The following is a 57,671-nucleotide window of genomic DNA, read 5'->3' as shown; positions in this document are numbered from 1 at the left end:
AACGACAGGAAATGCCCAAAGGCTGACAAATAGATAAACAACTCACTCGACGCCCCTTGTGAATGCCCTGACTGATAAAACACTTCCAGCAACAGCAAGAAACCAAAGGTCGTGACTGCCGCAATCACTGGCTGCCGCGCCAATGACGACAGAAACAAACCTGCCGCTGCAAACGCCGCCAACAACAAAGTCAGCCCCAAGGCCGCCGCTGCCAGTTGCCCCCAATCAAGCTGGGTCGACAAACTCAATGACATCGGCATCAACGCCAGCAAAGCGACGAACAACAACACAAACCCCAACACGCTAAAATATTTCCCCAGCACAATCTGGGTATTGGAAAGCGGCGAAGAAGTCAGCAAGGTCAAAGTCTGGTTCATGCGCTCTTCGGCAAACAGGCGCATGGTAATCAGCGGCATCACCACCAACATAATGGAAGCGGCGGTGGAAAACAGGAAAGGAATCAACGCCTCGCTAATTCCCGCAATGTCCTCTTGCCCAACCGCAGTGGCTTGTATTTGCACGGTGTATTCATTCAAACCCAACAGGAACATCCACGCGAGGATGAATTGCACCACCGCCAGAATGCTCCACGCCAGCGGCGACAAGAACATGCGGCGGAACTCGGTACTGGCAATCGCCCAAATTGCATTCATGCTGTCACCTCCTTGACTGGCGCTTCATCAGCGTCAGCTTCGCGGAAAATCAGGTCGAAAAACACTTTTTCCAGCGATTCCACGCCTTCCAGCGTATCGTTGAATACGGTTTTGCCCCGGTTGAGGATTTGCACCCGATCACACACGGCCTGCACTTCCGGCAAGATATGGGTGGAGAGGATAATGCCATGCTCCTTGCCCAATTCGCGGATCAGGCGGCGGATTTCACGAATCTGGATCGGGTCAAGGCCAACGGTGGGTTCGTCGAGAATGACGACTGCCGGGTTGTGCAAAATGGCTTGCGCAATCCCGACCCGCTGGCGATAGCCTTTGGAAAGATTGCCGATCAGGCGTTTGCTGACATCCTGCAAACCACAGCGCTCGCTGGCACGCTCCAGCGCCTCTTTGCGCTGCGCTGCTGGCACATTACGCAAGCGGGCGCAGTAATGCAGGTATTCCGCTACCGTCAGATCGCGGTAAACCGGCGGTTGTTCCGGTAAATAGCCAATTTGCTGCTTGGCTTTGCGTGGCTCATCCAGCAGGTCAATGCCGTTTATCTGAATTTCACCCGCGCTGGGGGATAAATTTCCTGTCAACATCTGCATGGTGGTGGACTTTCCCGCACCATTTGGTCCCAACAAGCCCAATACTTCGCCTTTGTGCAAAAAAACATCTACATTATTTACCGCGCAATGCTCGCTATAGTAGCGTGACAATCCTGTTGCATTAATGAGCCTATCTTGATGATTTATCATGTAACTTGCCCTTGTCGGTTCAGAATTCATTAATAATTATGAATTTTTGATAAAAATATTCTATATTCATAAGGGTTGAACTTCTGAGTATATCGAATAGACTCAGAATATTGTAACGCTGTGTGACATGTAGATACTTTCTAGGTTTGGGGATTTGGTAAGTGGAGCGTCAGCAGCAATTTTAGTTGGGCTTACTAAAGGTATTACATTATGAGTGTCGAAATGAATGTCGAAACCGACAGGAATTGGTTCTTGCTGACCAGCAAACCACACAAGGATGAAGTCGCAGAATTTCAACTCCGCAACCAAGGCTACGACGTCTACCGTCCCCTCGCCAAACGCTTGCGCACACATCGCGGCAAAATCATCACCAAAATCGAATCGCTGTTCCCTCGCTATATGTTTATCCACCTCGATGATGGCGTGAATGACAACTGGGCACCGATCCGCTCCACCACCGGCATCAGCAGTTTTGTGCGCTTTGGCACAGAGCCTGCCCGCGTTCCCGAAGCGCTGATCAGGGCGCTGCAAGAGCAGGAAGCCATGCTGGGCGAACGCGCCATTGACCTCGACAGCTTCCACACCGGCGACAAAGTGGTGATTACCGATGGGCCATTCCGGGGTCTGGACGCCATTTTCCAGAAATATGACGGGCAGGAACGGGTCATTGTCTTGCTGGAAATACTCCACAAACAGACCAAGCTAGCCCTTTCCCCGGCACAACTGTACGCCGCGTAAGTTTCAATGGTTTAGCAGCCGCCCGCCATCTACCGGGATAACTTGCCCGGTAATGTAATCGGCGTCACGCACCAAAAACAGGATGGTTTTGGCAATATCGGTGGGGTTGCCCTCACGTTGCAGGGCAGTTTTGGCGAGTATTTCGGCGTGCATCGCGTGGTTTTCCACCATTTCAGGCCAGAGAATCGCGCCAGGTGCTACGCCATTGACGCGCACGGCGGGCCCCAAATCCCGTGCCAACACTTGGGTCAGCATCAGCAATCCGGCTTTTGCCACGCAATAGGCCGCATAACCTTGCAAGGGGCGTAAGCCGTGAATATCGACCATATTGATGATGCAACCGTGATTGGCCTGCAAATGCGGTGCGGCGGCTTGCGCCATGAATAGCGGTGCTTTCAGGTTGGTGCCGATCAAGTCGTCGAATTGCTGTTCGGTCACAGTTGCCAAGGGTGTGGGGTAAAAGGATGAGGCATTGTTTACCAGAATATCCAGCCTGCCCGCTTGCGCCACCGTGTCGGCAATCAGTGCCGGAATCGTCGCCATGTCCAGCAAATCACCCTTTACCAGAAAACAGGAATCCTCACGCTGCTGGTTCAATACTGCCTGTAAGTGTTCAGCATCCTGAGAGGAATTGCGGTAGTGGATTACCACCGTTGCACCTGCTGCGTGTAACGTGCGAGCTGTTTCTGCGCCAATGCGCCGGGCAGCACCTGTGATCAATGCTACCTTACCTTCCAATGTCGCCATGCCATACCTTCTGTTAAGCTTTATATTTTTCATTATCATAACCCGACATGCGCTTTACTGACACATTACCCACACCTTCTGCTGAGGCTTTGGCACATAGCGCCCAGCTCGCCGAACGCATTCGTATTGCAATAATCGCCAATGGCGGCAGCATCCCCTTCCGGGAATTTATGCGCATGGCCTTGTACGAACCGGGCTTAGGCTATTACGTCGCGGGTTCGCGCAAAATCGGCAAGGATGGCGACTTTATTACCGCCCCCGAAATTTCCCCGCTGTTTTCGCAATGCCTCGCCAACCAGTGTGCGCAAGTACTGACGGAACTCGGCGGCGGCGACGTGCTGGAACTGGGCGCAGGCAGCGGCATCATGGCGGCCGATATGCTGGCACGGTTAGAAGCCCTCCATTGTCTGCCCGAACGTTACCTAATACTTGATCTCAGCCCGGAACTGCGCGACCGCCAACGCCAGACTTTGCAACGGCATGTACCGCATTTACTGGCACGAGTGGAATGGTTGGAGCGTTTGCCAGAAACACCCCTGCGCGGCGTGATCGTCGGCAATGAAGTGCTGGATGCCATGCCGGTGGAATTATTCACCTTGGTCGATGGAGACAGGGTGATTCGGCAGGTGGAAATACAAGGGGATGGTTTTGATTTAGTCCCCGTAGAAGGTCATTACACCTCCGAATTCAACCCCAATCTTCCCGGTTGGATGCGAAGCATGGCAGATTCGCTAGCAGCGGGCGTTTTGCTACTGATCGACTATGGTTACGAACAGGCGGATTATTATCGCCCCGACCGCACACAAGGCACACTGATTTGCCACTACCAGCACCGCGTGCATGACAATCCGCTGATTTACCCCGGCCTGCAAGATATTACCGCGAGCGTGGATTTTACGGCGGTTGCCCATGCTGGGCTGGATGTGGGCTTCACGCTCGGCGGTTACACCACGCAAGCTGCTTTTCTTGCGAGTAATGCACTCGAAACATTGTTCATCGACGCCTTACAGACAAATCCTGCTGATCAATATAAACTCGCCCAGCAGATACGCACCCTCAGCCTTCCAGCCGAAATGGGGGAGCGTTTCAAAGTAATCGCCTTTAGTAAAAGCGTTGCCGCTGAGCTACAGGGCTTCAGGTTTGCCAGCCAACAACAACACTTATAACCAAAAGGATTCTCTTGATGGATATTTTACACGCCATTATCCTAGGCATTGTTGAGGGGATAACGGAATTTCTGCCTGTTTCCTCCACCGGTCACATGATTGTCGTGGCCGACTGGCTGGGCATGGATCGCAATGCCCAAAACACCGCGTTTGAAATCATCATTCAATTTGCCGCCATTTTCGCGGTCATTGCCAACTACACCGACAAATTTCACCCGCGCCACCTGAATTTATGGGTAAAGGTCTGCATCGCATTCCTCCCCATTGCTGCCATCGGCTTCTTGTTCAGTGACCTGATTGAAAGCCTGTTCAGTGTGCAAGTCGTGGCTTGGATGTTTATCGTCGGCGGCATTATTTTTCTAGTGGTCGAGCATTTTTACCGTGAAGAATCTCACCGGGTAAAGCAGATGGAAGACCTAAGCTACCAACAAGCGGCATGGGTAGGCTTTGCACAACTGTTCGCCCTCGTGCCGGGTACAAGCCGCGCAGGGGCAACCATTATCGGTGGCATGTTGGCGGGCTTGGATCGCAAGTCCAGTACAGAATTTTCGTTTCTGTTAGCGCTCCCCGTGTTAGGTGCAAGCTCTGCGTATTCCTTGCTGAAACATTACGACGAATTCGCCAGCACCAGCTTTATGCCACTGATCATCGGCTTTGTGGTAGCGTTTTTGGTGGCATATCTCACCATGAAACTGTTTATCCATTTTCTGGAGCGTTTCACCTTCCGGGCGTTTGGCATTTACCGCATCCTGTTCGGATTAGTGCTGCTGTGGTGGTTGGCATAACCGGCACAAACGCTGCCCTGCCGCCGTCAACCCCCGGATTTGCACGGCGGAACGGCTACCGCTGGCGGTATCCTTGCGGTGCCCAACCCGTGCCAGCACGAATCCGGCACGTTCCCAAAAGCGTAGCAGTTCCGGGGTCATCGCGTAGCTGACACCGATGTAGTCTGCACAGCTATCCCCAGCATGGCTCACCAGCTTTTCCAGTAATTGTTTTCCCAGCCCTTGCCCTTGCAGCGAGGGCTGGACAGCAATGCGCATTACCCGTTCGCACACCAGTTCTGCCGCGCCCGCCATCCCAGCATGGAAGGTCAAGGTCTGCGGAATCGGATGCCCGTGCGGGCGGCGTGTTCCGGCATGAATGGCAGCCGTCAGCGCCGCATCCAACCCGCCTTCGCGGGACAGCAGCGCCACCGCGAGAATCGTTTCACCCTGCTCCAGCACATGAATGGAAATATCCGGCGCATCCAGCATCTGCCGCAAATCAGACGGCCGTGTCTGGTAATGCGCCGTCACCAGCAAGCCGAAGAGTTGCCGCAACAACGGCTCATTGGCGGCAAGTTCATCCCGGTCTAATAGGCGGTAACGAGGGCGTATGCAATACGCCCCTACGACCTCCTCGCCCCCAACATCCAACAACAACGCCTGATTGATGAAATGTTCCAACGGATCATTCTCAGCCCAACGAATCGGCTGCTGTAAACGCACGGCTTGCCAACCGGGCGCACGCACCTCCAGCGCTTTCTGGAAACGCAACGCAAACCCGCGCCCACTGCCCTCATAGCCATGCAATGTCGTTGAAAATACACAACGCGGATAATGTTCCAACATCTTCAACAACAACGGGACGGGAATAGCAGCCGCCTCATCCACCAGCAACACATCGCCTTGCGGCAAGGTTTGCAGCAGATCATCCGGCGCAAAGAATAGCGGCGGGTTTTCGGCATGTTTGAAAACAGCCTCAACCGTCGCTCGGGAAGGCGCCGTCAATAACACTCGTTTGCCCGCAGCAAACAACTGGCTGGCAGCCATGCCGAGTGCCGCCGACTTACCACGCCCCCGGTCAGCGGTTAGCACCACTGGCAGAGGGACTTGCAAAATGCTCTGGATGGCATTGATTTGGTCATGAAGAGGGCGTATGCAATACGCCCCTACGGTCGTTGGTAGGGGCGTATTGCATACGCCCTCCCGCTCTTCCAACATCCCCACCAAACGCCGCAAAAACCGCCCGTCCACCGCCTCAGGCTGATGCGGGTACGGCAAAAACCGTCGGTAATCCGGGTCAGGAAAGGTCGCCCAGTCATCCAATGGAGGGGTCAGCAAAAATAAGGTTCCGCCCCCACACAACGTACCACTCACTGCTGCAAACGCATTCACATCAAAGCCGCTGTGGGCATCAAATACTAGGGCAGTGCATTCCTGACCCAACAAGGTATGCGCTTTTTTCGCAGCTCCTGTTACCCAGAATACCTTGCCATCCGCAGGCAACAGGCTTTGCACCCGTTGCACACACTCGGCTTGCGTCCCGCTCACGCGTTGCAGCCGACGTGGCAGGTTATTTATACAGCGTCCCGCCCGCTTTCACCGGTACGGATGCGGATAGCTTGCTCGATTGCCGAGACAAAAATCTTGCCGTCGCCAATCTTGCCGGTATGCGCCGCTTTCTGCACAGCCTCGATCACCGCATCGACCTGCTCTTCCTTGACCACGATTTCCAACTTGACCTTCGGCAGAAAGTCGACCACGTATTCAGCACCACGGTACAGCTCGGTATGGCCTTTCTGACGCCCGAAGCCTTTCACTTCGGTAGCGGTCATCCCGGTCACGCCAATCTCGGTCAGCGCCTCACGCACGTCATCCAGCTTGAAAGGTTTGATGATGGCCTGAATCAGCTTCATGCTTGCTCCTTTGGGGTTTTGAAGGGTAAATTTTTACGCCAGGCAGACGTGATCGGGTAACGCCAGTCCTTACCGAACCCGCGTCCACTGATCCGCACACCCGGTGCAGCCTGTCGCCGTTTGTATTCGCTCAATAGTACCAGATTCACTACACGGCGCACGATTGCCGCGTCAAATCCATCTGCCACAATCTCATCCAGTACTTCATCGTTCTCAATGAAACGCTGCAAAATGGCATCCAGCACCTCGTAAGGTGGCAAGGAATCCTGATCCACCTGCCCCGGTGCCAGCTCTGCGGATGGCGGGCGCTCAATCACCCGTTGCGGAATCGCCTGCCCCAGCGTATTGCGGTATTCCGCCAATTGGTATACTTGCAGCTTGTAAACATCTTTCAGCGGTGAAAATCCGCCTGCCATGTCGCCATACAGCGTCGCGTAACCCACCGCGCTTTCGCTCTTATTGCTGGTGGACAGCAGCAAACTCCCCAGCTTGTTGGACAATGACATCAGCAACACGCCCCGGATACGTGCCTGCAAATTCTGCTCGGTCACATCCACCGGCCTGTCACCAAATTCTGGTGCGAGCAAACCCGTGAAGCTATTGTAAATATCAGCAATCGGCAGATTACGGTAATGTACGCCTAACCACGCGGCCTGCTGATAGGCATCTTCCACACTCATCTCGGAGGTGTAATGGAACGGCATCATTACCGCCTCAACATTTTCCGCGCCTAAGGCATCCACCGCCAACGCCAATACCAGCGCCGAATCAATCCCGCCCGACAAACCCAGCAATACACGGGAAAAGCCATTCTTGTGCACGTAATCGCGAATGCCGGTGGTAATGGCTTGGTAGATCAGGGGTGTAAGATCGGAGGGCGTATGCAATACGCCCCTACGCACACTCTTCACATCCCAGTCCTGCACAAAGACGCCTTCGACAAACGCCTGCGCCCGGAACACGATATTCCCCACCGCATCCAACAGCATGGAATCACCGTCGAATACCAGCTCATCCTGCCCACCCACCACATTCACATACGCCAACGGGCAACCCGTGGTAGCAGCCTGGCGCTGCAACAATTCAGTGCGCTGCGCCTGCTTGTCATAGCTGAACGGGGAAGCATTCAGCACACACAAGGCTTCCGCGCCTGCGATGACCGCTGCCTTTGCCGGGGCATCTTCCCAAATATCCTCACAAATCAGCAGGCCGAGTTTGACACCCGCGACCTCAATAACCAGTGGCTCAGTGCCCGGTGTAAAGTAACGTTTTTCGTCGAATACCCGGTAATTGGGCAAGCATTGCTTGGCGTATTCAGCCAGCACCTCACCATCACGCAGCACGCAAGCCATGTTTTGCAACAGCCCTGCTCGCTGCACTGGCGCACCCAGAATGACCGTGATGCCTTGAGTTTCTGCCGCCAATGCATCGACCCCCGCCTGCATCTGGGCAATAAAATCGGGGCGGAACAACAAATCCTCTGGCGGATACCCCGCCAACACCAATTCCGGGAACACCACCACATCGGCCTGTTGTTCACGCGCCTGATGGATAGCTTCGCGTACCTTGCGGAGGTTGTCTTGCACATCCCCCACGCAAACATTCAATTGAGCCAATGCGATGCGTAATGTCTGATTTTTCTTTTGCACAGTGTCATAAAGCGGTAAGGTAACAATCTGAAGACTATACCTGAAAAGGCTGTAACACATCATGTCCCGTATTATTTTTATCCTTGTTTTGCTCGTAGTTGGGTTTCTTCTGTTAAAATCTTGGCAGCGCAGGCAAAGTCTGGGCGGACAACACAAAAAAACGACCGGGAAAATGACTAATAACACCCGCATGGTGCGCTGCTTGCAGTGCGGCTTGCATGTCCCGGAACACGAAGCGATTTCCCAGGGGGGGAAACACTTTTGCAGTCTGGAACACGCCAAGCTACATCTGACGAAAAACTGATCCCGGTCTTCCTGCACGAAGACCCGTGGAATTTGCTACGCCTGTACCATGTGTACCGTTTCACCCTTGCGGGTGCATTCCTGATTGCACTGGTCATGGCAGACGGCAACGTCAAACTCGGCAGTTATGACCCCACATTATTCGTCTGGTTGACAGGTGCTTATTTGGTACTGGCGGTGGTCAGTAATTTGGCGTCCTATTTCCAATGGCCTGACCTCTCGGTGCAAACGGTGCTGTTTGTACTGCTGGATATTGCCCTGCTGTTGGGGTTGCTTTATTCCAGCCGGGGCATCGAAGCCGGGTTCGGCATTTTATTACTGATTCCCGTGCTCATACCCCACCTTGGCAACCCCGGTCACGTCTCACTGATGCTGGCCACCATCACGGGCATGTTATTGGTTTCCCTACAGGTCTGGTTTCAGTCTCAAGAGGTGGCGGATCAAAGCAGCGTCATGCACAGCGGTCTGATTGCCCTTTTCATCCTGCTGATCAGCATTGCCAGCAACCGCTGGATACGCAAAGCCAGCGCCGTCGCCACCCTCGCCCAGCGGCGCGGTGTCGACCTTGCCAACCTGTCGCAGCTTAACCAGTCCATCCTCGACAAACTCGAATCCGGCATCGTCGTGGTAGAAGGTTCCGGCGCCATCCGCCACATGAACGAATCCGCGTGGGACATGCTCGGGCAACCCGGTAACTGGCGCAGCAAGCCGCTGCAACAATTTGCCCCCGAACTCGACCACCACCTGCAACACTGGTTACATACCATTTGTCCGCGCATTGCGAGTTTCGACGTGCGCCACCAGAACACCACCGAAATGCGGGCACGCTTCTCACAACTCGGCAACCAGTCGCGCCGTGCCACCATGATCAATCTGGAAGACACCACTGAACAGCGTGAAAAGCTGCAAAGCGCCAAACTCGCCTCCCTCGGGCAATTGACTGCCAGCATTGCCCATGAAATCCGCAACCCACTCGGTGCCATCAGCCACGCCGCGCAACTCATGACCGAATCCCAGAATCTGGACAAAGCTGACATCCGCTTGCTGCAAATCATCCAGTCCAACGCGCGGCGCATGAACTTGACCATCGAAAGCGTCCTCAACCTATCGCGCAAAAAAACCCCCAACCGCGAACGCCTTGCCCTCAAATTGTGGCTGCACGAATTCCGTAAAGACTTCATTTTACAAAACCAACTGCGTGAAGATCAGGTCAACCTGTTTATCGAACCCGCCGACACCGTGATCGAGTTCGACCCCGCCCACTTGCACCAGATTATTTGGAACCTGTGCCGCAACGCCTACAAATACGCCCACGAAGCCCCCGGTAAATTACAACTCGACATCCATGGCGGCAACCCGACACATACCCGTGACATCATGCTCAATATCATCGACAATGGGCGTGGCATGACTGAAGCCCAACGCCAGCGCCTGTTTGAACCGTTTTTTACCACCAGCACCCAGGGAACAGGTCTGGGACTATTCATGTCGCGCGAACTATGCCTTACTAATGGGGCGACCCTCGATTATGTCGCCTTGGCGACAGGTGGTAGCTGCTTCCGCTTGGTGTTCTCCCACCATCGTTAAAAACAGATAAAACAACAAGATAACAATCATCATGACCGAACAAACTGTACTGATCATCGACGATGAACCTGATATCCGCGAATTGCTGGAAATCACCCTGTTGCGCATGGGGCTGGATACCGTCACGGCGGGCGACGTACAAACCGCGCTCGACAAAATTGAGCAACACCAGCCCAACCTGTGCCTGACCGACATGAAGCTGCCCGACGGCAACGGCATCGACATTGTGCGTTACCTGCAAAAACACCACCCGCACATTCCGGTCGCCGTGATTACGGCGTTTGGCAGCATGGATACCGCCGTGGAAGCCCTCAAAGCCGGGGCTTACGATTTTGTATCCAAACCCGTGGACTTGCCCAAACTGCGCGAACTAATCCAAACTGCACTGAAACTGTCAGCGGGCAAGGCACACCAAACCGTGCCTGATGATGACAACAGCGCCACTCACGGTAGCAGTATTCTGGGGAATTCTCCCGCCATGCAGCAACTCAAAGGCACCATCCACAAACTGGCACGCAGCCAAGCACCGGTGTACATTCACGGCGAATCCGGCAGCGGTAAGGAATTGGTCGCGCACCAGATCCACCAGCAAGGCTCCCGCGTCAAAGCCCCGTTTGTGCCGGTTAACTGCGGTGCTATTCCCGAAAACCTGATGGAAAGCGAATTTTTCGGACACAAAAAAGGCAGCTTTACCGGCGCAGTCGCCGACAAACAAGGCTTGTTTCAGGCCGCCCACAAAGGCACCTTGTTTCTGGATGAAGTCGCCGATTTACCGCTGACCATGCAGGTCAAACTCTTGCGGGCGATTCAGGAAGGTGCTATCAAACCCGTCGGGGGTTTGGAAGAAACCGCCGTGGACGTGCGCATCCTCAGTGCCACTCACAAAAGTCTGGAACATGAAGTGGCAGCAGGGCATTTCCGCCAGGATTTGTATTACCGCCTGAACGTCATCAAGCTAAAAGTGCCGCCATTGCGCGAACGTCAGGAAGACATCCTGCTGCTGGCAGATTTTTTCCTGAAAAAGATTGCCAAACGCTGGCAAATGCCGCCGATCCGGCTCTCGCAGGCAGCACGCGATGAACTGGCCAGCTATGCCTTTCCCGGCAATGTGCGCGAGCTGGAAAATGTGCTGGAACGGGCGAGTACCCTGTGCGATAACAATACGATCCAGCCGGATGATTTGCAGTTGCCGACAGCAACGGCTGATGCCATTGTTGCTCCTCATCCCTCGCTTCGACTGCGCCCAGGGAACGACGAGGGGATGGAAGACAAGAAGGGAAAAATAGAGGTGGAGACGCTGCCTGCGTGGAATCCGGTGGATGAGGAAGCAGAACGCGATTTGATCCTGCGAGCGCTGGAGCAAACCCGCTGGAACCGCACCAAGGCAGCGGAAGTGCTGGGGATGTCATTCCGACAATTGCGCTACCGGATTCAGAAGTACGGGCTGGATGAGGGGTAACAGCCAAAAACCCGCTATAATGCCTTTAGCACCCACAAGGCAGGTTTCGGCACATGAAAAAGTTACCCATCGGCGTTAGTACACTGGCAAAAATCATGGCGGATGATTGTGTGTACGTGGACAAAACCGCCTATGTCCATGAGTTGGTCACTAACGGTAGCTATTACTTCCTCTCGCGTCCGCGCCGCTTTGGTAAGTCCTTACTGGTGGATACCTTGCACCAGTTGTTTGCGGGCAATGAAGCCTTGTTCCGGGGTTTGCACATCCACCCGCATTGGGATTGGGCGGTGCAATACCCGGTAATTTCCATCAGCTTTGCCGGAGGTGTGCTGGAAAGCCGGGAGGCACTGGAGCGGCGTATCCAACAAATTCTGGAGTTGAATCAGGAGCAACTCGGTGTCAGTTGCCGTCACAAGGAAGATTCCGCAGCTTGCTTTGGTGAGCTGATCCGCAATGCCAAAGCCAAGTACGGGCGCAATGTAGTGGTGCTGGTGGATGAATACGACAAGCCGCTTCTCGACAACATCACCAAGCCTGCGATTGCGGCGGAAATGCGCAATGGCTTGCGCAACCTGTACTCGGTAATCAAGGGGCAGGATGCCAATATCCGCTTCGCCTTCCTCACCGGGGTGAGCAAATTTTCCAAGGTGTCGCTGTTCAGTGGCTTGAATAACCTCAATGATATTACGCTAGATGTGCGTTACAGTGCCTTATGCGGTTACACCCAGACCGAGCTGGAGCGGCATTTTGGTGAACACTTGCAAGGGGCGGATATGCCGCTAGTGCAACGCTGGTACAACGGCTATAACTGGCTGGGCGAGAGTGTTTATAACCCGTTTGATATGCTGCTGTTTATTGATGGCGGGAAAGAGTTCCTGCCCTATTGGTTTGAAACCGCTACGCCGTCGTTCTTGGTGGATATTTTGCGCAAACGCCCGTTCCACCTGCCCGACCTTGAAGCGGTACGCATGGATTACAAGGCGTTGGGGGATTTTGATATCGAGCGGATTCACTTGGAAACGCTGTTGTTCCAGACGGGCTATTTGACCATCAAGGATAAAAAGTTGCCGTTTGTGGGTGGCTTGCCGGAATACACCTTGAGTTACCCGAATAATGAAGTGCGTTATAGCCTGATGAGTTATTTGCTGGAACACTATTTGACGGATGAACGGCATGAACGCGGCTCGGTTTATGATGCTTTCCTTGCGAATGATTTTGCGGCGCTGGAACGGCGTTTCCGGGCATTGTTTGACGGTATCGCGCATCAGAACCATACCAAAAATACGCTGGCAGCATACGAGGGCTATTACGCTTCAGTGATGTATGCGTTTTTGTGTTCCCTGAGTCTGGAAACACGTGCGGAAGAAAGCAGCAGCAAGGGGCGGGTGGATATGGCCCTGCGTTTTACGCTACCGGATGGGCAAAAACAGGTGATTATCTTTGAATTCAAAATGGTGAAGGGTACGGAAGGTGACGGCAGCGCCATGCGCCAGATCAAGGAAAAGGATTACGCCGCGCCGTATCGCGATGGGCAGCACCGCATCTTTTTGGTGGGGATGGAGTTCAGTGCCGAGGTACGGAATTTTGTGCGGTTTGAGTGGGAAGAGGATTGCTCATAGCAAAAAGGCTCCCGAAGGAGCCTTTTTGGTTTTTTGCGGACTCGTCGAAACTCAGTGACCGCGAGCTTTACCGATCCGGTGCAGCATTTCGATCTGCGCCTTCGCCGCTTCTAGCTCGGACTGGATCGCCTCATAGTCGAGGTCTTCCGGGTCTTTGCCTTGCAGCGCGTCTTGGGCTTGCTTCATCGCTTCGCGGGCGGCGGCCTCGTCGAGGTCTTCCGCACGCATCCCGGTGTCAGCCAATACTGTCACGACGTGTGGCTGAACTTCCAGTACACCGCCAGAGACGAACAGCGATGCCATCCCGTCTTCGGTTTTGTACTGTAATTCGCCTGCACGCAGCTTGGAAATCAACTGCGAGTGACGCGGCATAATGCCTAAGTCACCCATTGCACCCGGTGCAATCACTTCTTCGACAGTGCCAGAGAACAGGGACTGTTCTGCTGTCACCACATCCAAATGAAATGTCATCGCCATGATGCCCTCCTATCAGAGCTTCGTAGCTTTCTCGATCACTTCGTCGATGCCACCAACCATGTAGAATGCCTGTTCTGGCAAATGGTCGTATTCACCGTTAAGGATCGCCTTGAAGCTGCTCAACGTGTCTTTCAGGGTAACGTATTTACCCGGTGAACCCGTGAACACTTCCGCTACGAAAAACGGCTGGGACAGGAAGCGTTGGATACGACGCGCACGACCGACGACTTGTTTGTCTTCGTCAGAGAGTTCGTCCATACCCAGGATCGCGATGATGTCCTTGAGTTCTTTGTAACGTTGCAGGATGCCTTGAACGCCACGCGCAATGCTGTAGTGCTCTTGGCCAACAACCAGCGGGTCAAGCTGACGCGACGTGGAATCCAACGGGTCAACCGCAGGGTAAATACCCAGTTCCGCGATATTACGTGACAATACCAGTGTCGCATCCAAGTGGGCGAAGGTCGTTGCTGGGGATGGGTCAGTCAAGTCATCCGCAGGAACGTAAACGGCCTGGAATGAAGTGATAGAGCCAGTTTTGGTGGAAGTGATACGCTCTTGCAGTGCGCCCATTTCTTCCGCCAGTGTTGGCTGATAACCTACCGCTGACGGCATACGACCCAACAGTGCTGATACTTCCGTACCCGCCAGTGTGTAACGGTAGATGTTATCAACGAACATCAGAACGTCACGGCCTTCGTCACGGAAATGTTCCGCCATGGTCAGACCAGTCAACGCGACGCGCAGACGGTTGCCGGGTGGTTCATTCATCTGACCGTAAACCAGTGCTACCTTGTCGATAACGCCGCCTTCTGTCATTTCGTGGTAGAAGTCGTTACCTTCACGAGTACGCTCACCAACACCGGCGAATACAGACAGACCACTGTGCTGTTTTGCGATGTTGTTGATCAACTCCATCAGCGTTACGGTTTTACCTACACCCGCACCACCGAACAGACCGATTTTACCACCCTTGGCGATAGGCATGATCAGGTCGATAACCTTGATGCCTGTTTCCAGAATGTCGATACCGGATGACAATTCATCATACGCCGGAGGCGCACGGTGGATTGGCATTTTCTTGTCGTGAACGATGTCGCCAGCGTTATCAATCGCTTCGCCCAAAACGTTCATTACGCGCCCCAATGTCCCTGTTCCGACTGGAACAGAGATTGGTGCACCTGTATTCACCACTTGCATACCGCGTTTTACGCCGTCAGACGTACCCATCGCGATAGTGCGTACAATGCCGTCACCCAACTGCTGCTGGACTTCCAGGGTCAGACCCTGGTCGGCTACTGTTAACGCATCGTAGACCGCTGGCACAGCGCTGCGTGGGAATTCCACGTCAACAACCGCGCCGATGACTTGAACGATGTTTCCAGTACTCATTATTCAGTACCTCACTAAAATTTAAAATCCGTAACAGCCTTAGACCGCTGAAGCACCCGCAACAATCTCGGAAATTTCCTGAGTGATTGCCGCCTGACGCGCCTTGTTGTAGATGAGCTTCAAATCATCAATCATGGTTCCGGCATTGTCGGAGGCGCTCTTCATGGCGACCATCCGTGCTGCCATCTCGCAAGCCACGTTTTCAACCGCGCCTTGGTAAATGAGTGATTCAATGTAACGCTGCATCAACGCATCAATGACTTCTTTCGACTCAGGTTCGTAGAGATAGTCCCAATGGTGCTTGATTGAATCCACCGATGCAGCAACCACCGGGATGAGCTGTGTCACCTGCGGTTTTTGCGTCATGCTGTTGACGAATTCATTCTCGACCAGGAAAAGGCGATCAATTCGGCCTTCCTCGTAAGCATCCAACATCACCTTGATGGTGCCAATCATGTCCGCCACTTTTGGGGCATCGCCCATGTGGGTTTTCTGGGCAACAATCCCGTAACGACGAAACGCCGCCGCAGCTTTGGCACCAAAGACGCAGATGTCGACTTCGACATCCTCTTTCCTCCAGTCCGCAATGCTACGTAACGCTTGCTTGAACAAGTTGACGTTCAAACCACCACACAAGCCCCGGTCAGAGGACATGATGATGTAGCCAACCCGTTTCACGGTTTCGCGTTCTTGGGTATAAGGATGCTTGTACTCAAGATGACCATTCGCCACGTGACCTACCACTTGGCGCATTTTGTCAGCATAGGGACGACTAGCTTTCATCCGGTCTTGCGCACGGCGCATTTTGGATGCAGCAACCATCTCCATTGCTTTTGTGATCTTCTTGGTATTACTAATGCTCTTGATCTGGCTTAGTATTTCTTTACCACCTGCCATAGGATTAACCTCCCATTACCAAGTGTTTTTAGACTTGAAAGTTTCCAGCGCGGTTTTCATCGCACCTGCAATCTCGTCGTTGAAATCACCTTTCTCGTTGATCTTGTCCAGCAGTTCCTTCTCGGAAGTACGCAGATAGCTCAGCATGGCTGCTTCAAAATCCACGATCTTGTTCGCGTCGACGTCATCGAGGAAACCCTCGTTGGCGGCAAACAAGGAGAAAGCCATTTCTGCTACAGACAGCGGGGAGAATTGTGGCTGTTTCATCAGTTCAGTAACGCGCTTACCACGATCCAAAGACTTACGAGTGCCTTCGTCGAGGTCGGATGCGAACTGTGAGAACGCTGCCAATTCACGGTACTGCGCCAGCGCCAAACGTACACCACCACCGAGTTTCTTGATGATCTTGGTTTGTGCAGCACCGCCTACGCGGGATACTGACAGACCTGCGTTGATCGCAGGACGGATGCCCGCGTTGAACAGGTCACTTTCCAAGAAGATCTGACCATCAGTGATCGAGATAACGTTGGTCGGAACGAAGGCAGAAACGTCACCACCTTGGGTTTCGATGATCGGCAGTGCGGTCAATGAACCGGTTTGGCCTTTCACTTCACCTTTAGTGAATTCTTCAACGTATTCTTTATTAACGCGGGAAGCGCGTTCCAGCAAACGGGAATGCAGGTAGAAAACGTCCCCTGGATACGCTTCACGACCCGGTGGGCGGCGCAGCAACAGGGAAACTTGACGGTAAGCCCAAGCCTGCTTGGTCAAATCGTCGTATACAATCAAAGCGTCTTCGCCACGGTCACGGAAGTATTCACCCATGGTGCAACCCGCGTAAGGCGCGAGGTATTGCATGGAAGCCGGATCAGCCGCTGTTGCAGCCACGATAACAGTGTATTCCAGTGCGCCGTACTCTTCGAGTTTGCGTACTACGTTGGCAACGGAAGATGCTTTTTGACCAACCGCGACGTAAACGCATTTCACGTTTTTGCCTTTTTGGTTGATGATCGCATCGACTGCTACCGCCGTTTTACCGGTTTGGCGGTCACCGATGATCAGTTCGCGCTGACCACGACCGATGGGTACCATCGCATCCAGTGCTTTCACACCGGTTTGCAGCGGCTGGTCAACCGATTTACGTTCAATAACGCCCGGCGCCATGCGCTCAATTGGGGCGTAACCGTCGTTTTCTACCGGGCCTTTACCGTCAATTGGGTTGCCCAGTGCGTCAACGACGCGACCCAGCAAACCACGACCGTGTGGCACTTCCAGAATACGACCAGTACATTTTACGGTGTCGCCTTCAGTGATACCTTTGTAATCACCAAGGACAACCGCACCGACGGAATCACGCTCTAGGTTCAAAGCCAGACCGTAAGAGCCGTTGGAGAATTCGATCATCTCGCCAGACATTACATCGCCAAGCCCGTGAAGGCGGACGATACCATCCGTAACGGAGACAACCGTACCCTCAGTGCGAGCTTCAGCACCGGACTCAAAGCTGCTAATGCGCTTTTTGATCAGGTCACTGATTTCAGTTGGGTTAAGTTGCATATGCTATTCCTCAATATATCGGCTGGGCTTAGCGCCCCAACGCCGCCTTCATATCTTTCAGCCTGCTCTGGATTGAGCCGTCAATCACCAAGTCACCCGCGCGAATTACCGCACCACCCATCAGGGTTGGGTCAACTTTAGTGACGAGCTTAATCTCACGTCCCAAGCGTTTTTGGAGTGCCGCAGCAATGGTCTGCTGCTGGTCATCGCTCATTTCCTGTGCAGAAATGATTTCCGCCTCAATTGCACCTTCTGCTTCCGCCTTCATTTGCTCGAAGAGGGTAGTAATGTCAGGTAGCAAGGTAAAACGGTCATTCTCTGCCAGTGCCTTGAGCAGATTGCGGCCTTGGTCGTCGAGTGCATCACCTGCAATCTCACCGAATACGTCCGCTTTCTGTTCTTTGGTCATGCGAGGATGAGCCAACAAGGCAGATGAACCTTCAGCCGCGACGACCGCAGACATGGCTGCCAGTTGAGCAGACCATTCGGTCAGCTTTCCGGCTTCCTGCGCCATCTCAAACACCGCTCGGGCGTAAGGACGGGCAGCGGTTGTCAAATCAGACATGGTTCACCACCTTAAATTTGCGCAGCCAGTTCATCCAATGCTTTAGCGTGAGCTTTGGCATCAATTTCCTTACCAAGAATTTTCTCCGCACCCGCTACTGCCAAAGCAGAAACTTGAGTACGCAGCGTTTCACGCGCACGGGAAACCTCCTGTTCGATGTCCGCTTGGGCTGCGACTTTCACGCGGCCTGCTTCTTCGATAGCAGCATTCTTGGCTTCGTCAACGATTTCCGCTGCACGCTTTTGGCCTTGTGCAACGATTTCGGCAGCTTCGGCTTTAGCTTTTTTCAGCTCATCCAAAGCGTGCTTGCGAGCCAATTCCTCTTCGTGCTTGCCTTTTTCGGCAGCGGCAAGACCATCGGCAATACGCCCTTTACGGTCTTCCAGCACTTTCAGCATCGGTTCCCACAATACGCTCTTGACGAACCAGACAAGGATCGAAAAGACGATCATCTGACCAATCAGGGTTGCAGTTACGTTCATGTTAACCTCCGAATGTTAGTAACAACGTTTAACAATCGGGGAATTAACCAGCACCCATTGCAGCTTTGGCAGCGCCAATGAACGGGTTGGCAAAGATGAACCACATAGAGATACCCAGAACGATCATTGGGAATGCTTCCATCAGACCACCGGTAAACAGCATCTGACCAGTCAATTGCGCGCGCATTTCAGGTTGGCGAGCAATGCCTTCGATAAATTTGGAACAGATCATACCCCAGCCCAGTGCGGAACCCAGACCAGCAGCCGCCAAGATAATACCAACGCCTACAGCCGTGTAGGAATAGATCATTGCAATTGCATTTGCATCCATTGTGAAGTCTCCAAGAAAAGTTAAAAATCAAAAAATAAAACTAAAAAATCATTTCATGGGGCGACCGATGGTCGCCCCTGCATCTATTAATGGTCTTCGGCGCTTTGGCTAGCCAATCCCAGATATACGATGGTCAACAGCATAAAGATAAAGGCTTGCAATGGCACAACCAGCATGTGGAAAATTGCCCACAGCGTACCCAGTGCAATCTGTGCAGGCATTGCCCAAACAGAGAACGCCAGCAATGCGATCAACAGGAACAGTAATTCACCGGCGAACATGTTTCCGAACAAACGCAGGCCGAGACTGACAGGTTTTGCAACCTCTTCAATCGCCGTCATCACGATGTTGACTGGCATCAGGTAAGGCCCAAACGGGTGGAACAGGAATTGCTTGACGTAACCCCACACACCCTTGTGCTTGATATTGTAGAAAATAATCAGGGCGAATACGGATAGAGCCAAACCGAATGTGGTATCGAGGTTCGTGGTTGGTACCACTTTCAGGTAAACATGGTGCGGATCAGCCCCAAACAAGCCAGCAACACCGCCGAACAGTGCAGGCAACAAGTCTACTGGCAAGAAGTCCATTGAGTTCATCAGTAGAACCCACATAAAGATGGTAATTGCCAGCGGGCCGATCAAGCCATCCGCATTCGGGAAAATGTCTTTCACTTGTTGATTGACGAACTCAACAATGGTCTCCGCGACGTTTTGCGCCCCGGTAGGTTTATCAGGATTCAAGTTTTTGCCGATTTTCCAGGCAAAAAAAGCAAGCAAACCTGCGAGTAGCACACTGAACAAAAAAACATCGACGTGAAATACGCTGAAGTCAACGATCTTGACTTGCTCACCGTGTTCAACGCCAACGCTCCAGTTGGTCAGATGGTGCTGGATGTACTCAACAGGACTTGATATTGCTGGCGCGTTAGATTCGCTCACAATTCACTCCGTACACAAAGTTAAAAACTGTTTTGCTGACATCACCCGACTTGGCGGGTTCCCATCAGCATGTAGGCCAGTTGCGCGACCATAAACGTACCCAATAAAGGAACAGGGGATAACTTTAGATAGCCCAAACCGAACCCTAGCGCAACCAACACAAATACAAATCGTTGTACCACACCAAAATACAAAGCATTCACGCTCTGCTGTGGACTGGTTTTCGCTATCTCTCCGGCTTGTGCCACACGGCGGGACAGCAATAAAGTGTTCGCGAGTGCAATCGCCCCGCCATAACAGGCAGGCAACAATGCTGCTTCACCCTGATGCCATAATGATACTGCTACACCAGCCAGCACTAGGATGAATTGAATAATAAGTATGCTTCGCATCTGCTCCTCTGGAGAAGGTTTAAGCATAACCTCCTCTCTCTGAAATCCCGATGGAGTATAAATAGATACTAATATACGGTCAACTACTCGGGCTAACCCTGACCCATTAGGAAACAGGCAGACATTATATATCCCTTTTGGTATATCCCGCCACAACAAAATCACCTATATTTTGTCTATAAAGCCAGAGAATAACCGGGGCTTTATCCCAAAGGAGGATAATTTTATGCAAATAAATCAACCACTGACCACCATCGCACTACTTGGCTTATTACTACTGAGCACGCTAACCCACACCGGATTTGCCGCAGAGAGCCTACAGGATGCACATGATTTTCGTGCATTGCAACAAGAAATGCAGAACAAGAAGCTGCCGCTACTGTTGGCATTTCGTGCTGACTACTGTGGATTCTGCAAACGGCTGGAAGCCGAATACCTGCAACCGATGATCACCAGCGGCAAATATGACTCGCGTATTCTGATCCGTAGTTTCGACATGGGGGATGAGGCGAGTGTGATTGATTTTAACGGCGACAAGATTGATGTGGATGAATTTGCGGCTCGCCATAAAGTATCGCTCACCCCTACGCTGGTGTTTTTGAATGCACAAGGGGAAGAAATCGCAGAACGCTTGCTGGGCTACAACAGCCCTGATTTTTATGGCGCGTATCTGGAGAACGCTATCGACGCCGCACAACAGGCAGTGAAATAAAAAAAGGGGCGCGAATACTCACGCCCCTAAACAGGAGAAACGAACAGTAATAAATTAACGGTTACGCACGAACCGACGCACTTCCGCCAAATGGCGGCGGCTGACTTCCAGTTGGTCCTTGACGTTATCCAGCACAATCTGGGTACGCCCGACCGACGATTTGGACAAACCAGCAATCGCAGTTTTAGAGACCAACGCATTGCGATGAATGCGGATAAAGCGATCAGCCAAATCGGTTTCCAGAGACTTCAGCGACTCTTCAATAATGACCTCACCCTTCTTGTGGCGCACCGTCACATATTTCTGGTCGGCTTGGAAATACACCACATCTTCGATTGGAATCAACTCAAGGTTGCCACGCATCCGCGCACAAATGTGTTTGCGTGACAACATGTTGCGCCCTTCACGGTTTTCCAGCGCCTCCATACGTTGTGCACGGTTCAATGAGCGGGCTTGTTCCAGACTTTGTAATAATTGTTCTTGTCTAATAGGCTTCATAAGATACCCTGTTGCTTTTGTTGAAAAGGCTTCTAAAGCATATTCTCCATACGCTGTGGTGAATATGACGGCTGGTGGGCTATCCATGCCCGAAATGTGCCGTGCCGCTTCTAAGCCGTCCATACCCGGCATAGAAATGTCCATCAGCACAATGTCCGGCTGATAACGTTCTGTCATCAGCACTGCATCCACCCCGTTTTCGGCTTCTGCACAAACGCCGTAATCGACCTGGCTTGCCAGCAACCCCTTGATACGGGCGCGGGCATATTCCTCGTCGTCTACGATTAAAATTTTCAATGTCATAATTCTTCTACTCCTTGGGGATGGAAAACGAGACCCTGTATTGTTGTACGCTCTTCTGGATTTTCAGGTTGGCACGGTCGCCATAAGCAAGATGCAAGCGGTTCACCATATTTTCCTGAGCAATATGATTGCCCTTGGTATGGGTGCTCATGCCCGAAGGGGGCAGAGGGTTCGTCACCGTGACATCCAGCCGATCACCCGCGTCATACAGACTAACAGTTAACAAGCCACCATCCTGACGCGGCTGGATACCATGGTAGACAGCATTTTCCACCAGCGGCTGCAACAGAAAAGGCGGGATCTCCATATCCAACGGCAGGCTGTTCTGATCCATGTCGAGCTTAACGTTCAAACGTTTTGCACCCAAACGTAAGCCTTCCATACGCAAATACGCCAAGGTCAGGTTCAACTCCTCTTTCAGGCTGATACGTGACCGCTTATCAAGGGTAAGACGCATAATATCGGCTAAATCCAGTAACGCTTCTTCAGCCTTATTGGCATCGATATGCACCAGATGTGCAATGGTATTCAGACTATTGAACAGAAAATGCGGACGCATGCGCGCTTGCAGCGCATCGTACTTGGCAGCCGAGTCTGCCTCGACGGTCTCTTCCCACTGCCCGTGGATATAAAAATACCGCAGCAACACCAGCGTAATGACCAGGCTGATGACCAGATTCTTGAAAATGAACAAGGCACTGGTAAGCACATCACTGACCCATTCACCGCCAGCCGACATCAACAACCCCAGAATGGAGGCGACTAGGGTAAAACTGGCAACCGTTCCAAATACAATCGCAGATGCCTGAAATACCGATGGCTTGCTCAGAAAGCGGCTAATAAAACACAGGGTAAAAATGGAGGCCAGCGTCACCCACAACACAAACAGCGAGTGCAGCCCAAGATTGACAAAGAAATCCCGCAAATCGGTTGCCACTACCAACGCCAGTATCATTGCCAGTAACTCAGCAGCCAGCACAGCACGCAACAGCGCCTGCGGCATACAGAGATTGGGCAAATAACTTAAGGTTTTTCCATTGAGTGACGGCATTTTTTGCTCTCAGTCGGTAATACGACGCACAACAAACCTGTTGCAACGTTCTATTCCGACCCAGTTGTATGTTTATATTTTTTATAATTCCCTGACCTGACATAGCAGGCTGAGCATTTCCTTGTATACTATTGGCAACTACAGTTGCATGTATACAGCATTGAGAATTGCGTTTTTTTATTCTTCCACAATGTGATAATGTTTGGCAACTCCTTTTAGCAACCTGATGAAAATTCAACATTAACCCATGAGCCAACAGCAACCAGATAGCGCCAAGGATAAACCTTGGGGCGGACGTTTTAGCGAATCCACCGACGCATTTGTCGAAGAATTCACCGCATCCATCCTGTTTGATCAACGCCTGTATCGGCACGACATCCAGGGATCACGTGCCCATGCCCGCATGTTGGAGAAAACAGGCTTATTAAACACCATTGAAGTTGAACAAATCCTGAGTGGACTGGACGAAATCGAGCAGTCCATCGAAAAAGGCGAATTAAAGTGGCAAATTTCGTTGGAAGATGTCCACATGAACATCGAAGCCCGCCTGACCGACCGTATCGGCATTGCTGGCAAAAAACTCCACACTGGTCGTTCACGTAATGATCAGGTTGCCACCGACATACGTCTGTGGCTACGTGATCAAGTAGACGGTATTAGCCACGAACTACGTCGTTTACAACACGCACTGGTTGAATTGGCGGCACGCGAAGCTGACACTATCCTGCCAGGTTTCACACACTTACAAGTTGCCCAGCCGATAACGTTCGGGCATCACATGCTCGCATGGTTTGAAATGCTGCAACGCGACTTCGAGCGTTTGCAGGATTGCCGCAAGCGTATCAATGTTATGCCTTTGGGTGCGGCAGCACTGGCGGGCACAACCTACCCTATCGACCGCCAGTACACCGCTGAATTACTCGGCTTTGATCACCCCGCGCGTAATTCACTGGATGCTGTCAGCGACAGGGATTTCGCCATTGAATTCACGTCAGCAGCGGCGCTCATCATGATGCACCTGTCGCGCTTTTCAGAAGAACTGGTGTTGTGGACTTCCGCACAATTTGACTTTATCCGCCTGCCAGACCGCTTCTGCACCGGCTCCTCCATTATGCCGCAGAAAAAAAACCCGGACGTACCCGAACTGGTACGCGGCAAAAGTGGGCGAGTATTCGGTCATCTGTTCGCCCTGTTGACCCTGATGAAAGGCCAGCCACTGGCTTACAACAAGGACAATCAGGAAGACAAGGAACCGCTATTTGACACCGTAGACACCCTGCTCGGCAGTTTGCGGGCATTTGCCGACATGATGCCGCACGTCCAGCCCAAACCGGAAAAAATGCGCAAAGCCGCCATGCAAGGTTTTTCCACCGCCACCGATCTGGCGGATTATTTGGTACGCAAAGGCTTGCCGTTCCGCGATGCCCACGAAGTTGTTGGCAAAGCGGTTGCACTCGGCGTGGAAACGGGGCGAGACCTCAGCGAAATGCGCCTGGAAGAGTTACAGTCATTTTCCAGCAGCATCGACCAAGATGTGTTTGAGGTATTGACGCTAGAAGGCTCAGTCGCAGCACGCAACCACTTGGGAGGCACGGCACCGGAACAGGTGAAGCAGCAGGTTCAAATGGCACGCAGCCTTCTGAACGCTGCGTCATAAGATGAGAAACGACCATGATGGCAGATCATCACCATCATGGTCATCTCTTAATCAGGGCTCAAGATCAGACGTAAACAAACTCAGGAAGACCAGCAGGACTGCCCCGCCGGTAATCGCCATGTCCGCCACATTAAAAATGGCGAAATGGTAGTTTTCCATCACGAACGGAATATCAAAGTAAACCGACACAAAGTCGATGACCTTGCCATACAGCACGCGGTCAATCAGATTACCAATCGCCCCGCCCAGTACCAAGGCCAAGCCCAAAGCCGCCCAGACCTGACGCTTTTTCAGCTTGCGCATCCAGTTAATAATAAAACCGCACACAATGACAGCCAAGCCCGCAAAAAACCAGCGTTGCCAGCCATCCTGATCACCCAAAAAGCTGAAGGCTGCGCCAAAGTTATAACTCAAGGTCATGTCCAAGTGCGGAACCACTGCATACGGCTGCCCCGGCTCCAAACTGGCTTCCGCCATCCACTTGGTCAACTGGTCAAGCGCAATCACCACGGCGGAGACCCACAACCAACCCAGCATCCCCGTCTCGGCGGAAAGAGAACGAAAACTACGCATACTCGCGCACCTCACCCGCACCTTCGATATTGTCGATACAACGCCCGCACAATTCGGGGTGTTGCGCATGGTTGCCCACATCCTCACGGTGATGCCAGCAACGGGTACACTTGCCGTGTTCGGAACGGGTGACACGCACAAACACCTGCTCCATCACCTCTACTGCGTCATCCGGCACACCCGCCAGATCGTGCAACTGCACACCCGACGTAATCAGCACAAAACGTAATTCATCACCCAGCTTTACCAGCGGATCAGTACCGGGTTCGCGGCTATCCTTGCGGTAGTAAATATCCACTGCCGCATCCAGACTCGCACCGATCTTACCTGCCACCCGCACTTCTTCAAGTTGCTTGCTGACCAGTTCGCGCAAGGTAAATACATAGCTCCACTCACCAGCGGACAATTTATCCGTTGCATCCAACCGGAATAAACCTTCATACCACTGGGTAAACAGCACATATTCTTCTGGCTTCTTACCCGGCATGGCCTGCCAGATTTCCTCGGCGGTAAAGCTCAGCACCGGATACAACCAGCGCACCATCGCATTCAAAATGTGCCATGCAGCGGTTTGCGCGGAACGCCGCCCCTGACTGCCCGCTTGCATGGTGTACTGACGGTCTTTGGTAATATCAAGGAACAAGCTACCCAATTCTACGGTACAGAAGTTAAGCACTTCCTGCGCAATCAGGTGGAAATGAAAATGACCATAAGCAGCCAACACCTTGTCTTGTACTTGCGCAGCCTGATCCACCGCCCAACGATCCAACGGCAACATCTCAGATGCGGGAACCAAATCCGTTGCCGGGTCAAAATCATTCAGGTTTGCCAACAAGAAACGCGCGGTATTGCGAATACGGCGATAAGCATCGGCGGTGCGTTTGAGGATTTCATCCGAAACCGACATTTCACGGCTGTAATCCGTCGAAGCCACCCACAAACGCAGGATGTCAGCCCCCAAGGAATCGGTCACTTTTTGTGGTGCAACGATATTGCCCTTGGACTTGGACATTTTCTCGCCCTTGCCATCCACCGTGAAACCGTGGGTCAACACTGTGCGATAAGGTGCAACCCCGCGTGTGCCGATCGCCGACAATAGCGATGACTGGAACCAGCCACGATGCTGGTCAGAACCTTCCAAATACACATCCGCCGGGAAGCGCAAATCCGCACGACGCTCCAACACCGACGCATGGGTCACACCCGAGTCGAACCACACGTCCAGCGTGTCGCCAACCTTGTCGTAATTAGCCGCATCCTTACCCAGCAAGTCAACCGGCGTCAGGCGGAACCAGGCATCAACACCTTCCCGCTCAATACGCTGTGCCACCGCCTCGATCAGCGCTTCTGTTTGCGGGTGTAACGCCCCGGTTTCCTTGTGGATGAACAACGCAATCGGCACACCCCAGTTACGTTGGCGCGAGATGCACCAATCCGGGCGGTTTTGCACCATGCTCTCGATCCGAGCCTTGCCCCAATCGGGAACCCACTGCACGCCCTGAATGGCTTCCAGCGCTTTAGTGCGCAAACCATTCTGCTCAAGACTGATGAACCACTGCGGCGTTGCACGGAAAATCAGCGGGGTCTTATGCCGCCAGCAATGCGGATAGCTGTGGCGCAACTTGTTGGCCTTCAACAGCTTGCCGTGCTCAGTCAGCACTTCCAGCACATGCGGGTTAGCCTTGTGGACAGATTCGCCCGCAAATAACTCGGTATTCGGCAGGAAACAGCCATCACTCCCCACCGGGTTATCCACCGCTAGGCCGTATTTTTGCCCGACCACAAAGTCTTCCTGACCATGCCCCGGCGCGGTATGCACAGCACCTGTACCGGCTTCAGTTGTTACATGATCCCCCAGAATCACCGGCACATGACGCGCATAGAACGGATGTTGCAACAGCAAACCTTCCAGCTTGTCACCCGTGCAACGCGCAAGGATGCGGTAGTCGCTGATGTCGACACGTTTCATGACCGATTCGTGCAAAGCCTCTGCCAACACCAAACGTTCGCTGGCCGTTTGCACCACCACGTATTCCAGTTCCGGGTTTAGGGCAACGGCTTGGTTGGCAGGCAACGTCCACGGCGTAGTCGTCCAGATCACCACGGCAAGCTCACCCTGCCCCGCTGCTTCCGGCACACGCTTCAACCATTCGGCTTCATCCACCACCGTAAAACGCACATCAATGGAGAAGGACGTTTTATCAGCGTATTCCACTTCCGCCTCAGCCAACGCCGAGCCACAATCGGTACACCAATGCACCGGCTTTGCGCCCTTGTGCAAGTGCCCATTGGCGGCGATACGCCCCAAGGCACGCACAATATCGGCTTCGGTCTGAAAATCCATGGTCAGGTAAGGGTTTTCCCAATCACCCAACACGCCCAGACGCTTGAAATCCTTGCGTTGCAGGTCGACCTGTTCGGCAGCGTACTCACGGCACGCTTTGCGGAACACAAACGCATCGACCTTATCACCCGCCTTACCGAGTTTTTCCTCTACTTTTAATTCGATTGGCAGACCGTGGCAGTCCCAACCCGGCACATAAGGCGCATCAAAACCGCTCAGGGTTTTGCTTTTTACAATAATGTCTTTGAGCACCTTGTTGACGGCGTGACCGATATGAATATTGCCGTTCGCATATGGCGGGCCATCGTGCAGAATGAACTTGGGGCGACCTTGTGCTTTTGCACGTAATTGCTGATAAAGCTGCTGGTTTTCCCAGCTCGCCAACATCCCCGGTTCACGTTTCGCCAGATCGCCGCGCATGGGAAACGGCGTGTTCGGCAGGTTGAGGGTGTGCTTGTAGTCCGTCATCATTCGATCCTATAGTCGTCTTGGGGCTTGCGCTGTGCCATAAGTGCCGAAGAATACCAAGTTTTACCTTAAAAACCGATAGATTACCGTCAGATTAAAGTGTTTTCACTCGACCGATGGATACGCTATAGTCCCTTAATTATTTCTGCATCGCTCTCAGGGCTGTTATTATTATTTCAAACGGGACTTTTAAAATGCAAAAAACAACCATTATTACCAGCACGTTATTGTGCCTTGGCCTTGCCAGTTCACCTAACCTGCTGGCTGAAATCAGCATTAATCCACCACCAGTTGCGCAACCTGCAACACCAGTGACTGATGGCAAGGTGGCTCCACAAAGCCACGTAGTCCCACCAACAGCAGCAGCAACAACAACACTCGGCGCGGCCGCCTCGGTGGAAGCGTCCATTGCTGCTGACGAAATCGCGCTAGCCGCGCCACCAACAGCAGCCCCTCAGAACGCCAATGACCCGCGTGAAAAAATCAAGGATGCTGTCGTCAAAGTTTATATTGTGCAGCACACTTACGAAACCATGTCTCCTTGGAACTCTGATTCTCAGAAAGGTTCAGGGTCTGGCTTGATCATTGCGGGCAACCTGATCCTGACCAATGCCCACGTGGCGGCTGACTCGACGTTTCTGGAAGTCCAACGCCACGGCGAAACCAAACGCTATGAGGCAGAAGTCGTCTACATTTCCCACGAGTCCGACCTTGCTCTGCTGCGCACCAAAGACGTTAACGCTTATAAAGATGTCACCCCGTTGGAACTAAGCGACCTGCCTAAAATGCAACAGCCAGTAGAAGTCTACGGCTTCCCGATTGGCGGCAACACCTTAAGCGTCACACGCGGCGTGGTTTCACGCATCGAAAAACAAAATTACGTCCATACCGGCGAAAACCTGATTGCCGCACAAGTCGATGCTGCCATCAACTTCGGCAACAGCGGCGGCCCGGTCATTTCTGGCGGCAAGGTAGTGGGGGTTGCCATGCAATCTGGCTTCCTCACTGATAATATCGGTTACATGATCCCTACCCCGATTATCCGTCACTTTCTGAATGACGCCACAGACGGCAAAATCGACGGTTACGGCTTCCACGGCTTCCTCACCCAGTCGATGGAAAACCCCGCCATGCGCCACAAATATGGCCTGACGGATGACCAAACCGGCATGTTGGTACACAAGGTTTACAAAAACTCCCCGGCCGATGGCAAAATTCAAGTCGGCGACATTGTGACCGAGATTGATGGTCATAAAATCGAGAATAATGGCACGGTGGAATTCCGCCCCGGCGAATTCATTGACCACACCCATTACATCGACATGCACCAGATCGGTGAAAACATCAAATTCAAGATCATCCGCAATGCTCAGCCACAGGAAGTGTCTTTGCATCTGGATAAACCCGGCAAGGAATACCTGCTGGTCAAGCCCAACCAATACGACAAGCAACCCACTTACTTCATTTTTGGTGGGCTGGTATTCATGCCCTTGAATCAGGACGTGATCGACGGTATGGATGGCACGCCAGCCCGTATCGGCGCACTCACCTACGAATCACCGGATGAAACCCGCAGCGAAGCGGTCATCATGACTAAGGTGCTGCCTGCCGACATTAATAAGGACTACCATCACGACAACGATTTACTGATCGAAAAGGTTAACGGCGAAAGCATCCACAACTTCCGTGATTTCTATCAAAAAGTTCAAGCATCCACCAGCGACTTCATCACCCTGCAAGCGGCTGATGATTACCAACTGGTGATTGACCGCAAAGAAGCTATTGCCCGCCAGCCACAAATTCTGGCGCAATACGGCGTCAATGCTGACCGCTCAAAAGACCTGCAAGCGCTTGCGCTTGACCAGCCAAACACACCAGCAGCACCCAGCAGCGCCGTAGCACCTGCCGCTCCCACCGCCCCGGTTGTTGCAGCTCCCGTCGTCGCCACACCAACACCCGTGCCAACGGTCGCCGTCGAAACTGCTCCAGCACCAGCGCCAGTACCAGCGCCGACACCGGCAGCAACAGCCCCTGTCGTCGCAGCGCCCCCAGTGACCACAGAATCTGCTCCGGCAGTCGGAGGCTCACACCCCTGATGCCCATCCGCCAGCTTCCTGCCCACCTTATCAACCAGATCGCAGCAGGCGAAGTGGTTGAACGCCCTGCGTCGGTGGTCAAGGAGTTGCTGGAAAACGCGCTCGATGCCGGGTCAACCCGCATCGAGATCGATATTGAGCAAGGTGGCGGCAAACGCATTCGCATTCGCGATAATGGCGGCGGCATTCCCCAAGCCGAATTAGCCCTCGCCCTGAGCCGTCACGCTACCAGCAAAATCGCCAGCCTTGACGATCTGGAACAAGTACGCAGCCTCGGTTTCCGGGGGGAAGCCTTGCCCAGTATCGCCTCGGTATCGCGCCTTATTCTCAGCTCCCGCCACAGTGAAGCCCAGCAAGGCTGGAAACTGTTTGGCGATGGACAAGAAATTTTCGACGAACCAGAACCCGTCGCCCACGCAACGGGCACGACCGTGGATGTCGTCGACCTGTTTTTCAACATTCCCGCCCGCCGTAAATTCCTCAAAACCGAAAAGACCGAATTCGGGCACATCGAAGACATGGTACGCAAACTGGCGCTGAGCCGCTTCGACGTGGGTTTTGAGCTGAACCACAACCAGAAAAATACCCTGCGCCTGCGGCCGGTCGATGACCGTAGCGGCGCAGAACGGCGTGTAGCTGAAATCTGTGGCAGTGCTTTCGTCGAGCAAAGCCTGTACCTGGATTACGAAGCCGCTGGATTACGACTCTGGGGCTGGGTAGGCTTACCGACCTTTTCACGCTCGCAAGCAGACCTGCAATATTTTTACGTGAATAGCCGCAATGTGCGTGACAAACTGATTAGCCACGCAGTGAAACAAGCCTATCAGGATGTGATGTACCACGGGCGACACCCCGCTTTCGTGCTGTTTCTGGAACTAAACCCGCAACTGGTGGATGTGAATGCACACCCCACCAAGCAGGAAGTACGTTTTCGGGAAGGACGGCTGGTACATGATTTTCTGTTTCGCACGCTGCATCAGGCATTGGCGGATATTCGACCGGGGGATGAGGCGGGTGCGCCGACGCAGCTTCCGGTGCAAACACACGAACCTCCTGCTTCGCCGGAAGAAAATCCCCCTCAATCCCCCTTTTTCAAAGGGGGAGGTGAAGAGCGGCGTCCAGTTTATCAGGCGCAGTATCAGCCGCGTTTGCAGATGCCGGTACGCGAACAGATGGCGGCTTACCAGCAGTTGTATCAGCCGGTGGTATTACCCAAGGAAGAGGCAGAAGCGAGGGAGCTGAAGCCCGACCTACCTGTGAATACACCAGATAGCGAGGACATGCCGCCGCTAGGCTTCGCTATTGCCCAATTGCATGGCGTTTACATCCTTGCGCAAAACGCGACTGGGCTGGTCGTGGTGGATATGCACGCCGCCCACGAACGCATTACCTACGAATACCTCAAGCAAAGCATGGCACAAGACGCCATCCGCTCGCAGCCACTGCTGGTTCCCGGCAGCCTGAATGTGAGCAAAAAGGAAGCGGATCACGCTGAGCAACATGCCGACACCTTCCGCGCCCTCGGCTTTGAGCTGGATCGTTTAGGGTTGGAAAAACTCACCATTCGTGCTGTTCCCAGCCTGCTGAAAGAGTCGGATACTGAAGCACTGGTACGCGACGTGCTCGCCGACCTGATTACCTATGGCGAAAGCAACCGCATCCAGAATGCCATGAATGAAATCCTCGCAACCATGGCTTGCCACGGCTCAGTACGCGCCAACCGCAAACTCAGTATCACCGAAATGAACGCCCTGTTACGTGATATGGAACGCACCGAACGCAGCGGACAATGCAATCATGGACGACCCACTTGGACACACATGTCACTCGACCAAATCGACAAACTGTTCCTGAGAGGAAGGTGATGAGCAAAGCCATTTTCATCATGGGGCCGACCGGAACGGGTAAGACGGATCTTGCGGTTGAGCTACGCAAACACTTTCCGATTGAAATCATCAGCGTCGATTCTGCCTTGGTTTACAAAGGGCTGGATATTGGTAGCGCTAAACCCGATGCGGCCACATTGGCCGAAGCTCCGCACCGACTGATTGACTTCCTTGACCCGTCGCAGCCCTACTCCGCCGCTGAATTTAGGGAGGATGCTTTGCACGAAATGGCTGATATTACCGCACACGGTAAAATCCCCTTGCTGGTCGGTGGCACCATGCTCTACTTCCGCGCCCTCGAATACGGCCTATCAGCCTTGCCTCAAGCCGACCCTGCCATTCGTGCCCGTCTGGAAGCCGAAGCCTCGACCCACGGCTGGCAAGTACTGCATGACCGGCTGGCGAGCATTGACCCAATAGCCGCGCAACGCATTCACCCCAATGACCCCCAACGCTTGCAACGCGCTTTGGAAGTTTTTGAGCTGACGGGGCAATCACTCACCGAATTACAGCAAGCTGAATGGCATGATGCCTGCCCCTATCAGCTATTAAAAATTGCCTTGATACCTGAAGATCGCGGCTGGTTACACGCCCGTCTTGTACAACGCTTTGACCAAATGTTACAACAGGGCGTTGTCGACGAAGTGCGCAAACTCTTGGTGCGCGGCGACTTGGACACCCACCTTCCCGCCATACGGGCTGTGGGTTACCGACAAATTTGGGATTATTTAATTAATGAAATAGACTACAATCAAATGCGCGATCGTGCTATTGTCGCAACACGACAGCTTGCTAAACGTCAAATGACGTGGTTGCGTTCGGAAAAGGATGTGTCTTTGTATAACCCCCAAGAACTCAACCTTTCATCGGTCATCAGCAACGTCTCAGCGTTTATTGGCGGATGAACGGATACGTCCGACAAACTGGCATTCTTGCGAGACGATAAAACTGATAAGCTTTTAGGCGTCGAAGGAAACAAACGACTGGCTCACGACCCCCCCCTAGCTTTAGGTGTGAGACCATAACAACCACAAACCCGAGAATATTTTTAGGAGAAGCTCATGTCGAAAGGGCACACATTACAAGAACCCTTCCTTAATGCTCTGAGAAAGGAACGGATTCCAGTCTCCATTTATTTGGTCAACGGCATCAAATTACAGGGGCATGTCGAGTCATTTGACCAATTCGTTGTACTATTGGGGAATACTGTTAGCCAATTAGTCTACAAACATGCCATTTCCACGATCGTGCCTGCTCGCCCGATCAAACTGGCGCTGGCTCCCGAAGAATAAGCCACCAAACCTTAGGAAGATTGCCGATTGGAACTATTTGAACGCCCCGGCGGCGGTGAAAATGCTGTCCTTGTTCAGATCAGTTTCAATACGGCAAAGTCTACGCAAGACGAAAAGGAATTCGCCGAACTCGCTGATTCAGCCGGTGCCCAAGTGGTCGGTTTTATCAGTGGGTCGCGGCAACGCCCTGACCCACGTTATTTCGTCGGTACGGGTAAAGCCGAAGAAATTCGTCAGCTAAGGGAAGCGCGTGATGCCCATCTGGTCATTTTCGATCACTCCCTCTCCCCTGCTCAGGAACGTAACCTCGAAAAGCTGCTGCAATGCCGCGTGCTTGACCGTACCGGCCTGATTCTGGACATCTTCGCCCAACGCGCCCGCAGCCACGAAGGTAAACTTCAGGTTGAACTCGCGCAATTGAAACACCTTTCCACCCGCCTCGTGCGTGGCTGGACGCATCTGGAACGCCAAAAAGGCGGTATCGGGATGCGCGGCCCCGGTGAAACTCAGTTAGAAACCGACCGTCGCCTGATTGCTGAACGCATCAAGCAAATCGACAAGCGTCTGGAAAAAGTCCAGAACCAACGCGAACAAGGCCGCCAGTCCCGCAAAAAAGCTGAAATCCCCACGGTTTCGCTGGTCGGTTATACCAATGCAGGTAAATCCACCCTTTTCAACGCCCTGACCCAAGCTGGGGTGTACGTCGCCGACCAACTGTTTGCGACCCTTGACCCCACGCTGCGGCAAGTACAACTGCCCAACCAGCAAGAAATCATCCTCGCAGACACAGTAGGCTTCATTCGCCATCTGCCGCATGATCTGGTCGTCGCCTTCCGCTCCACCTTGCAAGAAACCATTGATGCTGATTTGCTATTGCACGTCATTGACAGTCATGACGAGCAACTGGAATTGTTCCGCGAACAGGTCAACAAAGTCATTGCTGAAATTGGTGCCGAAAAAGTACCGCAAATCGAAGTCATGAATAAGATTGACCTCGGCGGACAAACCCCGCATATCGAAGAAGGCACCGGCACCAACCCCACCCGCGTGTACGTTTCCGCCCAAAACAATCTGGGGCTGAAAGGCCTACTGGTGTATCTGGGTGATTACTTCGCCGGACACATGTTCCGGGGCAAACTGACGCTTCAACCACGCCATGCACGCTTACGCGCCAAACTGTACGCAGACAAAGCGATTCAGCAAGAAAGCATCACGGATGAAGGTAATTTCGACCTAGAGGTGGTCATTGACCAGCGACGGCTGGATCAGTATTTGCGGGAAGAAGGCTTAACGCTGGAAGATCTATAGGGCTTAGGGGCGTATTGCATACGCCCCTATAACCTTAACCGCGACGCATCACGTCGAAGAATTCGCTGTTGGTTTTGGTCTTGGAGAGCTTGTCGAACAACAGTTCCATCGCTTCCAGATCGTCCATACCGTGCAGGAATTTGCGCAGTACCCACAAGGTTTGCAGCTCGTCTTGCGTGGTCAGCAACTCTTCGCGACGCGTGCCAGAACGGTTGATATTGATCGCAGGGAAGACGCGCTTTTCAGCAATACGGCGATCCAGATGGATTTCCATATTACCCGTACCTTTGAACTCTTCGTAGATAACATCATCCATTTTCGAGCCGGTTTCGATCAGCGCGGTGGCGATGATGGTCAGGCTACCGCCCTCTTCAATATTACGTGCCGCACCGAAGAAACGTTTCGGACGGTGCAGCGCATTCGCATCGACACCACCGGTCAATACCTTGCCTGAAGAAGGTACGACCGTATTGTAAGCACGCGCCAAACGGGTGATGGAGTCCAGCAAGATAACCACGTCACGTTTATGCTCAACCAAACGCTTAGCTTTCTCGATAACCATTTCCGCAACTTGTACATGGCGGGCAGCGGGTTCGTCGAAGGTCGAGGAAACGACTTCGCCCTGCACCATGCGTGACATTTCTGTCACCTCTTCCGGGCGTTCGTCGATCAACAACACGATCAGGTAGCTGTCCGGGTAATTGGAAGCAATGCTTTGCGCAATATTTTGCAGCATGATGGTTTTACCGGCCTTCGGCGGCGCGATAATCAGACCACGTTGGCCCTTACCAAACGGCGCTACGATGTCGATGACACGGGCGGTAATGTCTTCACGACTGCCATTACCGCGTTCCATGCGCATCCGGTCATCGGCGTGCAGTGGCGTGAGGTTTTCAAAAGCAATCTTGTTACGGGCGCTTTCGGGAGGTTCAAAGTTGATCGTATCGACTTTGAGCAGGGCGAAATAGCGTTCGCTGTCCTTGGGGGGGCGAATCTTGCCTGACACAGTATCGCCGGTGCGCAAACCAAAGCGGCGGATCTGACTGGGGGATACATAGATGTCATCCGCACCCGCCAGATAGCTGGAGTCATCTGAGCGCAAAAAGCCGAAGCCATCCTGAAGGATTTCCAATACACCATCACCGTGGATGTCGACATTATTGGCTGCATTGGCTTTCAGCAAGGCGAAGACGATGTCTTGTTTGCGGGTGCGTGAGATGCTCTCGATACCCATAGCTTGCGCCATTTCAAAGACTTCGGCGGCAGATTTCTTTTTCAGTTCAGACAGGTTCATATGATGATGTGTTGGTGGGGAAATTAAAGCTATCGCCCGTTCCAGCCTTTGCAGGAAAGTGACCAGGGAAACGAGACAGGATGCGTCAGAATGAATCTGGATGCAGACTCAAGTGTATTTACACTAGCACGCCAGTTTCACAGAGTCCAGCAAAATTATGCGGGAATGCCCCGTGGCAAGAAAAAGCTCCCCACGGGCATTGCTAACTGTTTTAGAGGTTCTGATTCAGAAACGCCGTCAATTGTGATTTGGATAAGGCTCCGACTTTGGTTGCCGCCACCGCGCCGCTCTTGAACAGCATCAACGTAGGAATACCCCGGACACCGTAACGTGGTGGCACCTCCTTGTTTTCATCAATGTTCAGCTTGGCAACTTTCAGCTTGCCTTCAAACTCGACAGCAATGTCATCCAGCAAGGGCGCAATCATTTTGCATGGCCCGCACCACTCAGCCCAGTAGTCAACCAGTACTGGCACAGTGGATTTCAGCACTTCCTGCTCAAAAGTAGCATCGGAAAGGTAGGTAATATCGTTACTCACAGAATCGTTACTCACAGAAGGGTTCTCCCTGATTTTCGAGGTTTCACAGACGCTATTCTCTAATATTTCGCGCCATCTTTGTAGTCTAGCATTTCAGAACCAACATGGCTTACTGTAGTCTAATCAAGTTAATGGCGTTTAACCAGAAGGATAACACAGTTGAAACATTTCATAATCGCAGCAAGTCTGGCATTACTCACCTCAGTGGCAAGCGCCGCACCCGATGCTTTTCAGGCCAGTTACACCGTCACCGCCAAGGGGCTGGACATGGGCGTCATGACCGCCAGCCTGCGCTATAATGGCAATGACTATACCTACCAAAAGCTCACCAAAGCCAATGGTTTGGCAGCCTTGTTGAGTGGCGACACCCTCACGGAGCGTAGCACCGGCACCAAAGATGGCGATGCCCTGATTCCCGCCAACTACCTGAATCACCACAAAAACCGGCGCAAGGACAAAAAAGATGAGTTCAGTTTTGTGACGCCCACCCAAATCAAAGGCATCTTCGACGGTAATGCTTACGAGTTGAACGTTCCCAAAGGCACGCTCGATATGGCCACCCTCGAACTGTATTTGATGGATGCACTGGCATCGAACCAACCCTTAAATTACCCTATTGTCAGTCGGGGTAAATTACAGGATTACCGCTTCCGTAAACTGGGCAAAGAAACCATCACAGTGCCTGCTGGCGAATACGAGTGCGAAAAAGTGGAAGTGGTACATAACGATACGGAGCGCCAAACCACGTTATGGCTAGCCCCCAAGCTGCACTACGCCATCGTACAGGTTCGTCACAAGGAAGACGGCGACGTAATCGAAACCCGCTTGAAGCAGTACCATTAAGCCATACACCGCCCGACAGGAGGGAGCGCGGTAAACCCAATATTACCGCGCCTTAAATACGTTGAGTTACACGCTAATGATACTTTTAGACTTTTGCCCGCCGAGCAACTAAAATGCCCCACAGTCAGTGTCCAACGTATTAATTTTTGAGAAAAATGCCTCCTACAATACCAAAAAAAACCACATCACACGGACGGCAGATGTTGCTTGTCGATGATGATATTCTTCTGCATCAGTTGCTGGAAGTGTATTTGTGTGAGCATCATTATCATCTGGACTGGCTGTGCTGCGGTGAAGACATGGATGAATTCCTTCAGCACCAAACACCGGATCTCATCTTGCTAGACATCATGCTACCAGGCAAAGATGGCCTGCACTGGCTGTCTTGGCTTAAGAACAACCACAATCATATCCCCGTGATGCTGCTATCCGCTAAAAAATCGGCCGAAGAACGCCTGCAAGGGCTGGAATTCGGCGCAGAAGACTACCTCACCAAACCGTTCCACCCCAAGGAACTCCTCATCCGCATCCGCAACATTATGCGCCGCCCGCCCCAACCCCATGAGCATGGAATTTACCGGATCGGCAACAATCTGTTTGACCTAGTACATGAACAACTGGAACGCGACAACAAACTGATCAAACTCACCACGCAAGAAAGCAGCCTTTTACAGTTTCTCTGCCAACATGCAGGGCAAATATTGACGCGGGATAGTATCTCCCACGCTATCAACGGCAATGAACACCAGCCGCTAAACCGCAGCATTGACATGACCATTAACCGCTTGCGCAAAAAACTGGGGGAAGACACCGCCTCCCCCCGCCACCTATGCACCGTATGGCGAAAAGGCTACCGCCTCACCCTAGCACCATGACTATACCCGCCTCACTGGAAACCCTGCTTGAAATACTCGGGCCGGAAAACACCCAGTGCTTTCTCACCTTTGCCCAGCCAACCATCCAGCAATACCAGCACGAACTCGCCGCCAGCCTGCAACAACAGGACTGGGAAACGGCATCAGCCCTCGCACACCGCTTCAAGGCTACTGCCCACCTGTACAGCACCGCAACCCTGCAACACCAGCTAGAAGGCATTATTGCCAAAGACATTGCCACGCTACAGCACACGGATTTCTTGCCACAACTCATGACGGAATTCCAGCGCATTGAACGGGACATCAATATCTTTCTGAGTAATTTTAAGTCATAAAAGCCAAGTCTGTTACATTTTTTTACAATTTTATGCGTTACAAAAACACATTAAACCGTTAAGCTGGCGGACAGATAATCATAAAATAGGATGTTTAATGTCATGAAAAACAAAGGCTTTTCAGTTTCGGTGTGCCTGCTTGCCAGTATGCTAATGACTTCACCAGCCACGGCTTTGTCCGCCAAAGGCATACAGACAGCAGCAGTGCAAGGCTCTGAGAATACCCCCGTCACCAGCATTACAGTAGAACAGGGAAATGCCCCCGCCTCCTTGCACGGTTTTATACCGGATATGGTTGACCCACGGCTGTACCTGTATTTGCTCCAGTCAGACCAATTCATCACCCTTCAGGGGCTAATTGACGATTACCAAGAAAACAATATCATAAAAAATAACCCTTAAGCCTCCTTACTCAGCCCGCTGGACTGCGCCAAATTATAAGGTGGGCTGATTTTCCGGCTCTGTCTGCTCCCCTGTAGGCAGGGCCGCTTTTTTAGGTGGTCAGATACTCAAAAACGCTTGCCGATTTCCAATCGCGCTTCTCGTCTGCCACCAAATCCCGCACTGGCATTCAGATACACATCCTTGCCCAGCAAGGTCTGGTAGCCTGCCCGATACGCGAGTTTCTTGGCACTTTCCCCATTAACCGTTGCAGAAACTGCCCCGAAACCGGGCAAATAAACCGTTCCAGCGTAATCAACCTTTACCTTCTGGTAAATCAGGCCGAGGTTGAATAACCCAACATCCGTCAACACCCCGACTGTCGGTAACAAGGTATCAACCGAATCACCTTCGATATCGCCGTGAGTATCTGCAAACGTATGAATATACGTCAATGCTCCAAGGTAACGGTCACGCTTTCCGCTGACGGTTGCCCCCACGTTATACAGTTGCCCTTTGGCGTTAAACGTCATGTCCGACAACCCGAGCCCTGGAATCGCCGACAAGTTGGCGATAGCTTTTCCCCTCACCTGCGCCACTTCGCCAAAGACATTGAGGTTAGGCTGCACCTGATAATCCAGTTTCACCCCCACGGATTGCAGCTTATTTTTCACCTTGACGACTTCCTTGGTATTGGCAGGCAACAACCCCGCCAAGACAGGATTTTGCACCGTAAAGCCTGTTACCTGAATATCCTGATCCTGTGAATGCACCGTCAGGCCAATACCCCGTGATTTCAGCGGCGTATCCGCATCCGCCCATGCTAGTTGAAACACGCACGCAAGCACACACACGCCTGCTGATACAGGCAAACACTTCAGCATAGCACCCTCGCTTTTGACAACTTTGTGAAAAATTCAGCAAATTATGACACCAAATAAAAGATAGCGGCTAGACTATGGTGAAATCATAAGCATTACATTCAGCGTACCACGTTGTATTCTTAAGCATAATCTGCACCTAAGGAAACCGCACCCTTGCCCTTGTTCCGTCTCTCCCTATTCCTGATATGCTGCCTTATGCCTGCCAGCGCAATAGCGCAGCTCCTGACACTGACGGATACAACAGAATCACTCTCTGCCTCTCCTTTCATCTCATTACTGGAAGACCCCACCCATACCTTGCAGATTGAACAAGTGGTATCCACTGAATACACCCAACGTTTCCAACCGAATTCTCACCCAGACCTGAATCTGGGGCGCAGTCAATCCGTTTGGTGGCTCCGACTGGACATCGAACAACACAGCAGCCATATCTGGCACCTACTCATCGACTTCCCCGGCATAGCCCAAGCCAATGCCTTTGCGGTTAACCAAAGTACACAGCAGATTATCCACCTCGGGAGCCTGTTGAAAGAGCAAGCGGGGCAACGACTGCCGATAGTGAGCCTCCCCACGCAACCGGGGCGTTTTTCACTTTATATTCGTGCTTCCAATAACGGCAAGGGGATCTTGACCCTCCCCATACAACTCCTGTCAGCCGATGCCCTAATCCAAAAAACCGCCAAAGATTACCTATTTTATGGTAGTATACTGGCAGGATTAGGCGTGTTAGCCCTTTACAATTTTTTCCTACTCATCAATTTGCGTGACTGGAACTACCTGACCCTAATCGTTTTCCTGCTAAGTTTGGCCTTGGTCTTACAACGTACCACCAATGTCATCCCCTACTTATCACCACTGAGTAACCCAACCACGGTTTACTACCCGATCACCTTTCAGGTGGTCATCATCAGCGCCACACAATTCTGTCGAAAACTGATCGATACTAAAACGCTCTTTCCACGAACAGACCAAGTACTCACAGCCGTCCTGATAGTTGCCAGCGGCCTCACCCCTTTCGTCGGTCTACTGCCCTACACCGATTTGTGGAGCTTTGTCCTGAGTGCTGGCCTAACTCTGATTGGCAGCGTCTTAGGCTTCCTCGCCTTACGGCAAGGCTCGCGCATCATGCGTAGTTTTGCGTTGGCTTTTTTTGTGTTTCTAGGCAGTGCTACCCCCCTTGTCATCTGGGGAATGGGTTTCCTCAAAAACGTCCCAACCACGATGCTGATTGATCTTTTCCATATTGGCTCCCTACTAACCGCTATCCTGCTGTCATTAACCTTGGCAGAACACACCCGACAACTGCGTATTCAAGCAGAACGCGCTACCGCAGAGAGCCAAGCCAAGGATAATTTCCTCATCACCATGAGCCATGAGTTACGCACCCCGATGAACTCGGTAGTAGCAGCTACCACCCTGCTCCAACAAGAAAAACTACCCCCGCACCAACAGGAATACGTGACCTGTATGCAAACAGCCGCCCACCACATACTGGGGCTGATCGACAATATCCTTGACCTATCAAGCATGGCACGGGCTACTCCACCACTCCTGACCCTTAACGCCTTCCACCTACAAACCTTACTGGAAGGCTTGCACCAAATGCTGGTCATACAAGCGAATGCGAAAAATCTGCACCTGTATCAACCTGCACCACAAGAGCTGCACTTGCTGGGCGACCACAAACGCCTCTCTCAGGTACTGATCAACCTGCTGGGCAATGCCATCAAGTTTACCGAACACGGCAAGGTAGCATTGCGGGTCAGGCAAACCAGTGCCACCAACAACAACTCGATCAGCTTGTATTTTGAAGTAAGCGACACGGGTATCGGCATCTCCGCCACCGACCAGCAACGCCTGTTCCAACCCTTCACCCAGTTAGCCAGCCATCGAGCACGGCAACACACAGGTTCCGGCCTTGGCCTTGCTATCAGCCATAAGCTGGTGGAAGCGATGGGCGGCAAACTGGAACTGGAGAGCACACCCGGCAAAGGTAGCCGCTTCTTTTTCACGCTACAATTCCCATTATATCTACCGACTGAAGAAACCTCACTAAAACCCATCCCTCCTAAGCTCCCCCAAAACAAGCACATCCTGCTAGTCGATGACGAAAAAATAAACCGGTTTTTCGGACAGAAATTGCTGCAAACCCTAGGCGTCACCGTCAACAGTGCCGCCAGCGGCGCAGAGGCCATCCAACAGCTTCAGCAACAGCATTTCGATCTGGTATTCATGGATGTGAGTATGCCGGGAATGGATGGTTATGAAACCACCCAGCGCATTCGGTATGACTCTCGCTTTACTGACCTGCCCATCATAGCCCTCACCGCGCACGCAATTGCTGGGGAACGTGAACGCTGCCTAGCCGCTGGGATGAACGACTACCTCACCAAACCATTTGCTCTGGACGAGATTTGCGCAATTATTTACCAATGGACAGCAAGCACTCCGTGAAACCCGCGCCAATGATGCGTATAATCACCACCCACATTACCCGGATAGAAAAAGGAACCCCAATGAGGCCAAGCGCACGCGCACCCGACCAAATGCGAACCGTCAAGTTCACCCGCCAATACACCATGCACGCCGAAGGCTCGGTACTGGTGGAATTCGGCAATACCAAGGTGCTGTGTACTGCCACCGTGGAAGACCGCTTACCCGGCTGGTTAAAAGGCAAAGGCCAAGGCTGGGTCACGGCTGAATACGGCATGTTGCCCCGCGCCACGGGTTCACGCACGGCTCGCGAAGCGGCCAGAGGCAAGCAAGGTGGGCGCACCATGGAAATCCAGCGCCTGATCGGGCGTTCCCTACGCGCGGTGGTTGACCTTGAAGCCCTCGGCGAATTCCAGATCACCATCGACTGCGACGTACTGCAAGCCGATGGCGGCACACGTACTGCCTCCATCAGTGGTGCTTACGTCGCGCTCTGCGATGCGGTAACGTGGCTACAAAAGAACCGCCGTCTCAAGAAAAACCCGCTGCATGGGCAAATTGCCTCCATCTCCGTCGGCATTTTCGACGGCGTGCCGGTGCTCGATCTGGATTACGCCGAAGATTCCAAAGCCGAAACGGACATGAACGTGGTCATGAATGAAGCGGGCCAATTCATCGAACTGCAAGGCACTGCCGAAGGCCACGCCTTCCGTCGCGATGAACTGGACGCGATGCTGGCACTCGCCGAAAAAGGCATCCGCGACATCATGCAAGCACAACAGGAAGTCTTGGATGCCTAAGAACCCTCACCCCCTAGCCCCCTCTCCCTTAAAGGGCGAGGGGGAAAAGAAGATCGTATTAGCCAGCGGTAACGCCGGAAAATTACGTGAGTTCAACGCCATGATGGCAGACCTGGACATCGAATTCGTGCGCCAAAGCGAATTCGGTGTCAGCGATGCCGTCGAAGATGGCCTGACCTTCGTCGAAAATGCCCTGATCAAAGCCCGCCACGCCGCCAAGCTTACCGGAATGCCCGCGATGGCAGACGATTCCGGTATCGTGGTGGATGCACTCGGCGGTGCGCCGGGGCTGTATTCCGCGCGTTTCGCTGGGGAACACGGTGACGATGCCGCCAACAACGCCAAGCTATTGGCTGAACTGCAAAACGTGCCGGATGCGCAACGCACCGCGCGTTTCTATTGCTGCATCGTTTACCTGCGCCACGCGGACGACCAGTTACCCATCATTGCCGAAGCCAATTGGGCAGGTGTCATACTGCACCAAGCCAGCGGCGCGAATGGCTTTGGTTACGACCCGCTGTTTTACGTGCCGACCCACGGCTGCTCGTCCGCCGAATTGCCGCCGGAAGAAAAAAACCGTATCAGCCACCGTGGACAGGCACTGCGCAAGCTGCATGAGTTACTGGAGAAGGCCGGGTGAAACTCATCATTCTCGACCGTGACGGCGTGATTAATGAAGATTCCGACGCCTTCATTAAATCGGTGGAAGAATGGATTCCCATCCCCGGCAGCCTTGAGGCGATGGCACGGCTCTACAAAGCGGGTTACACCTTGGCGATTGCCACCAACCAGTCAGGCATTGCGCGGGGCTATTACACGGTGGCCACGCTGGATGCCATGCACACCAAACTGCGTCAATTGCTAGCAGCATACGGCGCTGAAGTCGCTTACATCGCCTATTGCCCACACCTTGGCGAAGACCATTGCGAATGCCGCAAGCCCAAACCCGGCATGATGCTAAGCATTGCCCAACACTTCGACATCGACCCGACACAAACGCTGGTCATTGGCGACTCGTTGCGTGACTGGCAAGCTGCCGCAGCGGTGGGCGCGGGGTATGTGCAAGTTCGCACCGGCAAAGGCGAACGCACCCTCGCAGACGGCAAATTACCCGCCGATATACCTATTTTCGATAATCTGGCAGACTACACCGACTCACTGTTAGGGGCTGATACCGCATGAATGCATTGAACACACTGCTGCTAGGCGCTCGCGCCACCCTGTTCTGGGCTGGCTCGATCCCCACTACCTTGCTGGCAGGCTTGTTAGCCCCCTTGGCGTGGTTATTGCCCCCCAAGTACCGTTACCCCGCCACTACCTTGTGGAACTGCTTCAACCGCTGGTGGCTGGAAATCACGTGTGGGGTGAAATATCAGGTATTAGGGCGTGAAAACATCCCCACCGATGGCGCGTTCATCATCATGGCTAATCACCAGTCAACGTGGGAAACGTTCGCCATCCCCTGCATTTTTCCGCAGCAACTGAGCTGGGTGCTGAAACGTGAATTGTTAAACATCCCGTTTTTCGGTTGGGGTTTACGCCTGATCCGCCCGATTGCGATTGACCGGGGCGCAGGGCGAGCCGCTGTCAAACAGATTTCCCACCAAGGCAAAGCACTCTTGCAAGAAGGCGTTTGCATCGTGATCTTCCCGGAAGGCACACGCGTCGCCCCTGATGTGAAAGCAGACTACAAAATTGGCGGGGCGATTCTCGCCTCACATTCTGGTTTCCCTGTCCTCCCCGTGGCGCACAATGCGGGTAAAAGCTGGCAACGCCACGCTTGGATCAAGCAACCCGGCACGATTACGGTCAGCATCGGCCCGGCTTTCCCGACCACAGGTTTAAAAGCAGACGCCATCAACCAACAAGCACAAGACTGGATCGAAGCCGAAAAAGCCCGCTTACCCCCCATCAAAAAATAAGCAAGCTAGTCAAACACCTACAGTTCATCCGCTCTTCTATACCTCGCCTTCCTGATGCGGTAATAATACCGTATCAGCGGAGGGAGAAAACATGAGTAACGAAGTCATTACCGTGGCAGACGCGGCGGTGGGCATTTGCGACATCGACGGGCAACCGATGGTGTTTCACTGCAACCACTACAACCGCACTTTGCAAAACACTATTGAAAACTGCCGTCACATCGACAATAAAAAAATCCTGATCCACTCAGCCGCAGAAGTCAGCTTTCTCGGCCTGCAAGCCCATTTCCGCCAGCACCCGGAAATGTCGCTGGGAGATCGCCTGCATTACGCCGAAACCTTATACCGCTTTTGCGGCTTCGGCCTGTTGCCTCTGGTGAACAGCGTCAAGCAAGCTGTCGGGCAAAACGAATTCAACCTCAGCACCCATTCCTCGCATTACGGGCGAGCGCTGGCGCTCAACTTTGAAAAACGCCGGGGAGCGGGGGAATATTTTGACCTTGGCTTTGCCATCGGCGCACTTTCCGCCGCCTTCGGGGAAGCCTTCAGCGGCGAACTTACCAAAGAAGCCATTTCCCTTAAAGGCAAACAAAGCACCTTCCATATTTATGTCGGCGGCGATGAATTTGACTACCTGTTTGGGCTGGAAAGCGGTACATCCGCCTATCAGGAAGCACCCGGTTTAACCTCTGCCATTCCTGAACGCAACGTCCCCAGCAATATCGACGAAATTGCCGTCATTGCGGGAGTCAGCCAAGCCCCGCTATACGGCAACCAGTACGGCCTGATCCCTGCCTTCGGGGTGGAACTCACCCGCCACTATGCCGATTACTACAATTTGGTTGCCTACCGTTTCGAGCAGCAACTCAGCGACGCGCTGGAAAAACGCCCAAGTTTGGCGGATTTGCTGATCTACGATTACCCCGCCCTGTTTTATTACAAGCAATACATCAATCTGGAAGGCATGAATTTGTCGCGCACCCTGCTGACCGAAGCCGGGCACATCTGTGGATTCAATACCATGGGCGGCATCATGAGTTCGGAAGCATGGAATGGCTTGGTCATGCCCATGATTGAAACCCGCGAAGACTGGCTGCACGGCATCGTCGCCGTCATCAATGCGTTGGGCTGGGGCATCTGGCGCATCCACGCACTGGTTCCGGGGGAAAAACTGGTGTTGCGGGTGTGGCGACCTTACGAGTCACTGGGGCATTTACGCTGGTTCGGCTACAGCAAGCAGCCGGTAGATTATCTGGTCATGGGCGTGGCAGCTTCCCTGATGAACCTGCTGTATGAAGGCGACATGACCCAGCACCCTGCGTTGACGCCTGACTATTACCAGCGGATCAACCGTTCCCCCAACTCATTTTGGGCAGAACAAAGCCAGTGTGTCGCCATGGGTGATGAATATTCAGAAGTGACCGTCACCCGTCGTCAACGCGGCTAACGTATAAAAAAAGCCGGACGCGAACATCCGGCTCAAAATAAATCTCAAAAACCAAGTCTACAAGAAAAACTCAAAAATTATAGTGCAGGCCAACGGTAGCCGTGCTGATACCGGTATCGACAGTACCCACCTTACCAGCTTCGATCAGCTTGGACTGTTCGCCCATGCTGAAGAAATGGTCTATACCAGCACGCAAGCCGAAATGGTTACTGAAATTGTACTCAGCGCCAACACCGACGGTTGGCGTAACGCCGGAATCTTCAGCATTACCCGCACTAGTCGTCACTTTGCTTTTCCAAGCAGCACCGCCTACCTTGCCGTAAACACCTAGATTTTGCGCCAATGGCTTACGCGCAATAGCGCTTAAGCCTAATGCTTTAGATTGCTGTTCACCTGTAACAGTGCTGGCATCTTGTGCGAGGCGGGCGGTGTAATCGAAGTCGGTATAACCCGCTTCCAAACCCCAGGTAGGGCTAAGCTGATAACCAGCATAAGCGTTAACTGCTTTATCGGTATCACAGACTTCACGGCAGGCAACACCATTCACACCACAAACAGCATTCAGGTCATTGTCATCAATTGATGTATTCAAGCCAATGCCCGCGCCCACGTAAGGCCCTTTCGGTGAACCCGCAAACGCCACACCACTACACACCAAAACCATAACACTTACCAAAGGCAAATATTTATTCATCCAATTGTCCTCATTTATGTTTATGCTCCACTGAATTTAGCAGAACTGGCGGAAATTGTTATTTATTTTTTCTATGAGGATAAATATTTATCAGCCCGCCTGATTGCGCATGTGATCCCCCACCTTGGCGAACGAGGACTTCAACTGAGTCTTCAATAATTCATCGTTAATTTGCTCATCCAGCGCCATATCCATACACAGCAACCACTGGTCACGCATCTGGGTATTCACCGGGAACGGCGCATGACGCATCCGCAAGCGCGGGTGTCCGTATTCCGCTTCATACAAACCCGGCCCACCGAGCCAGCCGGATAAAAACTTAAAGAGCCGGTCGCGGGCATTTTGCGAATCCTGCGGGTGAATCTTGCGCAACTCCCATGCTTCCGGCAATTCATCCATCAGATCGTAAAAACGATTCACCAAACGCAGCACACCTGCTTCGCCACCGAGCATGTCATAGTGGGTTCTGATCGGTAATTCCATGCATAACCTTGCTTTTCAAGAGATAAAGCCGAAAGTCTACGGTGTTTTTAAGCTCATTCGCATGTAATTTCGCAAATACATTAGAAAATTAACATATTGTCAGTATAATCGCGCCTTTCATGAATTCATTGAGTACCTTAGCTGTGATCCAGAATCTGCGAAACATCGCCATCATCGCCCACGTTGACCACGGGAAAACCACCCTGGTTGATAAATTGTTACAACAGTCCGGCACGTTAGGCGAACGCGCCGACGTAACCGAACGGATGATGGACTCTAACGCGCTGGAGAAAGAGCGCGGCATTACCATCCTGGCGAAAAACACCGCCCTGCGTTGGACCAACCCTGCTGATGGTATCGAATACCGTATCAACATCGTCGACACCCCAGGGCACGCGGACTTCGGCGGCGAAGTCGAACGTGTACTGTCCATGGTTGACTCCGTACTGCTACTGGTTGACGCAGTTGATGGCCCGATGCCACAAACGCGCTTCGTGACTCAAAAAGCCTTCTCCCACGGTTTGAAGCCAATTCTGGTCATCAACAAAATCGACCGCCCCGGCGCTAACCCGCACCGCGTGATGGATCAGGTCTTTGAACTGTTCGACAACCTCGGTGCTACCGACGAACAGCTCGACTTCCCGGTAGTGTACGCGTCTGCCCTGAACGGCTTTGCCGGTCTGGAAGAAACGGTCGACAGCGGCGACATGACCCCGCTGTTCCAGACCATCATCAACAGCGTAGCCGCACCAGACGTTGACCCGAATGCACCGTTCCAGTTGCAGATCAGCCAATTGGACTACAACTCTTACCTCGGCATTATCGGTATCGGCCGCATCAAGCAAGGCCGCGTCAAAACCAATACCCAAGTTAAGGTCATCGATACCGAAGGCAAAATCCGCAACGGTCGCGTACTGAAAATCCTCGGCTTCAACGGTCTTGACCGCGTGGAAGTCAACGAAGCGCAAGCCGGTGACATCATCGCCTTCTCCGGGATGGACGAACTGCACATTTCCGACACCGTGTGTGACCCGGAAAGCGTCGTCGCACTGCCAGCGCTGACCATTGACGAACCGACCGTCACCATGACGTTCCAGGTCAATACTTCACCGTTTGCAGGCAAAGAAGTCAAAACCGGCACCTCTTCACGCCGCCTGAACGAACGTCTGCATCAGGAACTGCTGCATAACGTCGCCTTACGTGTTGAAGAAACCGATGACCCTGAGAAATTCAAAGTTTCCGGTCGTGGCGAACTGCACTTGGGCATCCTGATCGAAAACATGCGCCGTGAAGGCTATGAACTCGCGGTTTCCCGCCCGGAAGTTATCATCCGTGAAGTCGATGGCGTAAAAATGGAACCGTTTGAAAACGTGACCGTTGATATCGAAGAGTCTAGCCAAGGCAAAGTCATGGAAGCACTGGGCGAACGCCGTGCTGAACTGAAAGACATGGCACCGGATGGCAAAGGCCGTGTGCGCCTGGAATACCTGATGCCCGCACGTGGTTTGATCGGCTTCCAAACCGACTTCATGACCATGACTTCTGGTACTGGCTTGATTTACCACGTATTTGACAGCTACGCACCGTTCAAAACCGGCGCGATTGGCAACCGTCACAACGGCGTATTGATTTCCAACGGCACGGGCAAAGCACTGGCTTACGCCCTGTTCAGCCTGCAAGATCGGGGTAAATTGTTCGTTGGTCACACCGAAGAAGTGTATGAAGGTCAGGTCATCGGCATCCATACCCGTGACAACGATCTGGTGGTTAACCCACTGAAAGCCAAGCAGTTGACCAACATCCGTGCTTCCGGTACGGATGAAAACCTGATTCTGGTTCCCGCGATCCGCATGACGCTGGAACAGGCGATGGAATTCATCGACGACGACGAGCTGGTTGAAATCACCCCGAAGAACATCCGTATCCGCAAGCGTTTCCTAGTTGAGCATGAACGCAAGCGTGCGGCGCCGAAGAAAGAGGCGTAAGCCCAATAGAAAAAGGGGTCAACAAGACCCCTTTTTCTATTTAACCTTGAGAGAAAAGGCTTCATTATGAAAAGAATTTTACTCGCGTTAACACTCACCGGATTACTGCAAGGCTGTGCCGTACAAATGGCGAGTACTGCCGTGGGCGTAGTCGCTGGTACTGCGATTGGCGTGGCAAAAGTCCCCTTCCAGGTCGGTGGCGCTGTCGTTGATGTCGTCAGCGGCGACTAATCTCACCCCCTACCCTTTGATCAGTTGCAGGAACTCCTGCCGGGTGCGGCTGTTTTCGCGGAATTCCCCCAGCATCATCGACGTTACCGTGGATGAATGCTGCTTTTGCACCCCACGCATCATCATGCAGAAATGCTGTGCTTCCAGCACCACACCGACCCCGGCTGCGCCAGTGACTTCCTGAATCGCATCGGCAATCTGCTTGGTCATGTTTTCCTGAATCTGCAAACGCCGTGCATACATATCCGTAATCCGGGCAATCTTGGAAAGCCCCAACACTTTGCCTTGTGGCAAGTAAGCGACGTGCGCCTTGCCCACAAACGGCAGCAGGTGGTGTTCGCACAGGGAATAGAACTCGATGTCCTTCACCACCACCATTTCATCATTACTGGAATCAAACACCGCACCGTTCACGATGGCTTCCAACGACTGCTGATAACCTTGGGTCAAAAAGCTGAAGGCTTTTGCCGCGCGTTCCGGGGTTTTTTGCAACCCGTCACGGTTAATATCCTCGCCAATGCTGGTGATGAGGTCGGCGTAGAGCTTGCTAGCATCTGTCATTGTTATTGTCCTGCCTGAATGAATAAAGTCAGACGCAAGGGTAAGCCCTACGCCAACACCTGACAAGTTAAGCCAGCAAACGGAGTGGTATAGGGGCGGTCTACTGTACAATACCGTCTCACTCTCTTTTGTGATTGGCGGGCATAGCGATGACAGGTTCAGCAGAAAAAACTGGGAAAAGTAAATTTTGGAATCGCGAACAAACCTTGGTGGCACTGAATTTATACTGCCAATTACCTTTCGGAAAATTGCACCGAGGCAATCCACTCATTATCAAGACAGCCAAGCTCATTGGGCGCACACCTGATGCCTTAGCCATGAAACTCACCAATTTAGCCAGTCTCGACCCACAAATTACAGCATCTGGCAGAAAAGGTTTATCCGGCTGTTCCAATCTCGACAGGGAAATCTGGGCTGAATTTCAGGAAAATCCTGATACCGTTGGCTACGAAAGTCAGCTACTGATAGACCAATTAGCCCAACAAGACCATGATATTGATGGCTTATCCAGCGAGTCCATACCAAATGTCTTACTACCCAACTTCTTCGCAGAAAATGCCACCGCAACCGTACAAGTCCGCGTCAAACAATCCTTTTTCCGCAAAGCAGTGCTGAGTAGCTATGAAAACCGTTGCTGCATGACTGGCCTCTCCGACCCAAGATTGCTGATCGCAAGCCACATTGTGCCTTGGAGCAAAGACGAACATAACCGTCTGAATCCCCGCAATGGCCTGTGCTTATCCGCGTTACACGACAAGGCTTATGACCGTGGGCTGCTATCAGTAACACCCGATTTTATTGTGCGTGTATCACCCCAGTTGCAAGCGTGTGAAGCCAGCCCTTTCGCACGAGATTACTTGCTGAAATTAGAAGGGACAAGCATTCAACTGCCCAAGAAATTTGCGCCAGTACGTGAGTTTTTGGAACATCACTACACGAAGATCTTCTTGGCGTAACCCACTATCCATAAATCATTTATTGAGTAGTCTCAATGCGTGGACTACACTAGAAAAAAAGGAGCAATCGTCATGTATGCAACCAATGTCCGCGAACTCAAAAAGAACCCATCAGAAGCCATGCGCCAAGCAAGGCAGGCTCCGGTGTTGATTATGAAAGGTGATCAACCAGACTCCCTGCTGGTACATTTGGATGAATCCCTAACCCAGACAGTATCTGGTTTACGCCCCGCTTTGGCTGCCAGCCTGTACCGTGAAGGTCTCATGTCGTTGGGAAAAGCATCCAAGCTCAGCGGTTTGGCAATGAGTGATTTCATCCGACACTTGGGGCACTTGGGAATTGAAATTGTAACGGTTGATGAAACGACCGCCTACGAGGTAAAGGACTTGTCTCCGTGGTTGTCATAATCAGCGATACAGGCCCCTTGCTGGCACTAGCAGGGGTTGATCAGCTCAATATTTTGCAGGAATTATTCAAAACAGTATTGATACCCGAAGCCGTGCAATCAGAATGTATTGCCAAACAAGATAGTGCTGCACAACACATCGAAATAGCCATCCAACAAGGTTGGTTAGAGGTCCGCCAAGCACCATGCCCACAGGATTTTCCCGTCAGTCTTGGGGATGGGGAACAAGAAGCCATGCAATTAGCTACACAACTTCAAAATGCCATGCTGATTATGGATGACCGACTCGCCCGACGTGAAGCCCTTCACCGTAACCTCGCATTCGTTGGTACAGCAAAAATTCTTTGGACTGCGCAACAACGCGGCATTATCCCCAGTGCTGCGTTACTCATTAATGCAATGGCGGCAAACGGCTACCATATTTCTGCCAAGTTACTGGAACAATTCCAGTGACAGGGACACAGGTCAGTCAATTCCCATGTCCCTGCAAATTTAGGCTTTTTCGCGTGCCACCGCACGATACCCAATATCATGGCGGTAATACATACCCTGCCAATCAATCGCCGTCACCAGATCATAGGCTGCGGCCTGCGCTTCCGTGACCGTATTGCCCAAGCCCACGGCACACAGCACCCGCCCCCCATTGGTGACGACCTTGCCATCCTGCTCCGTTGTTCCGGCATGGAACACCTTGCCATCCAGTATCGCCGCCACTTCCAGCCCCACAATCGCATCACCTTTGCGGTAAGCCTCCGGGTAGCCACCGGCAGCGAGTACCACGCCGAGTGACGCACGGCTATCCCATTGCGCCGTTACCTGATCAAGCCGCTCATCCAGCGCCGCGTCCAGCAAGCTGACGAAATCGGATTGCAAGCGCACCATGATTGGCTGGGTTTCCGGGTCGCCAAAACGGCAGTTGAATTCCAGCACTTTTGGCACGCCTTGCGCATTGATCATGACACCCGCGTACAAAAAGCCGGTGTAGGGAATGCCATCCGCCGCCATGCCGCGCACGGTGGGGTAAATCACTTCATTCATGATGCGCTCGTGCATCGCGGGCGTGACCACGGGTGCTGGGGAATAAGCGCCCATGCCGCCGGTATTCGGCCCCTTGTCGCCGTCATCACGCGCCTTGTGGTCTTGAGAACTTGCCATCGCCAGCACATGCTCACCATCCACCATCACGATGAAACTGGCTTCTTCGCCGAGCAAGAATTCCTCGATCACCACGCGGCTGCCCGCTGCACCGAAAGCATTGCCCGCCAGCATGTCATTGACGGCCGCAATCGCCTCCTCTTCGGTCTGCGCCAGAATCACGCCCTTACCCGCCGCCAGTCCGTCAGCCTTCACCACAATCGGCGCACCCATTTTGCGGATGTAAGCCACTGCGGGTTCAATCTCAGTAAAATTGGCGTAATCCGCCGTGGCAATGTGATGCCGTGCCAGAAAATCCTTGGCAAATGCCTTGGAGGATTCCAATTGCGCCGCCTGCTGGGTTGGGCCAAAACAGCGCAAACCTGCCGCGCGGAACTTGTCCACAATGCCCTTGGAAAGCGGCGCTTCCGGCCCCACCACGGTCAGACCGATAGCGTGTTCCTTGGCGTAAGCCACCAGCGCATCCACATCTTCCGCCGCGATCGGCAGGTTGCGCATGTTCGGCTCCAGCGCCGTACCCGCATTGCCGGGGGCAACCAGCACCTCGTTTACTTGCCCGGATTGTGCAATCTTCCATGCCAGCGCATGTTCGCGCCCGCCGCCACCAACTACCAGAACTTTCATGCTTGCTCCCGTTAACTCTTGAAAAATGTACCATTAAAGCGGGATTAGGTAGCCGTTTCAAGCGCTCATGCGTTTAATTAACTGAAGTTGAGGCCGGAATACTCCGTTGAGGCCGGGAAGATAAGGAAATCCGGGAATTGACTTCCTCCCCTTCCTAAAGGAAGGAGATTCCTAATTCATCGAGAACAGGACAACGACACCGAAATGCCATCACCACTAACATTCTCTCCAAAGGCTAACACCGCCAGTCCGGCGGCTAAAATGTTACGTGCTGCATTCACGTCACGGTCGTGGGTTGCGCCACATTCCGGGCATTCCCAAGACCGCACGTCCAGCGGCATGTTTGCTTTCACGAACCCGCAGCCGTTACAGCGTTTGCTGGAAGGAAAGAAACGGTCGATCTCGACATACGTCCTGCCTGCCCAGTGGGCTTTGTACGCCAGTTGGCGGGTAAATTCCCCCCAACTTGCATCGGCAATGTGCTTGGCTAATGTTGGGTGTTTAATCATGTTCTTCACAGCGAGGTTTTCAGCGCAAACGACTTGGTTCTCGTTAATCAGTTTGCGGGACAGCTTGTGCAAGTTGTCCGACCGGCAATCGGAAATTTTCGCGTGAACACGGGCAACTTTGCGTTTGGCTTTCAGCCGATTCTTGCTGCCGAGTTTCTTCTTGGCAAGACGGCGTTGGTACTTCGCCAGTTTAGCCGCGTGTTGGGTGGTGTGGCGGGGATTGCCGGACTTGAAGCCGTCGCTAGTGACGAACAAATCCTTGATGCCCACGTCAATGCCCACCTTTTTATCGGTGACGGGCAGCAGCATGGGGTCAAATTCACACAGGCAAGACACAAAGTAGCGTCCGGCTTGATCTTTAGAAAGGGTAATGGTGGTGGGATCAGAGGGAAGTGGTCGACTCCACTTAATGTTCAGCGGTGTAGCACACTTCGCCAGTTTCAGCTCACCATCACGGTAGCTGAACGCGCGGTAAGTGAATTCAGCCGATTGGCGGTGTTTTTTGGATTTAAAGACAGGGTATTTCGCACGGCCTTCAAAGAAATTCTTAAACCCCGCTTGTTGGTTGCGCAAGCATTGTTGCAGCGGGACACTGGAAACGTCGTTCAGGAAAAGCAGTTCGGGCAGTTTTTTGATAGCGGTAAGCCGCGCATTCGCATCCAAGTAACTGACCTTTTCATTGGCCTGATAGTAAGCATCGGTACGGTAACGCAAGATGCTGTTATACACGTAGCGCACACAACCAAACGTCTGCGCCAGCAACGTTTCTTGTTGTGGGTCTGGGTAGAATCGGAATTGGTAGGCGCGTTTTGCTAGCATAACTCACAGTATAGTTCATACCCTGTGATTTCTGAGTGTTTAATCAAGATAGCTTAACCAAAAAGAGGAGCGAGAAGAGGGTCGGCTAACGCCGACGCGCTATCCCTCCCCGCCCTGAAGGACGGAGTATCTCGCGCAAGATGGATGAACATTATGTACTGTGGACTCCTGCTCATAGCAGCCCTGTTAGGTGGCTGTGGGCAGAAAACATCCCTACCAGTGGTGGACTTACCACCCAACCGTTTAGTAGCAACCGTGTATGCGGTACAAGCTGATGCAGGTAGCATCCCCTGTTACCGCGCCGCGAGCGCCGTTGCGCCCATTGTTACCCACTTGCAAAACCAGCAACACGTTGAGATCGCATCAGCGTCAGGCGGCCTGATAAAGCAGGGTGCAGAATACTGGCTGCGCGTTTACCCACACAGCGGGCAGCCCCCGGCTTGCTACGTCAACATACACCATCTGGTGCCGGTTTCCTGATGCTCTGCTATCCTCAGGGTTTTGCAAAGCAATCAAGACGCATCACCATGAGCAAAACTGTACAAGCCAATAGCCACATCCGTTGGCATTACCGACTGTTCCTTGCCGACGGGCACTTGGTGGAAGCCAGCGAAGACCCCGCTGGCGACATCCTGCAACTGGGGCACGGTGAGATTCACCCCAATCTGGAAAATGCCCTGCTGGGTTTGCCGGAAGGTGAAAAAATTCGCCTGATCATCCTTGCTGATCAAGCCTTCGGGTTTCCCGATCCCGAGGCCATTCAAAGCGTACCGCGCATCCAATTTCCTACCGAACAAGCATTAAGCGAAGGGCAGATCATCAGTTTCAGCCTACCCTCTGGCCAAGAGATTCCTGGGAAAATTTTGGCACTGACAGCCGATAGCGTCAGCGTCGATTTTAACCATCCCTTGGCAGGTCACAATCTCACCTTCGAGTTGGAAATTATGGAAATTGCCTAATAGCGCATCGGCTCAAGTGCAAGATAGAGTAGAAAATCGACGTTAAAACCACTATCGTGGCACCTACCTATTTGTTGCCACACGACGGGAGTACCCATGAGCCTTTCAACCTTGACCCTAACACGCCCGGATGACTGGCATTTGCACTTACGTGATGGGGAAATGCTGGCGGCGGTACTGCCTGATACCGCCAAACGCTTTGCTCGCGCTATTGTCATGCCCAATTTGAATCCGCCGGTACGCACTGTAGCGGATGCCGCCGCTTACCGCGAACGTATCCTTGCCGCACTGCCAACAGGGGTTACGTTTGAACCACTCATGACGCTATACCTGACGGATAACACCCCCCCGACAGAAATCATCAAAGCCAAAGACAGTGGTTTTATCCATGCCGTCAAATACTACCCAGCAGGGGCAACCACCAACTCGAACTCCGGTGTCACGGACATTCGCCGAGTAGAGGCCGCGCTAGAGGCCATGCAAGAAGTGAACTTGCCACTGCTACTCCACGGCGAAGTCACTGATGCCAATATTGATATTTTTGACCGTGAAGCGGTATTCATTGAACGCATTCTTGAGCCACTGCTACAGCGCTTACCGCGCCTACGCGTGGTACTTGAACACATCACCACCAGCCAATCGGCTGCTTTTGTGGCGCAATCATCCGCCAATATTGCCGCCACCCTGACCGCCCACCACTTACTGTATAATCGTAACGCCATGTTTCAGGGCGGCATACGACCTCATGCTTATTGCTTGCCGGTACTTAAACGCGAAACCCACCGTCAAGCACTGATCGCCGCTGCCACCAGTGGCAACCCGCGCTTTTTCCTTGGCACAGACAGTGCTCCGCATCCTCGTCATGCCAAGGAAGCAGCGTGTGGCTGTGCCGGTATCTACAGCGCCCACACCGCTATTGAGCTGTATGCCGAAGTATTTGAGCAGGATGCAGCACTCGACAAACTGGAAGCCTTTGCCAGTTTCCACGGTGCTGACTTCTACGGCCTTCCGCACAATCAAGAGCGCATCACCTTAGTGAAACAACCTTGGACAGTGCCTTCCTTATTGGGCGAGGGCACAGGTGCGATTGTGCCGTTACGGGCAGGTGAGAACATGGTGTGGCAATTAGCTTAATGCCTATCTAGTGTCTGACCGGAAACCCTAAAACCCTTTTCCGATCAAGATGCTACGCCCGTTTTCCTTGCCCTAAGATTTCCCGGAAGCAGGCCAGAAAGCTGCAAAAGCGCCCAAAATAGGGCAAAATAGGGCATCCATCCGCCAAACTTCGCAGGAGACACACGATGCGTGAAGTGATCGCCCGCCAACTTCGCCTGGGTCACGCTGACATCGGCAGGCTGACCTTCAACCCACGTTCGCGGGACGACATCCCGCAGGTGTTGCAAGGGCTGCAATACATTTATGTGACAGACGAACTGCGTGAGGCGGTGTTTGCGGTGCTGGAAAAGCGGGTTCCGGCGGAGGTGGACGCCAGCCGTGGACGCCCCGGCATGGATCTGTGGAATGCGCTGGTGCTGGCGACATTGCGGGTGAACCTGAACTGGGACTATGACCGGCTGCTGGAGATGGCGAACCAGCACCGCAGCATCCGTCAGATGCTGGGGCATGGTTTCTGGGATGATGACGATGAGTACAAGCTGCAAACGGTCAAGGACAACGCCGCTCTGGTGGACGAAGCCAGCCTGCAACGCATCAACCAGTTGGTGGTGGAGGCCGGTCACAAGCTGCTAAAAAAAAAGCCGCGCCGCTGAGCGCCCGTTGTGACTCCTTCGTGGTGGAAAGCAACATCCACTACCCGACCGACATCAACCTGTTGTACGACGCGGTGCGTTGTTCGGTGCGCACGGTGGCCGATTGGTGTGAAGGGCACGGCGACAGCCGCTGGCGGCAATGGCAGTACAATCTCCGCCAGGTGAAGAAAGCCTGCCGTCATGCGCAGAAGC

At 52.9% G+C, this 57,671-nt stretch carries 59 protein-coding genes and 1 pseudogene (2 of these 60 only partly in view); 33 read left to right on the top strand and 27 right to left on the bottom strand.

The annotated features are described in order from the left end of the window. Both J9253_RS18920 and J9253_RS18915 read right to left on the bottom strand, forming a co-directional pair. Positions 1-653, bottom strand: partial view of an ABC transporter permease gene (locus J9253_RS18920; RefSeq protein ID WP_210222397.1) — the 5' portion only. The gene continues 109 nt to the left of window position 1, outside the view; only the first 653 of its 762 coding nucleotides appear in the window; it begins with the start codon at positions 651-653; the stop codon falls past the left edge of the window. After that, complete coding sequence (locus J9253_RS18915; protein ID WP_210222396.1) at positions 650-1,408, bottom strand: ABC transporter ATP-binding protein; 759 nt, start codon at positions 1,406-1,408, stop codon at positions 650-652. The genes J9253_RS18920 and J9253_RS18915 overlap by 4 nt, the downstream gene beginning before the upstream one ends. A 210-nt stretch (positions 1,409-1,618) precedes the next feature. Here J9253_RS18915 and rfaH point away from each other — a divergent pair, with 210 nt between their 5' ends. Continuing rightward, positions 1,619-2,146, top strand: coding sequence for a transcription/translation regulatory transformer protein RfaH (gene rfaH, locus J9253_RS18910; RefSeq protein WP_228291432.1), 528 nt, complete (start codon positions 1,619-1,621; stop codon positions 2,144-2,146). A 3-nt stretch (positions 2,147-2,149) separates the two neighbouring features. Here the strand turns inward: rfaH and J9253_RS18905 are convergent, their stop codons facing one another. Continuing rightward, on the bottom strand, positions 2,150-2,893 hold the full coding sequence (locus tag J9253_RS18905; protein WP_210222395.1) for a pteridine reductase: 744 nt from the start codon (positions 2,891-2,893) through the stop codon (positions 2,150-2,152). A gap of 47 nt (positions 2,894-2,940) precedes the next feature. Between J9253_RS18905 and J9253_RS18900 the strand changes: the two genes are divergently transcribed. Next, positions 2,941-4,059, top strand: a complete 1,119-nt coding sequence (locus J9253_RS18900; RefSeq protein ID WP_210222394.1) for a class I SAM-dependent methyltransferase — start codon at positions 2,941-2,943, stop codon at positions 4,057-4,059. A 17-nt stretch (positions 4,060-4,076) separates the two neighbouring features. Next, positions 4,077-4,844: an undecaprenyl-diphosphate phosphatase gene (locus tag J9253_RS18895; RefSeq protein ID WP_210222393.1), complete on the top strand. Its 768-nt coding sequence runs from the start codon at positions 4,077-4,079 to the stop codon at positions 4,842-4,844. Here the strand turns inward: J9253_RS18895 and J9253_RS18890 are convergent. Genes J9253_RS18890 through J9253_RS18880 form a run of 3 tightly spaced genes read right to left on the bottom strand, consistent with a single transcriptional unit; the run spans position 4,818 to position 8,448 of the window. Further along, positions 4,818-6,374 (bottom strand): tRNA(Met) cytidine acetyltransferase TmcA, encoded by a 1,557-nt coding sequence (locus J9253_RS18890; RefSeq protein ID WP_228291431.1) that lies wholly within the window; start codon positions 6,372-6,374, stop codon positions 4,818-4,820. The two genes, J9253_RS18895 and J9253_RS18890, sit on opposite strands and share 27 nt — an antisense overlap. A 26-nt stretch (positions 6,375-6,400) precedes the next feature. Beyond that, the gene (locus J9253_RS18885; RefSeq protein ID WP_210222392.1) at positions 6,401-6,739 is read right to left on the bottom strand and encodes a P-II family nitrogen regulator; all 339 of its coding nucleotides are present in this window, start codon (positions 6,737-6,739) and stop codon (positions 6,401-6,403) included. Further along, entirely contained in the window at positions 6,736-8,448 is a 1,713-nt protein-coding gene (locus tag J9253_RS18880) for an NAD+ synthase (RefSeq protein ID WP_210224671.1), read from the bottom strand. The genes J9253_RS18885 and J9253_RS18880 overlap by 4 nt, the downstream gene beginning before the upstream one ends. Position 8,449: 1 nt before the next feature. Between J9253_RS18880 and J9253_RS21205 the strand changes: the two genes are divergently transcribed. Genes J9253_RS21205 through J9253_RS18865 form a run of 4 tightly spaced genes read left to right on the top strand, consistent with a single transcriptional unit; the run spans position 8,450 to position 13,356 of the window. Then, complete coding sequence (locus J9253_RS21205; RefSeq protein ID WP_266097355.1) at positions 8,450-8,692, top strand: PP0621 family protein; 243 nt, start codon at positions 8,450-8,452, stop codon at positions 8,690-8,692. Further along, positions 8,650-10,278 carry a two-component system sensor histidine kinase NtrB gene (locus J9253_RS18875; protein WP_210222391.1) on the top strand — a complete coding sequence of 543 codons (1,629 nt, stop codon included), beginning with the start codon at positions 8,650-8,652 and terminating at the stop codon, positions 10,276-10,278. Before J9253_RS21205 ends, J9253_RS18875 begins: the two co-directional genes overlap by 43 nt. 31 nt (positions 10,279-10,309) lie before the next feature. Then, positions 10,310-11,737: a sigma-54-dependent transcriptional regulator gene (locus J9253_RS18870; protein ID WP_210222390.1), complete on the top strand. Its 1,428-nt coding sequence runs from the start codon at positions 10,310-10,312 to the stop codon at positions 11,735-11,737. A gap of 53 nt (positions 11,738-11,790) precedes the next feature. Next, positions 11,791-13,356: an ATP-binding protein gene (locus J9253_RS18865; protein ID WP_210222389.1), complete on the top strand. Its 1,566-nt coding sequence runs from the start codon at positions 11,791-11,793 to the stop codon at positions 13,354-13,356. 51 nt (positions 13,357-13,407) lie between these two features. On the opposite strand, the gene J9253_RS18860 is transcribed toward J9253_RS18865, so the two are convergent. From J9253_RS18860 to J9253_RS18820, 9 genes are all read right to left on the bottom strand, one after another. Beyond that, positions 13,408-13,833 carry a F0F1 ATP synthase subunit epsilon gene (locus J9253_RS18860; RefSeq protein ID WP_028490454.1) on the bottom strand — a complete coding sequence of 142 codons (426 nt, stop codon included), beginning with the start codon at positions 13,831-13,833 and terminating at the stop codon, positions 13,408-13,410. A 12-nt stretch (positions 13,834-13,845) separates the two neighbouring features. Continuing rightward, positions 13,846-15,222, bottom strand: a complete 1,377-nt coding sequence (atpD, locus tag J9253_RS18855; RefSeq protein ID WP_210222388.1) for a F0F1 ATP synthase subunit beta — start codon at positions 15,220-15,222, stop codon at positions 13,846-13,848. Positions 15,223-15,261: 39 nt separating this feature from the next. Next, positions 15,262-16,119, bottom strand: a complete 858-nt coding sequence (gene atpG, locus J9253_RS18850; RefSeq protein ID WP_210222387.1) for a F0F1 ATP synthase subunit gamma — start codon at positions 16,117-16,119, stop codon at positions 15,262-15,264. 15 nt (positions 16,120-16,134) lie between these two features. Continuing rightward, the gene (gene atpA / locus J9253_RS18845; RefSeq protein WP_210222386.1) at positions 16,135-17,676 is read right to left on the bottom strand and encodes a F0F1 ATP synthase subunit alpha; all 1,542 of its coding nucleotides are present in this window, start codon (positions 17,674-17,676) and stop codon (positions 16,135-16,137) included. 28 nt (positions 17,677-17,704) lie between these two features. Beyond that, on the bottom strand, positions 17,705-18,241 hold the full coding sequence (locus J9253_RS18840; protein ID WP_210222385.1) for a F0F1 ATP synthase subunit delta: 537 nt from the start codon (positions 18,239-18,241) through the stop codon (positions 17,705-17,707). 11 nt (positions 18,242-18,252) lie between these two features. Then, positions 18,253-18,723 carry a F0F1 ATP synthase subunit B gene (locus J9253_RS18835; protein ID WP_028490449.1) on the bottom strand — a complete coding sequence of 157 codons (471 nt, stop codon included), beginning with the start codon at positions 18,721-18,723 and terminating at the stop codon, positions 18,253-18,255. Between the two features lie 43 nt (positions 18,724-18,766). After that, positions 18,767-19,054: a F0F1 ATP synthase subunit C gene (gene atpE / locus J9253_RS18830; RefSeq protein WP_028490448.1), complete on the bottom strand. Its 288-nt coding sequence runs from the start codon at positions 19,052-19,054 to the stop codon at positions 18,767-18,769. Positions 19,055-19,140: 86 nt separating this feature from the next. Beyond that, positions 19,141-19,995: a F0F1 ATP synthase subunit A gene (gene atpB / locus J9253_RS18825; protein ID WP_210222384.1), complete on the bottom strand. Its 855-nt coding sequence runs from the start codon at positions 19,993-19,995 to the stop codon at positions 19,141-19,143. A gap of 41 nt (positions 19,996-20,036) precedes the next feature. Continuing rightward, positions 20,037-20,387 carry an ATP synthase subunit I gene (locus tag J9253_RS18820; protein WP_210222383.1) on the bottom strand — a complete coding sequence of 117 codons (351 nt, stop codon included), beginning with the start codon at positions 20,385-20,387 and terminating at the stop codon, positions 20,037-20,039. A 226-nt stretch (positions 20,388-20,613) separates the two neighbouring features. Here J9253_RS18820 and J9253_RS18815 point away from each other — a divergent pair, with 226 nt between their 5' ends. After that, on the top strand, positions 20,614-21,099 hold the full coding sequence (locus J9253_RS18815; protein WP_210222382.1) for a thioredoxin family protein: 486 nt from the start codon (positions 20,614-20,616) through the stop codon (positions 21,097-21,099). Between the two features lie 54 nt (positions 21,100-21,153). Here J9253_RS18815 and J9253_RS18810 read toward each other — a convergent pair whose 3' ends face one another. Together J9253_RS18810 and J9253_RS18805 are read right to left on the bottom strand one after the other, a co-directional pair. Next, positions 21,154-21,900 carry a LytR/AlgR family response regulator transcription factor gene (locus tag J9253_RS18810; RefSeq protein ID WP_210222381.1) on the bottom strand — a complete coding sequence of 249 codons (747 nt, stop codon included), beginning with the start codon at positions 21,898-21,900 and terminating at the stop codon, positions 21,154-21,156. A gap of 7 nt (positions 21,901-21,907) precedes the next feature. Continuing rightward, the gene (locus J9253_RS18805; RefSeq protein WP_210222380.1) at positions 21,908-22,951 is read right to left on the bottom strand and encodes a sensor histidine kinase; all 1,044 of its coding nucleotides are present in this window, start codon (positions 22,949-22,951) and stop codon (positions 21,908-21,910) included. A 247-nt stretch (positions 22,952-23,198) separates the two neighbouring features. On the opposite strand from J9253_RS18805, the gene argH reads away from it, so the two are divergent. Continuing rightward, positions 23,199-24,608 carry an argininosuccinate lyase gene (gene argH / locus J9253_RS18800; protein ID WP_210222379.1) on the top strand — a complete coding sequence of 470 codons (1,410 nt, stop codon included), beginning with the start codon at positions 23,199-23,201 and terminating at the stop codon, positions 24,606-24,608. A 51-nt stretch (positions 24,609-24,659) separates the two neighbouring features. Here the strand turns inward: argH and lspA are convergent, their stop codons facing one another. Continuing rightward, the gene (gene lspA, locus J9253_RS18795; RefSeq protein WP_210222378.1) at positions 24,660-25,181 is read right to left on the bottom strand and encodes a signal peptidase II; all 522 of its coding nucleotides are present in this window, start codon (positions 25,179-25,181) and stop codon (positions 24,660-24,662) included. Next, positions 25,174-27,993, bottom strand: a complete 2,820-nt coding sequence (gene ileS / locus J9253_RS18790) for an isoleucine--tRNA ligase (RefSeq protein WP_210224670.1) — start codon at positions 27,991-27,993, stop codon at positions 25,174-25,176. Before ileS ends, lspA begins: the two co-directional genes overlap by 8 nt. A gap of 194 nt (positions 27,994-28,187) precedes the next feature. Here ileS and J9253_RS18785 point away from each other — a divergent pair, with 194 nt between their 5' ends. From J9253_RS18785 to hflX, 5 genes are all read left to right on the top strand, one after another. Next, positions 28,188-30,089 carry a S1C family serine protease gene (locus J9253_RS18785; RefSeq protein WP_210222377.1) on the top strand — a complete coding sequence of 634 codons (1,902 nt, stop codon included), beginning with the start codon at positions 28,188-28,190 and terminating at the stop codon, positions 30,087-30,089. Further along, the gene (gene mutL, locus J9253_RS18780; protein ID WP_210222376.1) at positions 30,089-31,954 is read left to right on the top strand and encodes a DNA mismatch repair endonuclease MutL; all 1,866 of its coding nucleotides are present in this window, start codon (positions 30,089-30,091) and stop codon (positions 31,952-31,954) included. Before J9253_RS18785 ends, mutL begins: the two co-directional genes overlap by 1 nt. Next, positions 31,954-32,880, top strand: coding sequence for a tRNA (adenosine(37)-N6)-dimethylallyltransferase MiaA (miaA, locus tag J9253_RS18775; protein WP_210222375.1), 927 nt, complete (start codon positions 31,954-31,956; stop codon positions 32,878-32,880). The genes mutL and miaA overlap by 1 nt, the downstream gene beginning before the upstream one ends. Before the next feature lie 156 nt (positions 32,881-33,036). Further along, positions 33,037-33,267 carry an RNA chaperone Hfq gene (gene hfq / locus J9253_RS18770; protein ID WP_028490436.1) on the top strand — a complete coding sequence of 77 codons (231 nt, stop codon included), beginning with the start codon at positions 33,037-33,039 and terminating at the stop codon, positions 33,265-33,267. 27 nt (positions 33,268-33,294) lie between these two features. Next, on the top strand, positions 33,295-34,575 hold the full coding sequence (gene hflX / locus J9253_RS18765; RefSeq protein WP_210222374.1) for a ribosome rescue GTPase HflX: 1,281 nt from the start codon (positions 33,295-33,297) through the stop codon (positions 34,573-34,575). 34 nt (positions 34,576-34,609) lie between these two features. On the opposite strand, the gene rho is transcribed toward hflX, so the two are convergent. Next, the gene (gene rho, locus J9253_RS18760; protein WP_210222373.1) at positions 34,610-35,869 is read right to left on the bottom strand and encodes a transcription termination factor Rho; all 1,260 of its coding nucleotides are present in this window, start codon (positions 35,867-35,869) and stop codon (positions 34,610-34,612) included. Between the two features lie 211 nt (positions 35,870-36,080). After that, positions 36,081-36,422, bottom strand: a complete 342-nt coding sequence (gene trxA, locus J9253_RS18755; RefSeq protein WP_407701778.1) for a thioredoxin TrxA — start codon at positions 36,420-36,422, stop codon at positions 36,081-36,083. A 144-nt stretch (positions 36,423-36,566) separates the two neighbouring features. Between trxA and J9253_RS18750 the strand changes: the two genes are divergently transcribed. From J9253_RS18750 to J9253_RS18735, 4 genes are all read left to right on the top strand, one after another. Then, positions 36,567-37,250 (top strand): DUF3108 domain-containing protein, encoded by a 684-nt coding sequence (locus J9253_RS18750; RefSeq protein ID WP_210222372.1) that lies wholly within the window; start codon positions 36,567-36,569, stop codon positions 37,248-37,250. Between the two features lie 200 nt (positions 37,251-37,450). Then, entirely contained in the window at positions 37,451-38,125 is a 675-nt protein-coding gene (locus tag J9253_RS18745) for a response regulator transcription factor (RefSeq protein ID WP_210222371.1), read from the top strand. Next, positions 38,122-38,460, top strand: a complete 339-nt coding sequence (locus tag J9253_RS18740; RefSeq protein WP_210222370.1) for a hypothetical protein — start codon at positions 38,122-38,124, stop codon at positions 38,458-38,460. Before J9253_RS18745 ends, J9253_RS18740 begins: the two co-directional genes overlap by 4 nt. 102 nt (positions 38,461-38,562) lie before the next feature. After that, positions 38,563-38,862 (top strand): hypothetical protein, encoded by a 300-nt coding sequence (locus J9253_RS18735; protein WP_210222369.1) that lies wholly within the window; start codon positions 38,563-38,565, stop codon positions 38,860-38,862. 107 nt (positions 38,863-38,969) lie between these two features. Here the strand turns inward: J9253_RS18735 and J9253_RS18730 are convergent, their stop codons facing one another. Beyond that, positions 38,970-39,725: a hypothetical protein gene (locus J9253_RS18730; RefSeq protein ID WP_210222368.1), complete on the bottom strand. Its 756-nt coding sequence runs from the start codon at positions 39,723-39,725 to the stop codon at positions 38,970-38,972. A 195-nt stretch (positions 39,726-39,920) separates the two neighbouring features. Here J9253_RS18730 and J9253_RS18725 point away from each other — a divergent pair, with 195 nt between their 5' ends. The 6 genes from J9253_RS18725 to J9253_RS18700 all read left to right on the top strand — a co-directional run bounded on the left by J9253_RS18725 (position 39,921) and on the right by J9253_RS18700 (position 46,327). Then, a complete protein-coding gene (locus J9253_RS18725; protein ID WP_210222367.1) occupies positions 39,921-42,179 on the top strand; it encodes a hybrid sensor histidine kinase/response regulator in 2,259 nt (752 codons plus the stop codon). A 62-nt stretch (positions 42,180-42,241) separates the two neighbouring features. Further along, on the top strand, positions 42,242-42,958 hold the full coding sequence (rph, locus tag J9253_RS18720; RefSeq protein ID WP_210222366.1) for a ribonuclease PH: 717 nt from the start codon (positions 42,242-42,244) through the stop codon (positions 42,956-42,958). After that, the gene (gene rdgB, locus J9253_RS18715; RefSeq protein ID WP_210222365.1) at positions 42,951-43,598 is read left to right on the top strand and encodes an RdgB/HAM1 family non-canonical purine NTP pyrophosphatase; all 648 of its coding nucleotides are present in this window, start codon (positions 42,951-42,953) and stop codon (positions 43,596-43,598) included. The genes rph and rdgB overlap by 8 nt, the downstream gene beginning before the upstream one ends. After that, positions 43,595-44,140, top strand: a complete 546-nt coding sequence (gmhB, locus tag J9253_RS18710; protein WP_210222364.1) for a D-glycero-beta-D-manno-heptose 1,7-bisphosphate 7-phosphatase — start codon at positions 43,595-43,597, stop codon at positions 44,138-44,140. Before rdgB ends, gmhB begins: the two co-directional genes overlap by 4 nt. Beyond that, positions 44,137-44,880, top strand: a complete 744-nt coding sequence (locus J9253_RS18705) for a lysophospholipid acyltransferase family protein (protein WP_210222363.1) — start codon at positions 44,137-44,139, stop codon at positions 44,878-44,880. Before gmhB ends, J9253_RS18705 begins: the two co-directional genes overlap by 4 nt. A gap of 91 nt (positions 44,881-44,971) precedes the next feature. Continuing rightward, complete coding sequence (locus tag J9253_RS18700; RefSeq protein ID WP_210222362.1) at positions 44,972-46,327, top strand: hypothetical protein; 1,356 nt, start codon at positions 44,972-44,974, stop codon at positions 46,325-46,327. A 70-nt stretch (positions 46,328-46,397) separates the two neighbouring features. Here J9253_RS18700 and J9253_RS18695 read toward each other — a convergent pair whose 3' ends face one another. Together J9253_RS18695 and J9253_RS18690 are read right to left on the bottom strand one after the other, a co-directional pair. Then, complete coding sequence (locus J9253_RS18695) at positions 46,398-47,021, bottom strand: outer membrane beta-barrel protein (RefSeq protein ID WP_210222361.1); 624 nt, start codon at positions 47,019-47,021, stop codon at positions 46,398-46,400. 90 nt (positions 47,022-47,111) lie between these two features. Further along, entirely contained in the window at positions 47,112-47,504 is a 393-nt protein-coding gene (locus J9253_RS18690; protein WP_210222360.1) for a group II truncated hemoglobin, read from the bottom strand. Between the two features lie 143 nt (positions 47,505-47,647). On the opposite strand from J9253_RS18690, the gene typA reads away from it, so the two are divergent. Together typA and J9253_RS18680 are read left to right on the top strand one after the other, a co-directional pair. Next, on the top strand, positions 47,648-49,489 hold the full coding sequence (typA, locus tag J9253_RS18685) for a translational GTPase TypA (RefSeq protein ID WP_210224668.1): 1,842 nt from the start codon (positions 47,648-47,650) through the stop codon (positions 49,487-49,489). 66 nt (positions 49,490-49,555) lie between these two features. After that, positions 49,556-49,720 (top strand): hypothetical protein, encoded by a 165-nt coding sequence (locus J9253_RS18680; protein ID WP_210222359.1) that lies wholly within the window; start codon positions 49,556-49,558, stop codon positions 49,718-49,720. A gap of 9 nt (positions 49,721-49,729) precedes the next feature. Here J9253_RS18680 and folE read toward each other — a convergent pair whose 3' ends face one another. Then, entirely contained in the window at positions 49,730-50,281 is a 552-nt protein-coding gene (folE, locus tag J9253_RS18675) for a GTP cyclohydrolase I FolE (RefSeq protein ID WP_210222358.1), read from the bottom strand. 317 nt (positions 50,282-50,598) lie between these two features. Here folE and J9253_RS18670 point away from each other — a divergent pair, with 317 nt between their 5' ends. From J9253_RS18670 to J9253_RS18660, 3 genes are all read left to right on the top strand, one after another. Beyond that, positions 50,599-51,237, top strand: coding sequence for an HNH endonuclease (locus J9253_RS18670; RefSeq protein WP_210222357.1), 639 nt, complete (start codon positions 50,599-50,601; stop codon positions 51,235-51,237). Positions 51,238-51,309: 72 nt separating this feature from the next. After that, positions 51,310-51,645 (top strand): UPF0175 family protein, encoded by a 336-nt coding sequence (locus tag J9253_RS18665; protein ID WP_210222356.1) that lies wholly within the window; start codon positions 51,310-51,312, stop codon positions 51,643-51,645. Next, entirely contained in the window at positions 51,633-52,097 is a 465-nt protein-coding gene (locus tag J9253_RS18660) for a DUF3368 domain-containing protein (RefSeq protein ID WP_210222355.1), read from the top strand. Before J9253_RS18665 ends, J9253_RS18660 begins: the two co-directional genes overlap by 13 nt. A 39-nt stretch (positions 52,098-52,136) precedes the next feature. Here J9253_RS18660 and purD read toward each other — a convergent pair whose 3' ends face one another. Together purD and J9253_RS18650 are read right to left on the bottom strand one after the other, a co-directional pair. Next, positions 52,137-53,423, bottom strand: a complete 1,287-nt coding sequence (purD, locus tag J9253_RS18655) for a phosphoribosylamine--glycine ligase (RefSeq protein WP_210222354.1) — start codon at positions 53,421-53,423, stop codon at positions 52,137-52,139. A 176-nt stretch (positions 53,424-53,599) separates the two neighbouring features. Further along, the gene (locus J9253_RS18650) at positions 53,600-54,751 is read right to left on the bottom strand and encodes an RNA-guided endonuclease InsQ/TnpB family protein (protein WP_210222353.1); all 1,152 of its coding nucleotides are present in this window, start codon (positions 54,749-54,751) and stop codon (positions 53,600-53,602) included. 153 nt (positions 54,752-54,904) lie between these two features. On the opposite strand from J9253_RS18650, the gene J9253_RS18645 reads away from it, so the two are divergent. From J9253_RS18645 to J9253_RS18630, 4 genes and pseudogenes are all read left to right on the top strand, one after another. After that, positions 54,905-55,231, top strand: a complete 327-nt coding sequence (locus J9253_RS18645) for a hypothetical protein (RefSeq protein WP_210222352.1) — start codon at positions 54,905-54,907, stop codon at positions 55,229-55,231. Positions 55,232-55,278: 47 nt separating this feature from the next. Beyond that, a complete protein-coding gene (locus J9253_RS18640) occupies positions 55,279-55,710 on the top strand; it encodes an FKBP-type peptidyl-prolyl cis-trans isomerase (RefSeq protein ID WP_210222351.1) in 432 nt (143 codons plus the stop codon). A gap of 96 nt (positions 55,711-55,806) precedes the next feature. Continuing rightward, positions 55,807-56,844: a dihydroorotase gene (gene pyrC, locus J9253_RS18635; RefSeq protein ID WP_210222350.1), complete on the top strand. Its 1,038-nt coding sequence runs from the start codon at positions 55,807-55,809 to the stop codon at positions 56,842-56,844. 167 nt (positions 56,845-57,011) lie between these two features. After that, a pseudogene (locus J9253_RS18630) lies at positions 57,012-57,671 on the top strand (ISNCY family transposase) (it continues 814 nt past the right edge of the window).

Origin of the sequence: Thiothrix litoralis, from assembly GCF_017901135.1 — a bacterium.
GTDB classification, from domain to species: domain Bacteria; phylum Pseudomonadota; class Gammaproteobacteria; order Thiotrichales; family Thiotrichaceae; genus Thiothrix; species Thiothrix litoralis.
This window is presented reverse-complemented; position numbering and strand designations above follow the sequence as displayed.

Coding starts and splice junctions, on each gene's coding strand:
- J9253_RS18915 (WP_210222396.1), bottom strand. CDS start 1,408: ATGATAAATCATCAAGATAGGCTCATTAATGCAACAGGATTGTCACGC.
- rfaH (WP_228291432.1), top strand. CDS start 1,619: ATGAGTGTCGAAATGAATGTCGAAACCGACAGGAATTGGTTCTTGCTG.
- J9253_RS18905 (WP_210222395.1), bottom strand. CDS start 2,893: ATGGCGACATTGGAAGGTAAGGTAGCATTGATCACAGGTGCTGCCCGG.
- J9253_RS18900 (WP_210222394.1), top strand. CDS start 2,941: ATGCGCTTTACTGACACATTACCCACACCTTCTGCTGAGGCTTTGGCA.
- J9253_RS18895 (WP_210222393.1), top strand. CDS start 4,077: ATGGATATTTTACACGCCATTATCCTAGGCATTGTTGAGGGGATAACG.
- J9253_RS18885 (WP_210222392.1), bottom strand. CDS start 6,739: ATGAAGCTGATTCAGGCCATCATCAAACCTTTCAAGCTGGATGACGTG.
- J9253_RS18880 (WP_210224671.1), bottom strand. CDS start 8,448: ATGTGTTACAGCCTTTTCAGGTATAGTCTTCAGATTGTTACCTTACCG.
- J9253_RS21205 (WP_266097355.1), top strand. CDS start 8,450: ATGTCCCGTATTATTTTTATCCTTGTTTTGCTCGTAGTTGGGTTTCTT.
- J9253_RS18870 (WP_210222390.1), top strand. CDS start 10,310: ATGACCGAACAAACTGTACTGATCATCGACGATGAACCTGATATCCGC.
- J9253_RS18865 (WP_210222389.1), top strand. CDS start 11,791: ATGAAAAAGTTACCCATCGGCGTTAGTACACTGGCAAAAATCATGGCG.
- J9253_RS18860 (WP_028490454.1), bottom strand. CDS start 13,833: ATGGCGATGACATTTCATTTGGATGTGGTGACAGCAGAACAGTCCCTG.
- atpD (WP_210222388.1), bottom strand. CDS start 15,222: ATGAGTACTGGAAACATCGTTCAAGTCATCGGCGCGGTTGTTGACGTG.
- atpG (WP_210222387.1), bottom strand. CDS start 16,119: ATGGCAGGTGGTAAAGAAATACTAAGCCAGATCAAGAGCATTAGTAAT.
- atpA (WP_210222386.1), bottom strand. CDS start 17,676: ATGCAACTTAACCCAACTGAAATCAGTGACCTGATCAAAAAGCGCATT.
- J9253_RS18840 (WP_210222385.1), bottom strand. CDS start 18,241: ATGTCTGATTTGACAACCGCTGCCCGTCCTTACGCCCGAGCGGTGTTT.
- J9253_RS18835 (WP_028490449.1), bottom strand. CDS start 18,723: ATGAACGTAACTGCAACCCTGATTGGTCAGATGATCGTCTTTTCGATC.
- atpE (WP_028490448.1), bottom strand. CDS start 19,054: ATGGATGCAAATGCAATTGCAATGATCTATTCCTACACGGCTGTAGGC.
- J9253_RS18820 (WP_210222383.1), bottom strand. CDS start 20,387: ATGCGAAGCATACTTATTATTCAATTCATCCTAGTGCTGGCTGGTGTA.
- J9253_RS18815 (WP_210222382.1), top strand. CDS start 20,614: ATGCAAATAAATCAACCACTGACCACCATCGCACTACTTGGCTTATTA.
- J9253_RS18810 (WP_210222381.1), bottom strand. CDS start 21,900: ATGACATTGAAAATTTTAATCGTAGACGACGAGGAATATGCCCGCGCC.
- J9253_RS18805 (WP_210222380.1), bottom strand. CDS start 22,951: ATGCCGTCACTCAATGGAAAAACCTTAAGTTATTTGCCCAATCTCTGT.
- argH (WP_210222379.1), top strand. CDS start 23,199: ATGAGCCAACAGCAACCAGATAGCGCCAAGGATAAACCTTGGGGCGGA.
- lspA (WP_210222378.1), bottom strand. CDS start 25,181: ATGCGTAGTTTTCGTTCTCTTTCCGCCGAGACGGGGATGCTGGGTTGG.
- ileS (WP_210224670.1), bottom strand. CDS start 27,993: ATGACGGACTACAAGCACACCCTCAACCTGCCGAACACGCCGTTTCCC.
- J9253_RS18785 (WP_210222377.1), top strand. CDS start 28,188: ATGCAAAAAACAACCATTATTACCAGCACGTTATTGTGCCTTGGCCTT.
- mutL (WP_210222376.1), top strand. CDS start 30,089: ATGCCCATCCGCCAGCTTCCTGCCCACCTTATCAACCAGATCGCAGCA.
- miaA (WP_210222375.1), top strand. CDS start 31,954: ATGAGCAAAGCCATTTTCATCATGGGGCCGACCGGAACGGGTAAGACG.
- hfq (WP_028490436.1), top strand. CDS start 33,037: ATGTCGAAAGGGCACACATTACAAGAACCCTTCCTTAATGCTCTGAGA.
- rho (WP_210222373.1), bottom strand. CDS start 35,869: ATGAACCTGTCTGAACTGAAAAAGAAATCTGCCGCCGAAGTCTTTGAA.
- J9253_RS18745 (WP_210222371.1), top strand. CDS start 37,451: ATGTTGCTTGTCGATGATGATATTCTTCTGCATCAGTTGCTGGAAGTG.
- J9253_RS18740 (WP_210222370.1), top strand. CDS start 38,122: ATGACTATACCCGCCTCACTGGAAACCCTGCTTGAAATACTCGGGCCG.
- J9253_RS18735 (WP_210222369.1), top strand. CDS start 38,563: ATGAAAAACAAAGGCTTTTCAGTTTCGGTGTGCCTGCTTGCCAGTATG.
- J9253_RS18730 (WP_210222368.1), bottom strand. CDS start 39,725: ATGCTGAAGTGTTTGCCTGTATCAGCAGGCGTGTGTGTGCTTGCGTGC.
- J9253_RS18725 (WP_210222367.1), top strand. CDS start 39,921: ATGCCTGCCAGCGCAATAGCGCAGCTCCTGACACTGACGGATACAACA.
- rph (WP_210222366.1), top strand. CDS start 42,242: ATGAGGCCAAGCGCACGCGCACCCGACCAAATGCGAACCGTCAAGTTC.
- rdgB (WP_210222365.1), top strand. CDS start 42,951: ATGCCTAAGAACCCTCACCCCCTAGCCCCCTCTCCCTTAAAGGGCGAG.
- J9253_RS18705 (WP_210222363.1), top strand. CDS start 44,137: ATGAATGCATTGAACACACTGCTGCTAGGCGCTCGCGCCACCCTGTTC.
- J9253_RS18700 (WP_210222362.1), top strand. CDS start 44,972: ATGAGTAACGAAGTCATTACCGTGGCAGACGCGGCGGTGGGCATTTGC.
- J9253_RS18695 (WP_210222361.1), bottom strand. CDS start 47,021: ATGAATAAATATTTGCCTTTGGTAAGTGTTATGGTTTTGGTGTGTAGT.
- J9253_RS18690 (WP_210222360.1), bottom strand. CDS start 47,504: ATGGAATTACCGATCAGAACCCACTATGACATGCTCGGTGGCGAAGCA.
- J9253_RS18680 (WP_210222359.1), top strand. CDS start 49,556: ATGAAAAGAATTTTACTCGCGTTAACACTCACCGGATTACTGCAAGGC.
- folE (WP_210222358.1), bottom strand. CDS start 50,281: ATGACAGATGCTAGCAAGCTCTACGCCGACCTCATCACCAGCATTGGC.
- J9253_RS18670 (WP_210222357.1), top strand. CDS start 50,599: ATGAAACTCACCAATTTAGCCAGTCTCGACCCACAAATTACAGCATCT.
- J9253_RS18665 (WP_210222356.1), top strand. CDS start 51,310: ATGTATGCAACCAATGTCCGCGAACTCAAAAAGAACCCATCAGAAGCC.
- purD (WP_210222354.1), bottom strand. CDS start 53,423: ATGAAAGTTCTGGTAGTTGGTGGCGGCGGGCGCGAACATGCGCTGGCA.
- J9253_RS18650 (WP_210222353.1), bottom strand. CDS start 54,751: ATGCTAGCAAAACGCGCCTACCAATTCCGATTCTACCCAGACCCACAA.
- J9253_RS18645 (WP_210222352.1), top strand. CDS start 54,905: ATGTACTGTGGACTCCTGCTCATAGCAGCCCTGTTAGGTGGCTGTGGG.
- J9253_RS18640 (WP_210222351.1), top strand. CDS start 55,279: ATGAGCAAAACTGTACAAGCCAATAGCCACATCCGTTGGCATTACCGA.
- pyrC (WP_210222350.1), top strand. CDS start 55,807: ATGAGCCTTTCAACCTTGACCCTAACACGCCCGGATGACTGGCATTTG.